Origin of the sequence: Zooshikella ganghwensis (assembly GCF_018263875.1) — a bacterium.
GTDB classification, from domain to species: Bacteria; Pseudomonadota; Gammaproteobacteria; order Pseudomonadales; family Zooshikellaceae; genus Zooshikella; species Zooshikella ganghwensis.
Genome location: NZ_JAEVHG010000001.1, coordinates 865,070 through 906,208, shown reverse-complemented (window position 1 = coordinate 906,208; position 41,139 = coordinate 865,070). Strand labels below are relative to the sequence as shown.

Below are 41,139 nucleotides of genomic sequence, written 5' to 3'. Positions count from 1 at the left end.
CCGCCGTCACTTTTTCCTTATCGCCGGGTCAGGCGGGTGATGCACCGGAAGGAAGAAAGCTACTAAAAAAGCTTGAAAACTGTGGGTGGGAAGGTGCACAGGTCATAATGGATAAAGCCTATGAGGGGGACGAAACCAGGCAGTTAGTCATTGATTTGAATATGGAGCCCGTAGTTCCACCAAGAATGAATCGGATATCACCCTGGACATATGATCGTGAAATGTACAAAAAACGGAATGAAGTTGAACGCTTATTTCGTAGGCTAAAAGGCTTTAGACGCATATTTTCACGATTTGAAAAACTAGACGCTGTTTTTCGTTTTTTTATTCACTTTGCGCTTATCGTAGACAAGTTAATTAGTGTTAACAGGCCCTAGGTTAAGGCTTTGTAATATAAAGGACGGGAAAAAAATGGCATTTAAATTAAATACAGTTTTATTATTAATGGCTGAGCACGGAAAAACAGTAATCCCTTTGAATGATGTGTGTGAAAAATATTTAGGGCTTAATCCACAAACTGCAACTTATCGCGCCAGTACACATCAATTGCCGTTTAATACATTCTTTCACATTGATTATCAGAATACTGAAACACCTTGTAAATAAAAGTATAACCAAATATCCCAATTCCAAACAAAACAACAGCCAACAGTATATATAACCACTTCATGGAAACTCTACAACTAACTCATAATTATTAACGATGTAACGACTCAGGTTTGATTTGAGTGTAACGCCTAAGCATATTCCAATCTTTGTGCCCCGTCACCAACGATACTTCATGAATATCATACCCTTGCTCAAACAGGCGGCTTGCAGCTTCATGGCGAAGATCGTGAAAACGTAAGTCATATATTCCAAGACTTCTGACGACTCGAGAAAATGCAGCCCCGACAGATCTAGAGTTATATGGAAAAATTCTGTCATCAATGCGTGGTTGCTTCAAAATAATCTCAAACGATTTACCCAATAAAGGCACAACCTGATTGTTATTGTGTTTATTTTTGGGACCCTTGCGTTCACGGATCAGGATTGTTTTTTTGTCCTTGTTGAGATCCTCCCAGCGAATATTACATATTTCCTTTTGCCGCATGGCCGTTTCGATAGCAAATTCAAAAATATCTGCCATCGGAATACTGGATTGTCGCTTCCCTCCCCGTTCATGAAACGCTAACAACAACTGTTGAATTTCCTCAGGATTGATTCGTCGATCTCTTCGGCCCGACTTACCAATTAACCCAAGCTGGTTAAGAACAGGCTTCGCGGAATCCACAGCATAGGTAGTAATTGGCAGCCCCCACCCGGCATGACAAAGCCCTAGATGGTGCGCAGGTAGGTGATAGCCTGAATGACAGTGGCAGGCCCTGCCCCCTCTAACCGGCGAATTTTACAGTGCTCAATCACATCCGCGCTGGTCAAGTCGATGGCAATTTTTCTAGCCAGACCTAAGGCTGATAACGACTCAAGGGTGTAGCGCTTACTACGACCAAATGGTTTGATAGCATCAACTTCAACAATATACCGGGTAATCAGTTCAGCCAGGGTCAACTTAGCTGCCTTGAGCTTTTCTAAGCCTTCAGCACTCTGCAACTCCAAATCACGCCGCTTACCCCATGCCCGTGCAAGCCGTTCACGGTCAAAAGTTCTTGATTCGGAATAGACAATTTTGCCTTTACGCTTTACTCTCACCAACGCCTGGTAAGCGGTACTTCCATTTGCCCTTGAACGTTTTAAAATAGTCAGCATTTGGCTCTCCATATGCACGGTGCAGCATACTCCAAATGCTACACCATTTGCTGCACTGATAGTTGAAATGCATCGTATTTTAGCGACTTTTTAAACGAATGTTTGATTCAAAAGTAATCGATAACTAGTTGATATGGCTAATAAAAGTAGTAAAAAGCTAAACCGGACTCTCAGCGTTGCACCCATGATGGATTGGACCGATCGTCATGAACGCTACTTCTTACGTTTGATTACTCGTCACACGCTGCTTTATACCGAAATGGTCACAACAGGTGCACTGCTCCATGGTGACCGTGAACGCTTTTTACATTACAGCCCTGAAGAACATCCAGTTGCCTTACAACTTGGAGGTTCAAACCCAGAAGAGCTTGCTGCATGCACCAAACTGGCTGAAGACTGGGGCTATGACGAAGTTAATTTGAATGTCGGCTGTCCAAGTGATCGTGTACAAAATGGGCGAATTGGAGCATGTCTAATGGCTGAGCCTGAGACTGTCGCTAACTGTCTCGCTCAAATGCAAAAAGCAGTTTCAATTCCTGTTACGGTGAAACACAGAATTGGTATCAATGGCCGAGAAGAGTTTGAACAACTCTGCCAATTTGTTGAAACAGTTTCTGCTGTAGGCTGTGAAACATTTATAATTCATGCACGCATTGCAATTCTCGAAGGGTTAAGTCCAAAAGAAAACCGGGAAATCCCCCCGCTTAAATACGAATGGGTCTATGCCATTAAAAAAGAGTTCCCTCACTTGGAAATCATTCTAAATGGTGGCGTTAATACAATGGAGGCAGTGCAGCAACACCTATCACATATTGATGGGGTGATGATTGGTCGTGAAGCCTATCAAAATCCATATATCCTGGCTCACGCTGATACACTTTGCTTTAATGACCATCACCACATTCCCTCTCGCCATGAAATTCTTAGCCAGTTTTATCCTTATATCGAAAAAGAGCTGGATAGCGGTACTCGCTTGCACCATTTAAGCCGACATATTCTTGGTTTATTTCAAGGGCAACCAGGAGGCAGGCAGTTCCGTCGATATTTAAGTGAAAATGCCTGTAAACCAGGAAGCAGTCTACAAACCCTGCAAGCAGCTGCAGCACTTACCGCTAGTTAGGTAACTACATTTCTTAACCAGCATGTTATACTAACCACCCACATTACAAACCCTTGCACTCACGGAGTTTATATCTGTATGCAAAACCAATTGGAACAACTAAAGCAAATTACTACAGTGGTTGCAGATACTGGTGATATTGAAGCCATAAAAAAATACCAACCCGTGGATGCAACAACAAACCCCTCACTGCTTCTTAAAGCCGCCGAGCTTCCTCAATATCAATCACTCATCGATGACGCCATTAGTTGGTCTAAAGGACAGGGTGGAAGCCAACAACAAATGCTTGCTAATGCCTGTGATAAACTGGCAGTGAGTATTGGTAAAGAGATCTTGCAGGTTATTCCTGGCCGTATATCCACAGAAGTAGATGCCCGCCTTTCGTTTAATACAGAAGCTACCATTGCTAAAGCAAAGCAACTTATGGCGCTATATGCTGATGCAGGAGTCAGCAGCGACCGAATTCTGATTAAAATTGCTTCAACCTGGGAAGGTATCCGTGCCGCTGAAATATTAGAGAAAGAAGGTATTCAGTGTAACCTAACGCTGATGTTTGGCTTTGCCCAAGCAGCAGCTTGTGCAGATGCTGGCGTTTACCTGATTTCGCCTTTTGTTGGCCGAATTTTAGACTGGTACAAAGCAGCTACTGGTAAATCATACACTGCAGCAGAAGATCCTGGCGTACAATCCGTTTCAGCGATCTACAACTTTTACAAGCAGCATGGTTATAAAACAATTGTAATGGGTGCCAGTTTCAGAAATATTGGTGAAATTCAGGAGCTAGCAGGCTGTGACCGCCTGACAATCAGCCCACAGTTGCTTGATGAGCTAGCATCGACCAACGCACCGCTTGAGCAAAAACTCAACCCAGAACACCTAGGCGAAGCAATCGCTAAACCTGCCGTTGATGAAGCTAGTTTCCGTTGGTCTATGAATGAGGATGCAATGGCCACAGAAAAACTGGCTGAAGGTATTCGCAACTTTGCAATTGACCAAGTTAAGCTGGAAAATAAGTTAAGCCCGCTTTACTAAAGCATTAAGGCCAGCAGCAGTGCTCACCAAAGCCTGCTGCTGTCTTCTATAAAAAATTAAAAAAGATAATGCTTCTTAACCATCACACTCTAGTGACTTCACTAGATCTTTGAATGCCTGCCGGTTCTTTTCATTCAGACTCATCAGCACCTTATGAGCATCCAGCACTTTTTTCTTTGCTGACTCTTCTGAACACTCTTCAACAGGCACTTCCTGGAGAGATTGAGATGGCTGAGCCTGCTCACGGACCAAAATAAAAACCTGATCAAAGCCCATACTCAACAAAATTCGAGTGATATCCTCATTGGTAGACACTACGGTAGGCACCAGACCCAGTTTTTTCTTCGCTTGAATAGAGAGTTTTGCTAACAGTCCAAGTGATGTACTGTCTATTCCCTCAGTTTCAGTTAAATCAACGATGACTGATTTAAAATCAGGCTGGGCAAACATTTTATCCAGAAACGTATCCAGGGTGGAGCAGAGCGTTAACCTTACATCACCCACAAATTTTAGAACATACGTTCCTTCATTTTCAGCAAACTGTATTTTTCCGGCTGTCATGACATATTCCTAGCCAACACCAGTAAGGCTATATCATCTGGTGCATCCTGCATTTTATCCAAGCCCAGTGCTTGTACAATTGCACCAACCGTTGATGCTCCTTCACTAATAATAGACAGCAAATACGCTTCTTTATCTTTCAGTCGTTCTTGAGGTAAAACCTCAATGATACCGTCAGAAAAGATAGTTAATGAAAACTGCATCGGCAAGTCCATTACCGTATTTGCGTAGGTCGCATCATCAAATAATCCTACAGGTAGACCATGTCCCTCCAGGTAATACTCGGTATCAGGTGTTGCAAACAAAGGGAACGGAAAGTGCCCCCCATAACTATATGTCAATTGATGACACTGCGTATCAAGAATTCCACAAAACATCGTGACGTGCTTGTCAAGATCAGCACTAATTAGCCCTTGATTCAGATAGTCCAGCAACTCTGCTGGTGATGCCTGCTCAGACCGACCTTGTTTCTCACACTCCTCTACAAAGAGCATAGTCATATGCTTTAACAGAACTGTGACAAATGCTGATGAAGCACCATGACCAGAAACATCTGCCAGATAAAAGACAAACCGATGCTCTCCAAGTGGAAAGTAATCTGCAAAGTCGCCACTTAGATAAAGTGAAGGGTTTATATGGTGAGCAAAAACATAGTCAGTCGTTGCGAAAGGGCTTTGCGGCAGCATTTTCAACTGAACCTGCCGACCAGCTTTTTGATCTGCTTGTAATTCTGCCAGGCTATTACGCAGTGTTTGAATGGCTTCTTCCAAGTTTTCTCGATAACGCTGATTGTCCTGCAATAACTGCGTATTTATCAGGGACCGATTGATGGAATGCTCAAGTACTTCTAAGTCGCCTATCGGTTTAATTAAGTAGTCACTGGCACCCAGTCGCAATGCAGTCACGACATCAGACATAACACCTGCACCTGATACCACAATCACAGGGGTATTCGGCGATATACCACGAATTGTTTTTAAAACACCTAAACCATCTAATTTAGGCATACGCAAATCACAGATCACCAGATCTGGATGCTCTTCTTTAAAAACCTGAATGCCTTCTTCACCATTTTCAGCCTGAGTGATTGCAAAGCCACTGTCTTCAAGGTAAGCCACAATGCTTTCACGGACAATGGGTTCATCGTCAATCACCAAAAGCTTACTACTGTTGGTATTCATAAACGGACCTTGCAATACCTGCTTTTCGCAAGCTTTGTCTATTCTTTAAAGAATAGGTCTTTCTTATGTTGCTCAACCCAGTTATGTGAGTTTGCTCACTATAAATCTGGCTAATCACTAATTGCATTACATGAGGTGGGCAACATTACTCTTTTATATAAAAGACAGCAAGAGTGATTTTTAAATAAGCAATAATTTTTATACGTCAGCCAACATCAGACAATAACACACAACCAACCGTACTTTTAACGCCTATGCTTATACTGAAGGGGTGTTTATAGAATGAGGTTATCCATGAACCTAAGTAACCAGTTTTATACAGAAAAACGAGGCTTTATTCGAATGAGGATGGAGACTGAAGCCAAACTCAAAGCACTGGGTTGTAGTGAGGGTAACCACACACTTACATCAATGTCAGTGAAATGCATTAACCTAAGTAGCACTGGCGTACTTCTTGAGTCTGAAAAGTCTCTAACGGAAGGTAGCTTATTGGAAATCACGATTCCATCTGAGCGCGAAGATTTTCCTGACTTTATTGCTGAGGGCACAGTTATTCGAGTCACTCAAAAGTCAACAGATGAATTATACGAAGTCGCATTGAAGATTGATAAAATTATGTAATAGATATGATGGCTAACTAGAAAGCGGTATGAAACAACATACCGCCATTTGGTATTTAGCAATATTGATAGAATCTTTATTAGAAATCATCTTCCGGCTGTTCGCCAGTCAGTAAAAATTCACGGTTCTGTATATAAGTATCACGAATAAATGTGTACTTATCACCCAGTATCAAATCTTCAGACTTCAACAACCCTGCTCGCTTATCCACTACCTTCATAACATACAGCACATTACGAGTAGGCACATTGTCAACATAACGAATGGGATTCATGTAACTATCAGGTACCATACCCGTTGCAGAGCGAACTGTACTAGGTCCAAAGAGTGGCAACACCAGATAAGGCCCACGAGGTACCTGCCAGTGTCCCATGGTCAAACCAAAGTCCTCGTAGTTTTTCTCAAGCCCCATATGCTCAGCAACATCGAGTAACCCCAGCATACCAATCGTTGAATTCACCAGTAGGCGCCCCGTATCATTGGCTGCCTGTTTTCCTTCTAGCTGAAGTATATCGTTAATAATGTTGGGCACTTCACCAATATTGCTAAAAAAATTAGTCACCAATTGCTCTACAGGGTCCGGCGTCACATAACGATAACCTTTAGCTACAGGCTTAAAGAAATTATCATCAACTGTTTCATTAAATTGGAAAACAGACCGGTTAAAACCTTCCCATGGATCATCAGGATGCTCAGCAAAGCTCTGCCCTATTACACACATACTAAGCAGCAGGGAAAAAGCCGTTTTGCGTAACACCATTAACATTCGAAATCCTCAACCAGTAATCTTTTTGCGCTCATGAAAGTATCTTATCTTTCTTTACATTATCACGCACGTTGTAACCTACTAGCTCATGCGCTCATGTGGGTCAGTTATCATTTATACACTTAGACCAGCAACTCACTGCATCTACCAAAAAATACGTTCAATGAGTTTTTATGGGTTTATGATTAACACTTGTCGCACTACTTAACCTAACTTAAACAACGATATCTAGCTCAAATAGCAGTACATAGCTTGTGTGGTAGATTACGATCAAAAGTCAGCACTTATGAAACACGCGATGTTTTATACAAACCTTAAATCATTACTAGCCTAGGTCAAATGAACAAGCGAAATCAGTCAGTATAGATTAGCAAAAAATATAGAACCTATCTTTTAACGGTTAAGCAATCACTAATAACATACTATGAATATTGTATAACCAAGTGATAATGCATCGACAAAAACTAAGCGCAATGCTCAAACTGATAACCTAAGCACAAACAAACAGCGATTTTACCCAGTAACTGCCAATTTCAGCAAGCACTCAATGGCAAAATTCGTGTAAATCAAGTAAAGGGTAGCAAAATAAAATCATGAGGGGATGAACAACAGGTACTGTATAGCACCAAAGTATAAATAACGTATTGTGATTTTAATAAGAGAGATGCCTTACCACCATTAGGTTTTAGGCATCTCCCATCTCTCTTTAACTAAGCAGGTACGCGTTTACTGCAATGCGGCTTTTAGCTTTTGTCCTACATCTGCATGATGTTGTAACAGCGAAAAAGTACGCGTAGCTTCCTCAGGGCCATAAGCAAATACCGCAACCGGTGTATGTGTATGTGTACCCGTTCCCCAAACCACGTTTTGCTGTTGAGATAATGCTCGACCAATCAGGTTGTAGCGGATTTCTTCACCATAAACATAAAATGCAGCAAAGTCATTTACTTTAGGTAAGGTTTCTGCCCCCAGGTAACTATGCCCTTTAACAAAAAATGGATTTTTTTGATCTGCAAGAATCGCCTTCGCTTGAGCTTCAGTGACTTTAAAACCTGTACTATCACTAATAATTTTAGCTAAGGCAGCAGGTGTTTGTTTGGCTTTTGGTAGCGCCTGATAATCGACTACCATATCTCCAAATGTCTTATTTTGGCTGTAAATATTATCTAGCACATTAGGCTTAACAAAATTGAAGAATGGAGCATAATCAGCGCCTTTAAAGCCTGCACCAGGTAGCTTTTGAGCTTTTGGCAAGTTGTGAGCAGAATAAGAGAAGCCAAATGAGCCGGTCTCATGGTCTGCCGTCAATACCACTAGAGTATCATCACGTCCCTTAGCCCAATCCAGAACAGCACCAATTGCTTCATCAAACTTTATCATTTCATGAAGCATCGTACCTACATCATTATTGTGCCCTGCCCAGTCAATCTGGCCACCTTCAACCATCAGGAAAAAGCCATCTTTATCTTTTGAAAGCAGATCAATTGCTTTTGTCGTCATTTCTTTTAAAGACGGCTCATGACGCTGCTTGCTATCTTTATTATGGGTATAAGCAATACCATCCATCATGCCTGAGTTACTGAATAAGCCCAGCACTTTACCCTCTTTAACCTTGCTTAACTGGTCACGGTCAAATGTAAGCTGGTACCCCTTCTTTTGCGCTTCCAACAGTAAGTTCCGCTCATCTTTACGCTTTGACTTGATAGCAACATTGTTACCCACCAGTTTGGCAACACTTTGTTTGCTAGCTTTATCAGCATTAACTGAAGCAGGTATCCAGTGTCGTAAACCACCAGACAGCATGACATCAGGCCCCACGTTAAGCATATCCACTGCAATCTTATTTTCGAGTGAACGGTGTGGTTGATGTGCAGCAAAAGAGGCTGGTGTAGCATGAGTTAAACGCGTATCAGAAACTAAGCCTGTTGCTTTATTAAGCTTTTTAGCTTTTTCCAATACAGTTTCTACAACATTACCTTGATCATCCAGACCAATCATTTCTGAGCCAGCTAACACCCCCAATGATAGCTGTGTTGCTGAACACGCGGAATCAACAACTACGCCACCCGCAGGATAAGTCATCGATAACCCAACAACACCTTCTTCAGCCATTTTTGTGATCGCTGTTTTTCCTTGCTTATCTTTATAAATCGAATTAGGTGCAAGTCGCGCATACGACTCCAGCAAACCCACTTGCTGAGGCCCCATTCCATCCCCGATCAGCAAAATGACATTTTTGATCTTCTGGTCAGCATAACCACCAGACGCAACAGTTAACATTGACGCTGTGATCAATCCTGCTAATAAACCTTTTTTGGCTTTCATAATCCCCTCGATACTAGCTTTGGGATAAACAATGTTGAAAGTAATTGCAGCTTATATTTATAACTCAGCCAGAAATTTTTTGAGCAAAAATACGAATCGCTTAAAATACTTACTATACGTGAGTTATACTTTTTCAATCAGTTCATACCTATTTATCCAATATGTTAACGACGTACACCCTACGCCTTCATTAATTTTCTCCCTAAACGGACTGTAAAGGCTCTAGCGTTTTAATGTTATTTGTCGTTTCATAACTTGAGGCATGTAACTTATTAAAAAACACTACAACATGCTAATTTTGTCGTATTTTTAGCCAGTTCAGCAAAAATAACAACAGAAAGACTAGCGCAGCTACATTACCAAATTGTTAGATATTACGTAAAGAATTCCCTTTTTATTTAAAATAACGAATAGCAGACTTTTGTAATTTGTAACAAAAAACATTACTGAACCTATCAGGCCTGTCTTGATACTCATTTTCAGCCGCTTCCAGCCAACCCTGCTTACTTTTCGTACGACATTATTAATTATTCAGAAACTGTACACTTAATAACAGACACGTCGTTTTACTTTGAATATTAAGTCGTAAAAGTGCTGCCATTCATACATAATTCAATTTTTCTTCATAATTACTTCATATTTTAACTAAGTTTATCCAAACCTATTGACAGCATGCCAGCTTTTATAACATTTTCCTCGCCTTACCTGACTGTCTAATCATAATTTATTGTTGATTTAGGTAATTATTGTTTATGCCGACTCACATAAAACCGTCTATTATAGAATTTAGCAAGCATGCAATGTTCAAAAATAGATCATAATAACAACACAATTCACACACCCTAAGGCTCTAGTGAATGCCCGACAACACATCGGATTGTGTTAGACACGTGAATGGGAGAGCCCCAATGCATCTCAACTATCACCGCAAATACTGCGGCAAAATACAAGCTGTCATTTTTGATATGACAGGAACACTGGTAGATTTTGGCGCTAAAGCCAATGGTCAAGCACTACAGCAGCTTTTTAACCAGTATCAGATACAGCTACCACCCGATACTTTACTGGCTGTTGCAGACTTACCTGATTTGGCCCAACTCAAGTATCTTTTTGCGATAGAGTCTATTAAAAACCAATGGCAACAACATCAAGGTTCACTACCTGACGAAAAACAGCTTGAACAACTGAATATACAGTTAAGAACACAGCAAATAGTGTGTGCAAGTCAGCAGCTGTCATTACCCGTTGACAGCAAAACTGTCTTCCAATTCATACGAAAACAAGGTTATAAGGTGGGGGTTTGCACTCATTACTGTCGAGATATTGCCAGTGATCTCATTCCACAACTGGCTGAAGAAGGTATAAAAATTGACCACTGGGTGAGTGCTGCTGATGTTAGCCAACCTCGACCAGCCCCTCATCTAGCCCTTACCTGTGCTGTTGCTTTAGATATTTTGAGCGTCTCAGCTTGTGTAAAAGTAGATGATAGTCTTAAGGGTATCGAAGAAGGTCTTAATGCTGGTATGTGGACAATAGGTACCGCCATTAGTGGAGAATACAATAACCGCTCCATCAATGAATGGAACCAGCTGAGCAACACAGAAAGAGATAAAATTCGCAGCGAAGCAACACTCAGTCTTTATCGAGCAGGTGCTCATTACGTTGTAGATACTATTAGCGATATTCAGTCATGCCTAGAAGATATTGAGGCACGCCTAAAAAGAGGAGAGCGGCCCTAACAGCCGCTCGCCACATGATTTTACCTTGCGCCAGCGTGATTATTTTATCCAGTCATTCCCCCAACGCTCTGGCTCTATTTTCTTAGCGGGCACTGTACGACGCATGTTATTTGCCCGTAAAGGAGGTTGAATTGTCGTATTTTCAAGTGATTTGGTTGAATATGCAAAGATCAGTGTGGTAAAAGCAGCAGCATCAACATTGATATCAAGCGCCCGATCATTAATATTAGTGATATCATCACACGCCTGGTGATAACAGTGATCATAGGCCTTACCAGCTTCACCGCCAAAACGTCTGGCCTCTTCTTCTGTTTTTATACCTTCAGCACCAGTAAACAAGCCTCCGAAGGCAATACCTTCATTAAAAAACTCAGCATAGTCAGACCGGAAGCTGATTTCAGTGCCTCGGTAAGGTTGACCGAATAAATTAAAAAAACGTTCAAAGGTATGTTCAATCACATCTGAACCTGGAGGCCCCTCAAGTCCAAAAGATGAGCCATCTCCATCATAAATACCATTAAAATAATTTGGAGAACCAATCATATCAAAGTTCAGATATAAGGCTATTTTATCTTTTTCTTCTTCTGTCAAGTTTTGCACATAATGTGTAGAACCAACTAAGCCTGACTCCTCAGCGCCCCACCAAGCAAACCGTAATTTATTCTTAGGCATCAGATATTGCATTTTTAACGCAATTTCCAGAATCCCAGCACTTCCCGAGCCATTGTCATTAATACCAGGTCCCTCATCTACAGAATCCAGGTGAGAACCTACCATCACCACATTATTTGGATTACCACCCTTTGACTCTGCAATGACATTGTACGTTTCGGTAGCAATACGCTTCACATTAGCCAACATCTGCAGTTGCGGACTGCGAGCATGTACCAGTGACTCTCCCACGTCATAGGTAGTAAACATAACAGGAATACCGCCACTGTAACTACTACCTAAAGTACCACTCATTAAGCCTTTACGATCTTCGGTATTTCCCTGATTAAAAATAATAACCCCTACTGCACCAGCAGCTGCCGCATTTTCAGCTTTCAAACCAAAAGCACATGCACCACGCTGAATCAACGCAATACTACCAGCTGGGAAATTATCAAAATCCTCTTCTTCACAACCACTGGTTGAATTATTATTAGGACCGAGATGAATATCAACAGGTGCTACAGGTGCAGTCACATTTCCAGGTTCAGAATGTGTCATTACTTTAAAATCAGTATCTTCTTTATAATCCTTTGAATCTGGCGCTGTTTGCACCATGGTCGATGCACCAAGCTTTTCAAATGAAGTAAACGCAAAAGGCTGAACTTTTACATCGTAACCTGCTGATGACATTAAATTAACAACATAATCTATGCTTTGATCATAGCCACTGGTACCAGATGCACGAGTACCACCATTAGCATCTGCGATCGTTTGAAACATTTGCAGGTGTTGTTTTACACCATATGCATTAACACATTCCATTAACTGCCAAGGCATACGGTTAATCGTTTGGTCACACATAGCGGCTGTTGTGCTCGTATCAGCTGTCGCTAGGCCTGACGTGCCCCCCAATATTGCAATCATTGCCGGAAGAAGTTTTTTGCGCATGATGTCCTCCATATCGTTGCGCGGATTATTTTTATTGCTCTAAAATTTTTACGGTTACATCCCTTCTATACCCACAGAGTAGGGTATATAACTTTATAGTTTTATTTTACCCTTTCAATTTATACCAGCCATACCTAACACACAATACCAAGCTAAAACTTTATTTTTCTATTTTGTTGTTTTAACATCGAACAAGTGTCTTCTACTTTAAAGTTTTTCGCTGTACAACAACAAGAGTTTGCATTATCGTACAAGTTTCACCCACAACCTATATTTTAAAATATTCATATTGATCACTCTCATCCTTTGTGAATGTTTTTATTGGGGATAGACTGGCCTGTTAAGAACAACATCAGCAGCAAAGTCTAAAAAATGATTCGCTTAGAGAGTAAATAAAAACTAATATAAAACGCCATAATTTACACTGTATTAGTTGACCTAACAGCAGTAAATTATAATGATATAAATGTCTTGGACCAAAATTTTATATCCCCTTACCATAGGGCTTTATGCGGAACGAATCCATCGCCACAGAGCGATTGACAATAGCACTCTTATTACAACAAACGTGCTAGACACTTAAATAATAATACATATAAGGAGTCATGGATGAAGTCAGTCTATAAAAAAATTGCTGGATTAACCTTTGCTCTTTGTGCCACTTCAGCGCATGCAGGTCTGCTAAGTTTTGAAGACATTAATCCTGGTAGCAATTTAGACGTTATAAATAACTACGGTGGTTTTTCATTCGGTGGTGATGGGCCATCATTAGTATTTGACGCAAGCCAACAAGCAAATGGTTTAAAAAATGCAGCGATAGACGGTGTAAATGCTGTACTGAATTTTTCTGGCCATGATATTATCATGCGCTGGCTAAGAAACAGTTTAATTAATTTTGACGGTGGTTATTGGGTTAGCGATAGCAATGATAGCTTAATAAGCTTTGAAGGATGGCGTGATGGGCAGCAAATCTTCAACAGCGGTATGTTTACGTTAAATGATACGCAAGCAACACATATCCAGTTAGGCTGGTCTCAAATAGACCAAATTGTCATTAAAACCCACTCTCCTACAGTTTGGGGGATGGATGCATTGTCCTTTACCCAAGTACCAACACCTACAACACCTGCTTTATTAATGCTCGGCGGATTAGGTTTACTATTAAACAGAAAAAAATCTACTCGCTAAGTATTTAGCCCGACATTTTACTCACAAACTTTCATCATGGGCATATAATTTTGCCTATGATGAAGCCTTGTTTGTAAATCAAGACAGAGGTGTTTAGATACACCTATTAGAAATGGTGTTTAGCCAATAATATCAAACATCTTAATATGAAGGATAGCTTGTAATTTGCTGGATATTTTTGTATAACGGTCGTAACCTACCAAACATTTTTTTATAGACTTTACCATAAAGTGCATTATATAACTTAACATTTTCCGTATGTGGCAAAAATGTTTTATCACATCGAGTCATTGCTGCAATCGCCTCAGCATAGCTTGAGTAAACACCTAATCCAACATAAGCATTAATGGCTGCGCCTAACCCCGATGTTTCAATTGTGTGAGGCCGCTTAACAGGCAAATTAAAAATATCAGCTGTTAACTGCAAAACGGCATCACTTTGCGCCCCACCACCTGATACTCGAATTGACTTTATGGTGATCCCACTACGTGCTTCAATTTGTTCTTTTCCTGCACGCAACGCATAGGCTAGTCCTTCAACAATCGCTCGATATAGGTGCGCACGCGTATGAACATCACCAAATCCAATAATTGCGCCTTTACCAAAAGGTTGTTTCAACGCAGGAGACCAATAGGGTTGTAACGTTAAGCCCATTGCCCCAGGAGGAGACTTCGCCAATAATTCATCAAATAGTTTTTCCGCAGGAACACCAAGTTCCTTAGCACGAAGCTGCTCTTCCTTACCAAATTCTCGCTTAAACCAGCTTACCATCCAAAATCCGCGATAAACCATTATTTCTGTATTATAGGCTTTTGGAATGGCTGCAGGATACGGAGGAATAAAGCGAATAGGCTCAACATACTGGTGTTGGGTTGTATTAATCGTCGCTGTAGTTCCATAGCTTAGACAGGCAATTTCTGAGGAAAATGCCCCTGCACCTAATACTTCACATGCTTTATCAGAAGCGGCAGCAAATACTGGTAATCCAGCCTTTAAGCCTATCACCTCAGCGGCTTGCGGAGATAAATGACCTAATAATGCACCTGGATCATATAATTTTGACAATTGCTGAGTAGAAACACCAGCTAGTGACCAACGCCATGACCCTTTCTTAGCCCACTGTAAACGCTTATAATCAAACGGCAAATAACCGACCATCGCTCCTGTTGAATCAACCCATTCCCCCGTTAGTTTATACAACAAGTAACCAGACAAATAGACAACATAAGTCGTCTTACTCCAAATTTCAGGCTGATGTTGCCTTACCCAGTTTGCTTGAGCTTTACTTTGTAAATACGTTAATGTTGATGACAACCCCAATAGGCCCAGGCCACATTTTAAGTAAGTTGGTAAAGGTAACAGTTGAGTAGCTCGTCGCTGATCAAGCCATAAAATAGTACTCCGTAATGGCATACCCTGCTTATCAAGAAAAACCACTGAACCTCGCTGGCAGGTTAAGGCCAGCCCTGAAATTTGTGATTGATAATCAGGGTGTTTTTGCCAAAGTTGTTGGCAAGCCGTTGACAGTTGCTGCCAAAAATAATCAGGATGTTGTTCAGCCCAGCCTGGCTGGGGTGATGTATAAGCGTGTAATGCAATTTGCTGCTTTGCCAAAAGTGTTCCGAGCTTATCAAAAACCATTGCTCTAACACTTTGCGTACCACAATCTATTGCCAATACGAACGATTCTTTTCTCATGCCTTTCTCTAATTACATGATAGAAAACAGCTTCAGTATTTTATGCACTGCTAAGAGGTTGTTGCAAAAGGCACAATGAAGTTAACTTACATTAGGTAATTGGTAAGCACGCAACCAGATCTGCTGGTATCGCTGCACTTCCTGCCGCCAGCGCTGATCATCCCAGCTTAACAATTGTTGGCAGTAGTATTTAATTTGAGGAAAATATTCATCCCCACCATTACGAAGTAATAAGCCTAAACGAGTTCGACGCAACAGTAAATCATCCAAATGTATCACCCACTCATGCATCAATATCCACTTCAACTCCGCCCATAACGTATGAGATGCACCTATGGTATTCAGCTCCTCTTTTTTCGCACAGGTAAGTAATTCATTTGCTGCTTTTCCGTAGTATCCAAATAAACGCTGCAACTGTTGTGGATTTAAGTAACGCAACCACTGATTGGAAATTGGTGGTGTTCTCAGCCATGGTGATGTGTGTATGGACACAGGTTGCGCATCTGGGCAGTATTGGGCAACTAACGTCATAACCTCCTCTGCAATTAAATGAAAGGTTGTCAGCTTTCCGCCACTAACCGAAATAAGCCCTGGCTCTTGCCAAATCATATGATGTCTAGATTCTTTAGAAGGCTTCCGCTGTCGTTTTTGACTCAATACTGGTCGAACCCCACTCCAACAACTTAATACATCACTTGCCGTAAGCTTCGCATGAGGAAACTGGCTATTAGCCGCTGATAGTAAATAATCAATTTCTGTTAATGATATTTTTGGTTCTTTATCAAGTTTTTGGGACTCATCGAGATCCGTTGTACCAACAATCGTTGCATTATTCCAAGGATAAATAAAAACGGGGCGATGATCTTGAGGATGAAAAAAACTGACCACAGCGGGAACAGGCAATCGCCAAGCAGGAAAAGTCAAATGACTTCCTCGTAAAGGTCTTAGCGTTAATCCCGGTGCTAATGACGCTAGCTTATTACTCCAAACACCTGTCGCATTAACCACGACCGTGGCCTCAAGTACTGCCTGCTTATTGGCTTCAGTACAAACTTTTACACCCACAACCTGATTGTCTCTATACACCAGCTCATCAACACGCGTATAGCTTAACAGCTCAGCCCCATCATTTTTGGCTTCTTGCAACACACGCATAACCAGTCGTGCATCATCAGTTAGAGCATCTTGAAAACCTGAACCACTCACACAAGCCGACGATACAAAAGGCAGTAATTGCCGTATTTTTAATTTATTAAACCACTGACGCGTTCGATACCCAGCCAATCGATCATAACAAGTTAACAGTAACTGAAAGGCATGATGTGTAGGCCATTGCCATGGCTTATGCAGCATTAAAAAAGGTATGAAGTTGACAAGTCCAGGTAAAGATTGTTGCAACCATTCACGCTCGTTAATCGAGTCTCGTGCTAACTTCCAGTCTCCACTTCCCAAATAGCGCAAACCTCCATGCACCATACTTGAAGAACGACTCGATGTGCCCCAAGCAAAATCACGCTGCTCAATCAACAAGCAGCGTAACCCTTGTTGTGCCGCTGCACGTAAAATACCTGCTCCTGTAATACCTCCACCAACCACGATCACATCCCAGCTTGGGGTGGAAAGTTTTTTTAAATAATCAGGCGACAACATCTGTAGTGTCCTTGAGTACATGGGATAAATCACCAGATGCTGTTGGACCAGTTGCTGTTAGCAAAGTATCGAAATTTGGTGGTAATAAGTTATGGGCACATAGTCTTGCATTTGGGTCAAAGTGCTGACATAACGCTGAAATAGCCTTCAACTGTTGTTCATCTTTTGTTGAAGGTAGAAATGTACGGTGATCAACTCCCACTCCATGATGATGACTGACGGTCCCGCCATGCGTTACAATGGCTTGCATTACTGCCGCTTTCAATTTTTGCCAGCGTGCTAAAGTAATGTCATAGGTTTCTCCAAGTCGAAATACAAATGTCGTATACAAACTTGCGCCTTGGGCATAGCAGTGAGAAATATGGGTAAAAACATGCACCTGCTCAGCAGCATCGTGTAAAGCACTACGAAGCGCTTGCTCCATCGCTTGACGTAATGAATCAATATGTAACCACTGAGTCGCTGTTTCTACCGTATCAACACCATAGCCTGCTTGCCATAGGGTCTCTCGCAAATAAGGATTTCGATAACGATGGCGTTGCCATTGTTGGCCAATTAATTGCCCAGTATTAACCCCACCATAAAAACGACTGATGCGACGTAACTGCTTCCAGGCATGATGACATTGCGCTTTTTCCCCAGAAACACCAACTAGTAACTGGCACCGCCCTGCTTTAGCTCCTCGCATTACAAGTAGTTTTTCTAACCAGCGAATTGCATTTTGTTTGTCCGATAGCCGCAAAAAAGTTTCCGTCTCTTCCGGGGCACTCAGCCTTAGCATCGATAAAGGTATACGTTGTTGTAGCGCTTGTTGACAGGCTGCAATACCTGCCTGCCAGTCAGGGAAAAATAATCCATAAAATGCTTCAAACCGAGGTAGTCGGGAAATATTAACAATCACCTCAGATAAAATGCCTAACCGCCCTTCTGAGCCCAAAACACATTCTTTTAAATCAGGACCAGCAGACTCCGCAGGAAATGGACGTAAATAATAACTACCCTGGAATGTTTCTAAACGACCGCCAGCAAAGAGCGTTTCAATGCGTCCATAACCCAAAGATTGCTGACCACTTGAGCGTGTGGCGACCCACCCACCTAGCGTTGAGTATTCAAATGACTGAGGAAAATGTCCCAACGTAAAACCATGAGCCTGTAGCTGAGCTTCTACTTGTGGACCTGTAGTCCCTGCACCAAATGTTGCTAATAAACTTTCTTTATCCAGTGCAAGCAACTGGCTTAAACGAGACATACTGACAGTTAAAGTAGGTCTTGCACCTGCCTGAGGGTTAATATGTCCTACCACACTAGTACCGCCCCCATATGGAATAAGATTGCAATCCATTTGCTCTGCCCATTCCAACAACTGAAGTATATCATCACGACTTTCTGGAAAAGCGACACCATCAGGCACCGTTTCAAATTGTCCACTTTTTTTAGCCAGCCAGTCAGCAAAACTATGCCCTCTGGCATAACATACACGAACCTCTGGGTCTTTATTAACTAAAGAATGATTAGCCAAACGACTTTCTGCAACCTTGGTAGACACCGTTTCCAGCAGAACTTCTTCAAGAGGATAACCTGGACCAATTAAATCTGCTAAATAGTGAAGTGCATGCTCAGGAAGCGGGTAGTCATGGCCTGCTTCTCCCCAACTATTCCACCTCTGCATAACGAACCTCCCTATCGATAGCTCACATCAGTCTACTAAAAGGCTTGAATAATAATGACGAAAAATAGACATAAAAAACTTTATTACATGGCCTATTCAGCTTTTTTATTGTTTTTAATATTTATAACTATACCCTTCACGAATGATTTCTAGGTTTTGTTATCTTCACTCCTCACCCCAATCACCTATTAATATAGGCTCATGGGGCTTAGTTATTCGATGGCCGCACCTAAAAACCATTCATATTGGGTATATCCATCCATTATGGGTATATGATTGTATTTTTAGTTCATAGCCAAACTAAAAATGATCTTATCATGTTTATATCTTATCTCGCTTTTGCACCATCACTCTAAATGTGTGGTTTATTCAAAATGCACCACTTTTGGATATATACTAACGGGAATAAATACCAAAGATAATGTCAAAAAATGCCACATAAAGTAACAATTGAGGCCAGCTCATTATTAGGTGAAGTGTCATGGGGTAGCTTATTACCCTACCTACATTATGCCCATCAATTAGATATCAACACCCAACAACTTTTAAAGCAGCTATGTATTATACCTTGTACAGATACCGCTGCGCGATTTCCTGGCTGGAAGGCACAACAATTACTACTCGCATTAATCGATGAAGCAAACGATGAGCTTTTTGGACTGCACGCGGCTCAATTTATACAACCAGCGTCTTACAATGTGCTCGGCTACATCACTATGAACTGCGCCACTTTAAACGATGCTATTCTGCGAATTACACCTTATGAAAAGCTAGTAGGCGATATGGGTAGCACATCCTTAGACTACTTGCCTGATCGATTACGTATTAGTTGGTCATGTATTTATACACACCCAACAATCAAACGACATATGGTTGAGCATTGTTTTGCTGCATGGACCCACTACGCTCGCTGGATTACAGGAAAGCCTGAGCGTACTCCTATTGTTGTACACTTTGCTCATAATGGCCCTGTAGAAGCCGATTATCAGGAGTACAAGCAGCTATTTAATTGTCCAGTCTATTTTAACAAGCCTGAAAATAGCCTGGATATAGCCCTTACCGATCTGCACACACCTTTACAACAAGCCAGCCCGGCATTACTGAAAACCTTGGAGCAACATGCACAACATGTCGTTGCAACGCTCACCCCCCAAGCCAACTTAACCGCACGCGTAAAAGCCATTATACAGCAACAGCTTTCTAGTAATGCCGTATTCACAAAAGAGGAGATTGCTAAACAACTGGGAATGACCACTCGGACGTTACATCGCCACTTAAAAAGTGAGCAAACAACATTTCAGCAATTACTTGATTTGGTTCGGATGGAGCAAGCTAAATATCTACTGAAAGAAAGTGCAATGACAATTCAGACAGTTGCTGAGTACTTGGGCTTTAATGAAGTACGCTCATTTCAGCGCAGCTTTAAGCGATGGACTGGCATAACACCCAGTCGCTATCGTACAGCACAAACTATCCAGTCAACGTCGTGTAATTATTAAACAGGGTCTTGGTGAATAGTAATATCTGCATCAGGGTAATCGGCTTGAATCGCTGCTTCAACATTATCAGCAATTGCATGGGCTTGTGCTAAGGTTAAATCCTTATCCAGTTCAACATGCATCTGGATTATTGGTATCATCCCTGACTGTCGTGTCCGTAACTGATGGATACCACGAACGCCATGTACAGCCAAAGCCAAAGACTCAATATGGGTCAGGGTATAGACAGGAAGTTCACGATCCATTAATCGATTAATTGCATCCACTAGAATTTCTCTGGCGCTCATAACCATATAAATGGCTATTGCAATCGCGAACAAACTGTCTGCCTGATGGATACCCATAGCTGTTAACGCCAATGCCGCAATAACCGCTAAGTTAGTCAGCACATCCATTCGATAATGCAAAGAATCTGCTTTTATTGCAACGGAGCCTGTTAGCTTAACCGCAATATGTTGAATACCCAATAATACAAAAGTAAGCAGAATAGCAAAAATACTTACGCTAATACCAACCCATTCCGCTTCAACCACCATTGATTTCCGCCAGTGCCCTACTGCATGAAAAATCAGCACTAATGCTGATCCCATAATAAACATAGATTGAGCGAGTCCCGCTAAAGATTCTGCTTTACCATGACCAAACCGATGGTCTTCATCAGCAGGCTTCAACGAGTAACTCACTGCTCCATAATTAATGATGGATGCCATCGCATCCAGTGACGAGTCGATGAGAGAAGCCAAAATACTCACTGAGTCTGTTACCACCCAGGCAACTAATTTTACCAAGATCAGCATAATAGCCGTTACGACAGATGCTGTACTGGCAAAGCGTAACCAAAATACTTTATCTTCAGATTTAAAAATAGACATAGTTAATTCGTACTCAATCCCCAAACAACAACTCACGAAGGGTATACTTGACTCAAGCCAGCATTGCTCTCAATATAGCGCTTTTTTACAACATACAATGTGTTATAGGTGCCATTACATTATTGGTTAAACGGGAAGAGTGGTAACTAGAGCCTGCTGGGTTCTAACAAGCCAACGCTGCCCCCGCAACGGTAAACAGTCTAGGTGATAAGACCACCTAAATACCCAAAATCCACTGTGCTTACTGAGTAATAACTCATCAGCATGGGAAGGATGTGGTAGCTGTTGTTTCATATACAACAGTCTGTAAGCCCGGATACCGGCCTATAACCTACGTTAGGTGATGCGGAGGGCTTCACCCACAGGTACTTCCCTTTTCTTGGGATCTTTAACGAGCCTCTGTCAGAATGTGTATACATTACATATTATCCGACAGCTGTTACCTGTTTGCCCTTCTCAAAGCCACTCAACAGCAGTACATGGTTTTGAGGACTCAATGAATAAAATCAGCACACTCATTACAGGAATCTCTTTTTTCAGCCTGTATTATACCGCCACTACCCAAGCAGAAGACAGTTACCACCTACCCAATATGGTTGTCACTGCTACAAAAACACCTCAAGTGATAACTGACTCTTTAGCTCCTGTTAATGTTTTTACCCGGCAAGATATTGAACACTTACAAGCACAGGACATATTCGATGTACTTCGACACGTGCCAAGTGTAAACATTACTACCACAGGAGGTAAGGGCACAGTATCAAAACTGTTCTTTAGAGGTTCAAGTGACAAACAAGTTCTAGTGCTCGTCGACGGCATAAAAATAAATACTGCTACCAGTGGCAAAGCATCTTTATCCTCAATTGATATTAACCAAGTGGAACGTATAGAAGTTGTCAGAGGTCCTCGCTCAGTGCTATATGGGTCAGAGGCTCTTGCCGGTGTCATCCATATTTTCACAGAGCAATACAGCGAAAAACCCATAGAACCTTCTTTTAAGGTTGGATTTGGCTCTCATAAAAGTGAGCAATATATGACTGGGATAAAAGGTAAGCAGGGAGATGCCTATTATGGGCTAAAAACGAGCTACTATACGACAGAAGGCTTTAACCGTTGGCATGGTGACTTAAGTAATGAAAATGATGGCTATCGCAACAAGTCTTTTACAGGGAATATTCAATATCAGCTCAATAATGATAGCCAAATAGCCCTACAGCTCATGCGTCAAAAAGCTGATGCGGAGTATGACAATGCTTATCTAGTAGATAGCCCAGTTTATACCGAAACCACTCTCGAAACAGTTAATACAAATTATAGCCATCAACTTACTCAACAATGGGACATTAAAATCAGTGCTGGCCTTACCACCGATAAATCTGATGACAGGACAGATCATATTGGCCGTAACTTTTTGTTAGAGTCTAAACGTCGAGCATTTAACTGGCAGAATAATATACAACTGTCTCCAGTCCAATTAATCACCTTCGGCTTTGATTACAGTGATGATCATTTAAGCTCAACAACTAGTTATGATGAAGATGAACGTGAAAACCGTGCCTGGTTTATTCAAGACCAGTTACAACTTGGCAAGCATGAAATCCTGCTGGGATTTCGTCAAGATGATAATGAACAGTTTGGCAAGCACAACACTCGAAACCTTGCTTGGGGTATGCCAATTAACGATACTTTTAAGGTAACAGCCAGCTACGGTGAAGCATTTGTAGCACCATCTTTTAATGACTTATATTATCCCAACTTTAGTAATCCTGACTTAAATCCCGAACAAAGCAAACACTATGAATTGGGTTTACAAGCAGATTTTGGACATACTCAGTGGCAAATGAACGTGTTTAAAACTGACATTGACGATATGATTATTTTCCAAAATAGTAAACCTGAGAACAGCGAAAAAGCGCAAATTAAAGGCGTAGAGCTTGCTATCAATACCCTATGGCAAGGCTGGCAAATTGATAGCAACTTTACAATTTTAGACCCTGTTGACAAAAACACAGATACTGACGGCCAAAACAAAGAGCAAACCTTACCTAACCGAAGTCGTAGACAATTTTCCATTGTGACCCATAAAAACTTTGGGCTATATAGCCTAGGTTTTGAATGGCAAGGCCAAAGTAAACGTAAAAACATAGGTTCGGACAACGTAACGCTACCTGGTTATGCAACCGTAAACCTAGTCCAGGCTTATGCACTGACAGATGAAGTCAGTATTGAGTGGAAAATAAATAACCTTTTTGATAAAGACTACGTAGAGGATTTAAATAATAATATTCCTTACGAAACCGATGGTATTAATACCTTTATCTCTTTAACGTATCGGCCCAACCTTTAAACAACTGACGCTAAACTCTTATGACAAATAATGAGCACACGCGCCACAAGGCGCGTATGATTAAAAAAAAACAACATATTGACCAACGTATTGCAGCGGCCAATGAGTCCCGCGGCATCATTCTTGTCTTAACCGGTAATGGTAAAGGAAAAACAACTGCCGCATTTGGGAATGTAGCACGCTGCATAGGCCATGGTTATCACACAGGTATAATACAGTTTATTAAAGGTGACTGGCCTTGTGGTGAACGTCAACTTTTAGAGCAAACTGGACGCGCTACCTTTCATGTGATGAAAACAGGTTTTACTTGGGAGACTCAAGATAAAACAGTGGATATCGCTGCTACACAAGAAGTCTGGAAAGCAGGAAAAGTAATGCTAAGTGACCCTAACCTACGTCTTGTTGTCCTTGACGAAATTACTTATGTGCTACGCTATGGCTACTTGGCAATAGAAGAGGTTATGAGTGCATTACAACAACGTCCAGCCATGCAGTCGGTTATTATTACCGGAAGAGGTTGCCCTCAAGCGTTAATTGACATAGCTGATACAGTAAGTGACATTCAGCCCGTTAAACATGCTTTTGATGCGGGTATTCAAGCACAAGAAGGTATTGATTGGTAAGTTAAGACAATGGAAGCTTTTTATTACTCGCCGATTTTTACGCCAGCTAATTTCTGACAAATTGTTTCCATTGCAACTAAAATACGAGGTGTTTGTCGTAAAAAGTGGTCCGGATTAACCGTTATTATTCGTTTTTGTTGAACGGCTTTTAAAGTCTTCCAACGCCCTGTTAATTGCTTTACAAATAGAGGATCAGTAACTATTAACCAATCAGGTTGATGTGCAAGAAGCGCTTCAAAATTTACTTGAGGCGCTATAACTTTAGCATCATAAAATATGTTTTCACCACCGCACAATGAAACAACTTCAGACGTTAAGTGTTGTCCATTCAGTGTTTGAATTGGATTAATATTTAATAATATAGCGACTTTTTGTTTTAAAGATTTCGACTTAACCTGAGATGCTAACTGCTGCCATCGCTGTTTAAACGCTAAAGCAGCTTGTTTTGCTTCAGACTCATGAGCCGTTATCGAGCCAAACCGAATCAACTCATCTTCGATAGCTTGTAATGTTTTCGGTTCTGAAAAAATAATAGGTATACCTAACTGTTCAGCCTTTCCCCCAAGTAAGTGCTTATTTCCACTCCCCCAAGCAATAATCAATTGCGGCTGAACAGCAAAAATTTGTTCCCAATTAAGTAAGTTATAAGCACCAATAATAGGTTTTTTTTGTGCATCTGGAGGAAAATCACTACCATCAATTACACCAACAATATTCTTTTCAGCTCCAACAGCATACAGTAGCTCAGTGATATGAGGAGCCAAACTGATCACGCGTAGTGACGTGCTTTCCACTTCGCTATGATCATGTCCTTGTGCTACTGAAACTGGAATGAATGAGATCAGCAAGGCCCAAACTAACAAAGAAAAATGCAACTTGAACAAGCGATAATTTGTTACTCTGAAAGCCATGTTGATAATTGCACCTCATCAAAAGGCCAAAATAGTTTTTTTTCTCTGTGTTTATCTTCCAGTACTGGAATATGTACACCATATAACGCTATTAACTTGTCGCATACAGCAATATCAACAATCTCTATATCTATGCTTGATATATGAGAAGTTGAGTTTATCAAACATAATGCCTGTTCACACAGGTGACACCCTTCTGTAGAGTAAAGTATTAGCTTTCGTTTTGTCATACATTTAAGCTCGATAAATATACCTATGACGAAAGGTTTTCAGAGGTTTAGTCAAATCCTCTAGTTAAACTACATTGCCACTATCCTTAACAAACAAGAATACTGAAGGCAAATCCTAAATGCTTCATGACAGGTATAAGTTATAAATCAGGTGTTTTATAGCATATAAGTAACCGCTCTTGCGATATTTTATTGATAAGAACTTATAGGTACTTCTAAAAATACCCTTTTTTCGTGATAGCGGTGTCAGCACGGCACTCATGAACCCGCCAACATTTATTAAACTTAAGGCTGCTATCATTAAACATGCAGTAGCATGTTTAGCCATTTTGTAAAAGCAACTATAAAATAAAAGGCATAAAAAAAGCCCTTAAACAGGGCTTTTTTTGTAGTGATGAAGCAAGCTAGTTTGTAACAGCAGCGCTACAACGACTAGCTTCGTTACGTTCACTTAAATCGAACTTAAACGCAAGAAAGACGATAACAAAGTCGATCAATGCTGTACCTAAAAATCCAACAATAGACTGAATTGATGCATAGTTCTGTGGACTCATCAGATAAGCACCAATATTTGCAATTCCGAAGAGAAACCAAGTCATTTTACTGACCCCTTTTCCTGTTTTACTTTTTAACAGTGCAACCAACTGAATCACTGTAGCGGCAGGAAAAATGATCATTGGAAAAAAACCAGCAATGGTAACAATGATCTCAGGCATAATATGTCTCCAACTACTGCTTAACTAATAACTACTTGGCAAATCAGTACTTACCGCCCCCTGTCCTGGAACGGTATCACTTAAATTTACTTAAACGAACTAACCAACCCTCTACACCCTCTTTAACGGGGCATTAATGGCGGATTATACTGCAACTGGCCTTATATAAATTGATACTCGTCAGCAAACTTCTGCTATTTGGAACCTAGTTCACTTACTGAGATAAATTGCATTAACTTATGGTATTAGACCAAATAGCCCACTTCTCAGTCAATCGGCGAGGGATCGCCGATTGTCATTATGACACGCTCCCTGCAAATCAGTTTCGATGGCAAAGTCGCCAGCAGCGGTGAATTTTAGGGTTTCGAGCAAAGTCAGGGTCTATCGTCTTGCTAGATAGTTCTTCTACCTCAAACCGATAAAGCAGCTGATCCGCAAACTTAAAGCGCCTAAAGTTGTTAGAAAAATACAGAGTACCTTTCTTGTTCAAACGAGACATAGCCAGCGTTAATAATTTCTCATGATCACGCTGAATATCAAAATCTTGTTCAGTACGCTTTGAGTTTGAGAATGTAGGAGGATCAATAAAAATGAGGTCGTATTGAGTGTGGTTTTGCTCCAACCATTTTAAGCAGTCAGCTTGGACCAACTGATGCTGCTCCCCTAACCCATTCAGGGCAAAGTTTTTTGTAGCCCAGCCAATGTAAGTCGGAGACAAGTCCACACTGGTTGTAGAAGCAGCCCCACCCAGTGCCGCATGAACGGACACAGATGCAGTATAACAATATAGGTTCAGTACACGCAGACCTCTTGCCTCAGCAAATATTTGTCGCCGCATCGGCCGGTGATCCAAAAACAGTCCAGTATCCAGATAATCTTTTAGATTAACCAAGAACCGAGCCTGATATTCAGTCACAGGAAAGAAGTCACCGGTTTGATCATGTTGCTTATATTGCTGAGTTCCTTTTTGCTTTCGACGCTGCTTAAGCACAATTTGGTTACTCGCAACACCTGTTACATCCGGTAGAACACTCAAAGCATCCAGCAAGCGCTGCTGTGCACGCTCAGGATCAACACTGGCAGGAGGAGCATACTCCTGAACATGAAGCCAATCAGCATAGCGGTCAATGGCAAACGCATACTCGGGCATGTCAGCATCGTAGATTCGATAACAATCAACATTCTGTTGTTTTAGCCAAGGTTTTAGCTTTTTAATATTTTTACGAAGCCGATTAGCAAACATTGTTGCTCCTGCAGAAACAGGTGCTTCTACATAAGCTTCACGGCTGGATTGAGTCTGCCCTTCTGCGTGTTTATGGGCTTTTACTACATACTCTGGAGAAACATCAAAGGTCAACAGCTTACAAGGCAAGGCACCATTATAAAATGAATACTGACGCTTAGCTCTTAGTCCCATTCTTTTCGCCAGTTCAGGGTTGCCAGTAATTAGTCCTGCATCCCAGCCCATACAATGCTCTCTTAGCTGGGTTCCTAAGTTTTGGTACAAATAAAGTAGTGTGGCATCCTCTCCTAAACGCTCTCCATAGGGAGGATTAGTGACTAAAAACCCCTTTCCTAAGTTGCCAATAACTTGCGGTAATGTAGAAAGATCTTGGTGTTTAATTTGGACTTTATCTTGTAAACCTGCTCGCTGGATATTGTTACATGCTGCTTTAAGCGTTGCTTGATTAGTTTCTAATCCAATAAACTCAGGTAGTTCACGTTCAAGGCCCGCAGCAAAGCGATCTTGAGCTTCAGCGACAATTTCTCGCCAGTGCAGAGGAGTATGTCCATACCAACGGTTAAAACCAAAATACTGACGATTCAGCGCTGGAGCTCGATCCATAGCCATATGAGCAGCTTCAATTACCAGTGTTCCAGCACCACACATAGGATCAATCAGCACTGGGTATTCTTGCCAGCGGTTTGGCCAACCTAGACGATACAAAACGCCTGCCGCTAATGTTTCTTTGAGTGGTGCTGTCCCTGCTTGTAGTCGATAGCCCCGTTGGTGCAAGCTGTCACCTGACAAGTCTAGAGCAATAATAACGTGATCACGCTTAAGATAAGCATTAACTCTTAAATCTGGCTGTTTAAGCTGAACCGTGGGCCGCTTTCCTGTTTTAGTCCTTAAGAGGTCGACAATGGCGTCTTTAACCGTTTGTGTGCCAAATCGAGTATGTCTGATTGCATTTGAAGAACCAGAAAAGTCAACCGCTAAGGTTCCTGTTGGTGATAGATGATCTTCCCAGGGCACTTGTTGTACCAATGCGTATAAGTCATCAGCACGTTCAACTTTGCCTTGAACCATAGGAAGTAGAACCCGGTTAGCAAGACGACTCCACATGCAAATACGGTAGACATCCAGCATTGCCGCTTTGAATGTCACGCCGGCAACGGTTTCTTTAACTTCTCGCCCTCCTAGCGACTGAATCTCTTCAGCTAACAAACCCTCCAAATGCTTTGCACATGTTACAAAGCAGTCAACTATCGTATTTGCCATAGTACGTCATCATCTGAGCAGGTAAAAAAATCCGGCTATTCTAGCGGATCTACGATGAATTCAAAGCATAATCTTCATTATTGCTTATTGTTACCTGTATTGATTTACTTCAATGAACTAAACTCATATAGAGAAGATTAATAAAAGATTAATTATCTATAAATAATGATTTCTTAACTTTAAGAGTGCTATCCGCTATTACTCTAACTGAGGTGTGTGTTAAGAGGGGTCATTAACCACCAGTTTAATGTAAGCATTCCTTTTGCAAAATACTTACTACTGTAATCATTCAATTCACTCATTAAAGCCAGTGAGGCGATCTGGATTATGAAAAGACAAAAAAGAAGTAGAGAAGAAAGGGCTTTCCAAAAAGGGTATCAATCAGGCGTCACAGGAAAACCTAAAGAATCCTGTCCACACGATCAACTCAATCAACGACAAGCATGGCTAAGCGGCTGGCGCGAGGGACGAACCGATAGCTGGGATGGCTATACCGGTGTATCAGGCATTCATAAACAGCAGCAGCTCCACTACAGTTAGACTACCTCCTCTTACACTTTTAACACACCAACAAACCAGGGCCTAAGTTTTATAGGCCCTGTCACATATCAACTCAAGTTTCTTTTTCGAGTGACTTTTTAATCTCTAATACACAGTCCCTGATTAGAGTGGGTCCCTGGTAGATAAATCCAGAGTAAATTTGCACGATATCTGCGCCAGACTTAATTTTTTGTACTGCATCCTCTGCACACATAATTCCGCCAACCCCAATAATGGGGAAATCTGGCCCTAATTCAGACCGCAAAGCACTAATGACCTTATTTGACACTTCCTTTAATGGAGTGCCACTAAGTCCTCCCGTTTCTTGCCCATGCTTATAGTCAGAAACCTGCTGTTTATCTATCGTCGTATTCGTTGCAATGATGCCATCAAAACCTTGATCACAAACGGCATCTGCCACTAACATTATCTCATCATCTGTTAAGTCAGGCGCTATCTTAAGGGCTAATGGACGATAACAGCCATAGCGTTTAGCAAGCGATTGCTGCTCTGTTTTTAAGCAGGATAGTAGCTGTTTTAATGAGTCCCCAAACTGCAATGTTCTTAGACCCGGGGTGTTAGGTGAAGAAATATTGACCGCAATATAGTCAGCTGCAAGATATACTTTGCGTAAGCAGGTTAAGTAATCTTCATTTGCTTGTTCGACAGCCGTTGTTAGGTTTTTTCCTATATTAACCCCAACGATTCCTGAGTAATTGCGACGAACCACTTGCTCAACAAGGTGGTCAACTCCTTTATTATTGAACCCCATTCGGTTGATGATGGCCTGTTTCTCAGGTATTCGAAATAAGCGCGGACGTTCATTTCCTGGCTGAGGTTTTGGGGTAACCGTACCCACCTCGATAAAACCAAATCCCAAATTGCCTAACCCATCAAGACAGTCTGCATTTTTATCCATACCTGCAGCAAGCCCCACAGGATTTGGGAAAGTTAACCCCATGAGCTTAACAGGGCATTCGGGTAATTGAGGCATAAAAAAACGGGTCAAACCTAGTGTTTGACCCGTCTTGATGGCAGTTAAACCAGCATCATGAGCTAGTTCTGGTGGTAATGTAAACAATAGTTGACGCAGTAAGTGATACACAGGCTGGACCCTTTACTCCATAGTTGCAAGTTGGCGCAAAATTATACCCTGAAAACTCACTGCCGCTAAGGTTATTCTTCTATCCCCTCCTTACTAAGAGGTCGGTGTAATACAACAGGTACTCCTTGACGGCTTCGGCGTCGCATATTGAGCACCTCCACCCCAAAGGAAAAAGCCATAGCAAAGTAGATATATCCTTTAGGAATGTGAAAATCCAAACCTTCAGCAACCAGGGTCGTTCCAATCAAGACCAAAAAGCTTAATGCAAGCATTTTAATACTGGGATGGCGATCGACAAACTCACTGATTGATTTTGCTGCAACCATCATCACAATGACCGCAATCACAATGGCAATAATCATTACTTGAACATGTTGAGCCAAGCCTACAGCGGTAATGACTGAGTCAAATGAAAACACTATATCAATCAAAGCAATCTGGATCAGCACACTTAAAAAACTAACTTGCTGTTGCTTTTGCTGATGACTTTCTGGCCCTTCAAGTGAGTTATGGATCTCAAAGGTACTTTTTGCAATCAGAAACAGCCCCCCAGCCAGTAATATGAGGTCTCGCCCAGAGATTTCCTGTGACATCACCGTAAAAAGTGGTGCTGTCAGTTGCATAATCCAGGTTAAAGACAACAACAATCCAATTCGCATAACCATGGCAAGTGATAGGCCAATTAACCGCCCTTTTTGCCGTTCACTCTGTGGTAAGCGACCAACCAAAATGGATATAAAAATGATGTTATCTATACCCAGAACTATTTCGAGTGCTGTTAGCGTTGCTAAAGCGATCCACGCTTGAGGATCAAAAAGCCATTCCATATTAAACCTTACAGTGGTGACATTGATTAAAAGGACGTTCTCCAGTATAGAAGTGTCAGCCTATCAATATGATGTACGTCAAAATAACCGCTTAAAAACGTCAGAATTATAGAAGTAAATTGACAAGAATCCATCTTCACATGACATTTATGAGGTCTTTAACCGAATTTCATTTATGTGAAATCACGCCCTTCTTTTAAATCATTTGAGTCACCAGGATTTACAGAGTAGGTGCTTGCATTTTCGTTCAAGTGATGGCAATCTGTGACGGTAATAACAGTTAAATCAATAAGTTGGCTTAAAACTATAATACACAAGGGGCTTAAAGGCCCTTTTTCATTTTTACACATTCATACAAACCGTATTGAGTGTGTTTAAACTATTGTTTTGCATACCGAAAATAAGCAGTTGATTTGCAATTGCTTGGTAAAGGGTATAGTAGTAACGAATGATGGTTTTGATCACAACATCATGGCTAGTGAAACGTTTGATTGATAATAGTCAGAGCATTGAAACAAACTACCGTGCTAAAAGTTTCTTGCCATTGTTAAGCTTAAATAAGGCTTCAAGGCACCAGGCTACTGATCTAAAAACCATCTTTTATTGATAGTCATTGGTAAACTGCTTATTTGCTTTAAAGCTTATCTAGCAGATTATCAGAGGGTTTTGGTATGAATGAAATTCCCCATGATACACTCATGGCTATGAAAGCAGCTGCCAAACAAGCTGCAGCAAATGCATACTGTATCTATAGTGACTTTCCTGTAGGTGCAGCCCTTCTCACTAAAGCCGGACAAATAATTCCTGGCTGCAATGTTGAAAACATTTCTTTTGGCCTAACCAATTGTGCAGAGCGTACCGCCATCTTTTCAGCTGTTTCACAAGGACTAAAAAAAGAAGACCTTGCAGGTTTGCTGATCTACATGCCTGGCAATAAGCTTTACTCACCTTGTGGAGCCTGCCGCCAAGTCATGGCAGAGTTTTTATCTGAAAGTGCTCCTATCTATGCAGCATGCGATAAAGAAGAAACAACACTATGGCAAATGAGTGAGCTACTGCCTGCTAGCTTTAATTTCTAAATGCATTTCTTTAAACAGCACTGAGAAGAATATCTTTGTGATTTTCTTCTCAAGATTTAAGGTTGGGCTACCCATTTTTATAAGATGGCTATCGCTTTTATTGCCCTAAAAAATGTAAATTGATCCAGGTTAAGCAGAGATAAAAAAGCAAATAAAATTACTTCTATAGTTTTTTTCGATTTGTAATAATCGGTGCCAAATAATATTAAAGCAGTAAGAGGTTTATGCTCCATGGAAATTTTAATCAGTCTATTAGGGATCGTTACCCTGCTTGGGATAGCTTTCCTACTCTCAGATAACAAAAAAGCGATTAATCCACGCACTGTTGCTGGTGCATTCTTGCTCCAAGCAGGTTTAGGTGCTTTTGCACTTTATTTTGATGCAGGTCGTACTGCAATCGAAGCACTTGCCAGTGGCGTTAGTAAACTATTTAGCTATGCAGACGCAGGGATCGGCTTCTTATTTGGTAGCTTAATAAACCCTGGTGCTGGCGACTGGGGCTTTTTATTTGCTATCAAAGTCTTGCCAGTAATCATCTTCTTTTCCTCTTTAATCGCTGTTCTCTATCACCTAGGAATCATGCAGTTAGTGATTCGTGTTATTGGTGGTGGAATTCAGAAGTTGCTAGGCACCAGCCGCTCTGAATCTCTCTCAGCAACAGCCAACGTTTTTGTAGGCCAAACTGAAGCACCTTTGCTTGTTCGTCCTTTTATTTCACGAATGACCCAGTCTGAATTATTTGCCATTATGGTCGGTGGCCTTGCATCTGTTGCAGGCACTGTACTATTTGGCTATGTCAGCATGGGTGGTGATCTTAAATTCCTGTTGGCTGCCTGCTTTATGTCTGCTCCTGGTGGTCTGCTGATGGCTAAAATTATTAAGCCTGAAGTTGAAGAGCCACACCAAGATATTCAAAGTGCTATTGATGATGATCCAGACCAACCAGTGAATGTTATTGACGCTGCTGCTGTTGGTGCATCCAATGGTCTTAAGCTGTGTGTTAACGTAGGTGCAATGCTGATTGCATTTATTAGTTTAATCGCAGTTCTTAATGGAATTACGGGTGGAGTAGGTGAAATCTTCGGTCTGCCTGATTTAACTATTGAGAAAATTTTAGGCTGGGTTTTCTACCCCATTGCTTTCATCATTGGTACACCTGCCGCAGATATTACGCAAGTTGCCTCGCTAATCGGTCAGAAAATCATTGCTAATGAGTTTGTTGCCTTTATGTCTTATGGCGAACTTATTAAAGCAGGTGGGCTGACAGAGCAAGGACAGGTAATTGCCAACTTTGCGCTGTGTGGTTTTGCCAACCTATCCTCTATTGCCATCTTACTAGGAGGCCTTGGTGCCATGGCACCTAACCGCCGTCCTGATATTGCACGCTTAGGGTTAAAAGCCGTTGCTGCAGGTACTTTATCGAACTTGATGAGTGCGACCTTGGCAGGCTTATTCTTTATGCTTTAAGCATTATTGCCCAATCCAGCAACACCTACCTTTGGTAGGTGTTGCCATTTTGAAAGCCTGATTTTTTTGTAATCATGCCAATAGCACGATTTCTCTTCGAGATTTTTTTCTTTTGCTATTGTTTACATTAAGGCTTTTTTCGCATTAAAAACTATCTGTTATAAATAGTGTTTTTTTAACCTCTTTTTTTCCTGGCATTTCGCCTTAAAAGTTTTTGAATGAGTGAGACTTATGGAAAATATTAAAGATGCTGCACTACGTGCTCTTCAACTCATGGACTTGACGACACTTAACGATGATGACACTCAAGAAAAAATCATCTCTCTGTGTCAGTCAGCCAAAACGCCTGTCGGTAACACAGCGGCTATTTGTATTTATCCTCGTTTTATTCCTGTTGCAGCCAAAACATTAAAATCACTAAATGCAGACGCAATTAAAATAGCAACTGTTACCAACTTCCCTGCGGGTGGTGATGATGTTGAAATCGCTGTAAAAGAAACAGCTGCCGCTGTTGCTTATGGAGCTGATGAAGTTGATGTTGTTTTCCCGTATAAAGCATTAATTGCAGGCAATGAGCAAATAGGTCATGACTTGGTTGCTGCCTGTAAAAAAGCATGTGGCTCAAACGTATTACTAAAAGTCATTATTGAAAGTGGTGAATTAAAAGACCCTGCTCTTATTAAAAAAGCCAGTGAAATTTCTATCAGTGCTGGAGCTGACTTCATAAAAACATCTACAGGAAAAGTGCCTGTCAATGCCACCCTTGAAGCTGCTGAACTGATGCTCACAGCCATTAAAGAATCTGGTAAAAACTGTGGTTTTAAAGCTGCAGGCGGTGTTAAAGACGCAGCCCAAGCTGCCGAGTACATTGCACTTGCAGAGCAAATTATGGGTAACGACTGGGTAACACCAGAACACTTCCGTTTTGGTGCCAGTAGCTTGCTTGCAAGTTTACTTCACACATTAGGTCACGGTAAGCAACCCACAGAATCAAAAGGTTATTAATTATGTTTTTACCTCAAGAAATTATTCGTCGTAAGCGTGATGGCAATGTACTCAGCAAAGCTGAAATTGAATTTTTTGTTAGTGGCATCACCAATGGTAACGTATCAGAGGGCCAAATCTCAGCCCTGGCGATGGCTATCTTTTTTAATGGGATGACCATGGATGAGCGTGTTGCGCTCACCTTGGCAATGCGCAACTCTGGTACCGTCCTGAGCTGGGATGACTTAAATCTACCAGGACCTATTATTGATAAACATTCCACTGGCGGTGTCGGTGATGTTGTCAGCCTGATGCTTGGCCCAATGCTTGCCGCTTGTGGTGGCTTTGTACCAATGATCTCTGGACGCGGTTTAGGTCATACCGGTGGTACGCTAGATAAATTCGACAGCATCCCAGGCTACCAAACTTGCCCAGACAATGCTCTGTTCAGAAAAACCGTTAAAGATGTTGGTGTTGCCATTATTGGTCAAACCGCCGACCTCGCTCCAGCGGATAAGCGGTTTTACTCCATCCGCGATGTTACAGGCACTGTAGAATCTATTCATTTGATTACCGCTTCGATCCTATCTAAAAAATTAGCAGCAGGCTTAGAGGCATTAATCATGGATGTTAAAGTAGGCTCTGGTGCTTTCATGCCAACCTATGGAGACTCCAAAGCACTGGCTGAAAGCATTGTTGCAGTTGCTAATGGTGCTGGTACTGCTACATCAGCCCTTCTCACTGATATGAATGAATGCTTAGCAAGCTCTGCAGGAAATGCTGTTGAAGTACGTGAGGCCGTAAAATATTTAACTGGCGAATATCGTAATCCTCGTCTTCATGAAGTTACCATTGAGCAGTGCGCTGAGCTTTTAGTCCTCTCAAAATTAGCGACTAACCTGGATGATGCACGGAGCAAGCTAAATACTTGCCTGGATAATGGTCAAGCCGCTGAAATTTTCGGCAAAATGGTGACAAGCTTAGGTGGACCCACAGACTTTGTGGAAAACTATGATAATTACCTTGAAAAAGCCGAGGTTGTTAAACCAATTTACGCCCCAACATCAGGTTACGTCTCTGCTATGGACACCCGAGCACTAGGCTTAGCGGTTGTTAAACTTGGTGGTGGACGGCAAAGACCCACTGACACTATTGACTATGCTGTTGGACTGACAGATATTTGTCAATTAGGCAATCAAGTCGATACGCAAACACCTCTACTTACGGTGCATGCACGCAACGAAGCTCAGTTTGCTGAAGTTCAGGAGCAAATTATTAACGCAATCACCATCAGTGATCAGCGCCCAGCAGCAAACCCTTGTGTGTATGAACGTATTACGAAGGAGGATGTGAGCAAGCAGTAGGAGATGCACGCATGAAACGAGCCATTATTCTGGTTCTTGATTCTTTTGGTATTGGAGCAACAGAAGACGCTGACAAATTTGGCGATACTGGTGCTAATACCTTGGGTCACATTGCAGCAGCCTGTGCCAATGGCCAGGCTGAAATTGAGGGCCGCACAGGCCCTCTTAAGTTACCCAATTTGTCACAGCTGGGTTTAATGCATGCCGCGCAAGAAAGTGCAGGCGCATTCCCGCAAGCTGTAGAAACCCAAGTTAATATTACGGGCGCCTACGGTTATGCGAAAGAACTTAGCAGTGGTAAAGACACGCCAAGTGGTCACTGGGAAATTGCAGGTGTTCCAGTACTCTATGATTGGGGTTACTTTGAACCAAAGGAAAATAGCTTCCCTCAAGAGCTGTTAGATGAGTTTATTACTGAAGCCAAAGTGCCTGGCATTTTAGGTAACTGCCATGCATCAGGTACCGAAATTATCAAGCGTTTAGGTGAAGAGCACCGTCAATCAGGCAAGCCTATTGTTTATACTTCTGCTGATAGCGTATTCCAAATTGCTTGTCATGAGGATAGCTTTGGCCTGGAACGCCTCTATGAGCTTTGTCTCATAGCACGTAAACTCTGTGATAAATACAATATTGGTCGTATTATTGCCCGTCCTTTTATTGGTGAGTCACCCGAGGAGTTTCAACGCACTGGCAACCGTCGTGATTATGCTGTTCCACCTCCCTCTGCAACTGTGCTTGATAAACTTGTTGCCAAAGGTGGAGACGTTATTAGTGTAGGTAAAATTGCGGATATTTTTGCACACCAGGGCATTACCCGCAAAGTCAAAGCTACAGGTCTAGAAGCTTTATTTGATGCAACGTTAACAGAAATGAATCAAGCATCAGACCAAAGCCTTATTTTCACAAACTTTGTTGACTTTGACTCATCATACGGCCACCGTCGTGATACTGCAGGTTATGCTAAAGCACTTGAGTATTTTGACCAGCGCTTACCTGAGCTGCTAGCTATTATGCAAGATGATGATGTCCTCATTATCACTGCAGACCACGGCTGTGATCCTACTTGGCCAGGTTCAGACCATACACGCGAGCACATTCCTGTTCTGGTCTATGGCAAAAAAGTTCAGCCGGGTTCATTAGGTGGTCGAGAAACATTTGCCGACATTGGTCAAAGCCTTGCGTCTTATTTTTCATTAGAGTCCATGGAATACGGAACATCTTTTCTTAATTAATTGAGGTAAAGTAGTTATGCCAACACCACACATTAATGCTAAAGACGGTGCTTTTGCTGATACAGTTTTAATGCCGGGTGATCCTCTTCGCGCTAAATTTATTGCTGAAAATTTCTTAGAAAATGCTGAACTCGTTACTGATGTACGTAATATGTTCGGCTATACCGGCACATACAAAGGCCGTCGTATTTCAGTAATGGGATCAGGCATGGGCATCCCATCTATTTCAATTTACGCAAAAGAATTAATTACTGAATATAATGTTAAAAACATTATTCGTGTCGGAAGCTGTGGCGCTATCCATTCAGATATCAATTTGCAAGATGTCATTATTGGCATGGGTGCAAGTACAGACTCAAGTGTAAATCGCATTCGCTTCAAAAACTATGATTTTGCTGCACTGGCTGACTTTGGCTTACTACAAAATGCTTATGTCACTGCAAAAGCAAAAAATTTACCTGTGCGAGTAGGTAATATTTTCTCCGCCGATTTATTTTATACTCCTGATCCAACATCTTTTGATGCTATGGAAAAATACAATGTATTGGGTGTTGAAATGGAGGCCGCAGGATTATATGGTGTTGCTGCAGAGTATGGTGCTAATGCCCTTGCTATTCTTACTGTAAGCGACCATATTCGCCGCGGTGAAGCGTTGTCTGCTGAAGACCGCCAAACTACATTTAAAAATATGATCGAGCTTGCATTAGACTCTGTTATTGCTGGCGACCAAGCATAAATCGCTTAGTTAAAATAAAAAAACCCCATTTATGGGGTTTTTTTATTTCCTATTTTTTCAACATATTAATACGTTAAGCTACCGCTTTTTTTGAGTCAGTCGTCTGCTGGGTATTTACTGTAATAACAGTACTAAGACGTTCAGGCCGCACAAAAAAGCGTGCTAGGGCTGGCAATAACCAGAGCGCACCAAACATATTCCATAAGAACATAAATGTAAGCAAAATACCCATATCAGCTTGAAACTTAATAGGCGACCAAATCCAGGTTCCCACCCCAATCGCTAATGTTACACCAGTAAAGCTTACCGCCTTACCTGTCGTACGAAGCGTTGCATAGTAAGCTTCTTGTAAGTTTTTGCCCTGCCTTAAAAAGCTTTCTAAACGGCTATAAATGTAGATACCATAGTCAACACCAATGCCAACACCTAATGCAATGACAGGTAATGTGGCAACCTTAACACCTATCCCTAACCAGGCCATTAAAGCTTGGCATAATACAGAGGTAAGTGCCAAAGGGATAATAATACAAACAACTGCACGCAAGGAACGAAAGGTAAGCAAGCATAAAATACTCACAACACCATATACCCAAAGCAGCATTTTATCTTGTGCAGACTCAATAACCTGATTGGTTGCTGCCTCAATTCCGCCATTACCCGCCGCTAGTTTAAACTGTAATTCAGATGAATTATATTCTGTTGCAAATGCTTCGGTCGCCTTTACAACCCGATCTAATGTCTCAGCTTTATGGTCATCTAAAAACACCAGTACGGGAGCCAAGCTACAATCCGTATTAAACAACTGACTGGCCTGAGCAATCGAAGCATTTAGTACATAAGGATTTCTCGCCAAAGTCTGCCATTTGGGATTACCTTCATTTGTACCCTTAATATACAGCTTAGAAACTGTCACTAAAGAAACAGCAGACTGGACGCCAGGCACATTTTCCATACGCCACATATACTGATCAATAGCAGACATGGTTGCATAAGACGAACACTGTTCTTTTGGCGTTTCAACCATTGTCACAAGCACATCAGCACTCGTAGAATAATTACGCGTGATGAACGCATTATCCAGATTATAACGAGAGTCAGGGTGCAACTCTGGTGCGCCAGGGTCTAAATCACCAATTTTTAGGTCTTTGCTCCAATAAAGCCCTAAACTAAATCCCACAATAGCTAAAACGATTGAAATAGGTGCAACAACAGGGTGTGAAAAATAAGATAATAACTCCCAGCTGCGTGTTTTTCGCTCTCTATTTTTCTGTACTTTACGAATCGCTCGCTGACTGACCCCCACATAAGACAACAGTATTGGCAATAAAAATAAATTCGTAAAAATAATGACTGCGACCCCAATTCCTGCAGCAACCGCCAGATCGCGAATGACATCAATTTCTATAACCCAAAGCGTTAAAAAACCAATAGCATCAGAAACCAGAGCAAGCATACCAGGTATATAAAGTCCTCGGAACGTCCGCCTGGCCGCGGTCAAGCGATCAGCACCTAATGATGACTCAATACCCATGCTATTGACCATCTGTACACCATGACTGATACCAATAGCAAAAACTAAAAAGGGGACTAATACTGAGTAAGGATCAAGTCCATAACCAAAGCAAGACAGTAAACCTAGCTGCCAAACAACCGCAATCACAGAACAAATTAAAGGAATAATCGCACTTTTCAAACACCCAGAATAAATCAATAACAATATTAATGTTATGCCAATAGCAATTGCAAAAAAGTAGGCTATAGAACCAATACCTTCTATCAAGTCACCTACTTTTTTAGCGAAACCAATAATCTTTATATCAACCAAATCTGAGTTATAACGTTGGCGAATCTGCTGTTCTAAAGCTTTAGAAAGTGCTTCATAATCAAGCGCAGCACCTGTCTCTGGATTTTTATCAAATAGTGGAACCTCAATAATTGAGGACTTAAAATCATTGGCCACTAACCGGCCAATTTGACCCGACTTTAATATATTTTCCCTCAAAAGGCTTAAGCTGTCTTCAGTACCATCGTAACTTTGGGGAATAACAGGTCCCCCTTCAAACCCGTCTTCGGTAACCTCTATCCAACGTACATTTGGCGTCCATAACGATTTTAGTCCTGCCCGACTGACACCAGGCAAATAAAATACATCATCCGTAATTTTTTGTAATACAGCCATATAATCGGCTGAAAAAATATCACCTTGTTTGGCTTCAACAGAAATACGAATTGAATTTCCTAAATTTTCAAGGTCATCCTTATTATTCAACATATTTTGAATAAAAGGATGTTCAGTAGGAATCATTTTCATAAAGCTGGTTTCTGGTTTTACCTGAGTCATTTTGTAACCCAAAAAAACCGTCACCAAAGCAAACACAATTAAAACAAAGAGCCGGTTATTAAAAAATAAGCGCTCTAACACAACTTCAGAATCTTTATGATGTACAGGAGACATAGCAGGGTCCTCCAATGTCAGCCAGAATTATGGGCGTATTGCGAGATCATTTCCCTGGGGAATGGTTTTTACAATGCCCCCCTGCCCCACCAAAATATATTGACCATCAGCCGTTTCTGTAATACCCGACACAAGCTTTCTATCAGACTGCTTATGTAAACTAAACTGCTTACCATAATCATTACTGACTAACCAAACACCACCATTCCCAGCCATTGCCAGCCGGCCATCGGCAATATATTGACCGCCAAATAAGCTTTGTTCAGTATGAGTTTTTACCGTTGACCACTGCTTTAGAGAACCATCATAGCGAAATACATGTCCACGCAGGCCAAATGCAACAAAGCTCTGCGGCTCACCATTAGCAATAACACCGAATAATGACCCTTCATAAGGACTATCCAGGCGCTGCCATGTCATACCCTGATTAAATGAAAAATAAACGATTCCAGCCTCACCAACGATGACCATCTCCCGCTTATTCTTCAACCCTGTAATACTATTAAAATGGAACTCTTCTTCATTCTCAATATGAGCAGACCAGTCTTCCCAACTCTTTCCACCATTACTGGTGCGCACTATTTGTCCATAAGCACCGACTGCAAAACCTTCAAATTCACTACTAAACCATACATCAAGCAAAGGCGCCTCAGCAGCAGGATTTTTATATTGTTGCAGCCAAGTTTGACCTCCATCTGTCGTTGCTAAAATCAATGCATCATGCCCTACTGCCCAACCTTGTTTAGCTGAT

37 protein-coding genes and 1 riboswitch (1 of these 38 running past the window's edge) are annotated in these 41,139 nt (G+C 41.5%); of the genes, 17 read left to right on the top strand and 20 right to left on the bottom strand.

Translation table 11 applies throughout. From position 1 onward, the window contains the following. Both KHS79_RS03960 and KHS79_RS03955 read left to right on the top strand, forming a co-directional pair. A partial coding sequence (locus KHS79_RS03960) for a transposase (RefSeq protein WP_212716785.1) occupies positions 1 to 377 on the top strand: 377 nt, incomplete at its 5' end. Positions 378 to 411: 34 nt separating this feature from the next. Next, on the top strand, positions 412 to 606 hold the full coding sequence (locus KHS79_RS03955; RefSeq protein WP_212716783.1) for a pyocin activator PrtN family protein: 195 nt from the start codon (positions 412 to 414) through the stop codon (positions 604 to 606). Positions 607 to 697: 91 nt separating this feature from the next. Here the strand turns inward: KHS79_RS03955 and KHS79_RS03950 are convergent, their stop codons facing one another. Together KHS79_RS03950 and KHS79_RS03945 are read right to left on the bottom strand one after the other, a co-directional pair. Further along, positions 698 to 1,273 carry a site-specific integrase gene (locus tag KHS79_RS03950; RefSeq protein ID WP_212716781.1) on the bottom strand — a complete coding sequence of 192 codons (576 nt, stop codon included), beginning with the start codon at positions 1,271 to 1,273 and terminating at the stop codon, positions 698 to 700. Positions 1,274 to 1,317: 44 nt separating this feature from the next. After that, positions 1,318 to 1,746 (bottom strand): hypothetical protein, encoded by a 429-nt coding sequence (locus KHS79_RS03945; protein WP_212716778.1) that lies wholly within the window; start codon positions 1,744 to 1,746, stop codon positions 1,318 to 1,320. A gap of 133 nt (positions 1,747 to 1,879) precedes the next feature. Here KHS79_RS03945 and dusA point away from each other — a divergent pair, with 133 nt between their 5' ends. Then, complete coding sequence (gene dusA, locus KHS79_RS03940) at positions 1,880 to 2,866, top strand: tRNA dihydrouridine(20/20a) synthase DusA (RefSeq protein WP_212716776.1); 987 nt, start codon at positions 1,880 to 1,882, stop codon at positions 2,864 to 2,866. A 78-nt stretch (positions 2,867 to 2,944) separates the two neighbouring features. Continuing rightward, entirely contained in the window at positions 2,945 to 3,898 is a 954-nt protein-coding gene (tal, locus tag KHS79_RS03935) for a transaldolase (RefSeq protein WP_094787888.1), read from the top strand. Between the two features lie 75 nt (positions 3,899 to 3,973). Here tal and KHS79_RS03930 read toward each other — a convergent pair whose 3' ends face one another. Both KHS79_RS03930 and KHS79_RS03925 read right to left on the bottom strand, forming a co-directional pair. After that, on the bottom strand, positions 3,974 to 4,459 hold the full coding sequence (locus KHS79_RS03930; protein WP_027709822.1) for an STAS domain-containing protein: 486 nt from the start codon (positions 4,457 to 4,459) through the stop codon (positions 3,974 to 3,976). After that, positions 4,456 to 5,640 carry a SpoIIE family protein phosphatase gene (locus tag KHS79_RS03925; protein WP_212716774.1) on the bottom strand — a complete coding sequence of 395 codons (1,185 nt, stop codon included), beginning with the start codon at positions 5,638 to 5,640 and terminating at the stop codon, positions 4,456 to 4,458. The genes KHS79_RS03930 and KHS79_RS03925 overlap by 4 nt, the downstream gene beginning before the upstream one ends. Positions 5,641 to 5,934: 294 nt before the next feature. Between KHS79_RS03925 and KHS79_RS03920 the strand changes: the two genes are divergently transcribed. Next, on the top strand, positions 5,935 to 6,261 hold the full coding sequence (locus KHS79_RS03920; RefSeq protein WP_212716772.1) for a PilZ domain-containing protein: 327 nt from the start codon (positions 5,935 to 5,937) through the stop codon (positions 6,259 to 6,261). A 79-nt stretch (positions 6,262 to 6,340) separates the two neighbouring features. Here KHS79_RS03920 and KHS79_RS03915 read toward each other — a convergent pair whose 3' ends face one another. Together KHS79_RS03915 and KHS79_RS03910 are read right to left on the bottom strand one after the other, a co-directional pair. Beyond that, the gene (locus KHS79_RS03915; protein WP_027709819.1) at positions 6,341 to 7,027 is read right to left on the bottom strand and encodes an MlaA family lipoprotein; all 687 of its coding nucleotides are present in this window, start codon (positions 7,025 to 7,027) and stop codon (positions 6,341 to 6,343) included. 726 nt (positions 7,028 to 7,753) lie between these two features. After that, entirely contained in the window at positions 7,754 to 9,352 is a 1,599-nt protein-coding gene (locus tag KHS79_RS03910) for an alkaline phosphatase (protein ID WP_027709818.1), read from the bottom strand. A gap of 908 nt (positions 9,353 to 10,260) precedes the next feature. On the opposite strand from KHS79_RS03910, the gene KHS79_RS03905 reads away from it, so the two are divergent. Further along, positions 10,261 to 11,091: an HAD-IA family hydrolase gene (locus KHS79_RS03905; RefSeq protein ID WP_212716770.1), complete on the top strand. Its 831-nt coding sequence runs from the start codon at positions 10,261 to 10,263 to the stop codon at positions 11,089 to 11,091. A 39-nt stretch (positions 11,092 to 11,130) separates the two neighbouring features. Here KHS79_RS03905 and KHS79_RS03900 read toward each other — a convergent pair whose 3' ends face one another. Then, entirely contained in the window at positions 11,131 to 12,693 is a 1,563-nt protein-coding gene (locus KHS79_RS03900) for a M28 family metallopeptidase (RefSeq protein ID WP_325167547.1), read from the bottom strand. Positions 12,694 to 13,302: 609 nt separating this feature from the next. Here KHS79_RS03900 and KHS79_RS03895 point away from each other — a divergent pair. Further along, the gene (locus KHS79_RS03895; RefSeq protein WP_212716766.1) at positions 13,303 to 13,881 is read left to right on the top strand and encodes a PEP-CTERM sorting domain-containing protein; all 579 of its coding nucleotides are present in this window, start codon (positions 13,303 to 13,305) and stop codon (positions 13,879 to 13,881) included. A 141-nt stretch (positions 13,882 to 14,022) separates the two neighbouring features. On the opposite strand, the gene KHS79_RS03890 is transcribed toward KHS79_RS03895, so the two are convergent. The 3 genes from KHS79_RS03890 to KHS79_RS03880 form a co-directional block, all read right to left on the bottom strand. After that, complete coding sequence (locus KHS79_RS03890; protein WP_212716765.1) at positions 14,023 to 15,579, bottom strand: FGGY-family carbohydrate kinase; 1,557 nt, start codon at positions 15,577 to 15,579, stop codon at positions 14,023 to 14,025. A gap of 81 nt (positions 15,580 to 15,660) precedes the next feature. Next, positions 15,661 to 17,229: a glycerol-3-phosphate dehydrogenase/oxidase gene (locus KHS79_RS03885; RefSeq protein WP_212716763.1), complete on the bottom strand. Its 1,569-nt coding sequence runs from the start codon at positions 17,227 to 17,229 to the stop codon at positions 15,661 to 15,663. Next, a complete protein-coding gene (locus KHS79_RS03880) occupies positions 17,216 to 18,898 on the bottom strand; it encodes an FAD-binding oxidoreductase (protein ID WP_212716761.1) in 1,683 nt (560 codons plus the stop codon). Before KHS79_RS03880 ends, KHS79_RS03885 begins: the two co-directional genes overlap by 14 nt. A 431-nt stretch (positions 18,899 to 19,329) precedes the next feature. On the opposite strand from KHS79_RS03880, the gene KHS79_RS03875 reads away from it, so the two are divergent. Next, positions 19,330 to 20,397: an AraC family transcriptional regulator gene (locus KHS79_RS03875; protein WP_212716759.1), complete on the top strand. Its 1,068-nt coding sequence runs from the start codon at positions 19,330 to 19,332 to the stop codon at positions 20,395 to 20,397. On the opposite strand, the gene KHS79_RS03870 is transcribed toward KHS79_RS03875, so the two are convergent. Continuing rightward, positions 20,394 to 21,269 (bottom strand): cation diffusion facilitator family transporter, encoded by an 876-nt coding sequence (locus KHS79_RS03870; RefSeq protein WP_212716757.1) that lies wholly within the window; start codon positions 21,267 to 21,269, stop codon positions 20,394 to 20,396. The genes KHS79_RS03875 and KHS79_RS03870 overlap by 4 nt on opposite strands. An 89-nt stretch (positions 21,270 to 21,358) precedes the next feature. Beyond that, a riboswitch (cobalamin riboswitch) is annotated at positions 21,359 to 21,611 on the top strand. A 154-nt stretch (positions 21,612 to 21,765) separates the two neighbouring features. On the opposite strand from KHS79_RS03870, the gene KHS79_RS03865 reads away from it, so the two are divergent. Both KHS79_RS03865 and cobO read left to right on the top strand, forming a co-directional pair. Further along, the gene (locus KHS79_RS03865) at positions 21,766 to 23,616 is read left to right on the top strand and encodes a TonB-dependent receptor domain-containing protein (protein WP_212716755.1); all 1,851 of its coding nucleotides are present in this window, start codon (positions 21,766 to 21,768) and stop codon (positions 23,614 to 23,616) included. A gap of 20 nt (positions 23,617 to 23,636) precedes the next feature. Next, the gene (gene cobO / locus KHS79_RS03860) at positions 23,637 to 24,239 is read left to right on the top strand and encodes a cob(I)yrinic acid a,c-diamide adenosyltransferase (RefSeq protein ID WP_212716753.1); all 603 of its coding nucleotides are present in this window, start codon (positions 23,637 to 23,639) and stop codon (positions 24,237 to 24,239) included. Between the two features lie 23 nt (positions 24,240 to 24,262). Here the strand turns inward: cobO and KHS79_RS03855 are convergent, their stop codons facing one another. From KHS79_RS03855 to rlmKL, 4 genes are all read right to left on the bottom strand, one after another. Next, a complete protein-coding gene (locus KHS79_RS03855; RefSeq protein WP_212716752.1) occupies positions 24,263 to 25,150 on the bottom strand; it encodes a helical backbone metal receptor in 888 nt (295 codons plus the stop codon). Then, positions 25,135 to 25,380, bottom strand: a complete 246-nt coding sequence (locus tag KHS79_RS03850; RefSeq protein WP_212716750.1) for a glutaredoxin family protein — start codon at positions 25,378 to 25,380, stop codon at positions 25,135 to 25,137. Before KHS79_RS03850 ends, KHS79_RS03855 begins: the two co-directional genes overlap by 16 nt. Positions 25,381 to 25,784: 404 nt before the next feature. Next, complete coding sequence (locus KHS79_RS03845) at positions 25,785 to 26,096, bottom strand: hypothetical protein (RefSeq protein WP_051311466.1); 312 nt, start codon at positions 26,094 to 26,096, stop codon at positions 25,785 to 25,787. A 319-nt stretch (positions 26,097 to 26,415) separates the two neighbouring features. Beyond that, positions 26,416 to 28,599, bottom strand: coding sequence for a bifunctional 23S rRNA (guanine(2069)-N(7))-methyltransferase RlmK/23S rRNA (guanine(2445)-N(2))-methyltransferase RlmL (rlmKL, locus tag KHS79_RS03840; RefSeq protein ID WP_212716748.1), 2,184 nt, complete (start codon positions 28,597 to 28,599; stop codon positions 26,416 to 26,418). 327 nt (positions 28,600 to 28,926) lie between these two features. On the opposite strand from rlmKL, the gene rmf reads away from it, so the two are divergent. Next, positions 28,927 to 29,139 carry a ribosome modulation factor gene (rmf, locus tag KHS79_RS03835; RefSeq protein ID WP_027708489.1) on the top strand — a complete coding sequence of 71 codons (213 nt, stop codon included), beginning with the start codon at positions 28,927 to 28,929 and terminating at the stop codon, positions 29,137 to 29,139. Positions 29,140 to 29,212: 73 nt separating this feature from the next. Here the strand turns inward: rmf and KHS79_RS03830 are convergent, their stop codons facing one another. From KHS79_RS03830 to KHS79_RS03820, 3 genes are all read right to left on the bottom strand, one after another. Beyond that, positions 29,213 to 30,244, bottom strand: coding sequence for a quinone-dependent dihydroorotate dehydrogenase (locus tag KHS79_RS03830; RefSeq protein WP_212716745.1), 1,032 nt, complete (start codon positions 30,242 to 30,244; stop codon positions 29,213 to 29,215). 71 nt (positions 30,245 to 30,315) lie between these two features. Then, entirely contained in the window at positions 30,316 to 31,071 is a 756-nt protein-coding gene (locus KHS79_RS03825; RefSeq protein ID WP_027708491.1) for a TerC family protein, read from the bottom strand. Positions 31,072 to 31,244: 173 nt separating this feature from the next. After that, positions 31,245 to 31,421, bottom strand: coding sequence for a hypothetical protein (locus KHS79_RS03820; protein ID WP_157365469.1), 177 nt, complete (start codon positions 31,419 to 31,421; stop codon positions 31,245 to 31,247). A 321-nt stretch (positions 31,422 to 31,742) separates the two neighbouring features. On the opposite strand from KHS79_RS03820, the gene cdd reads away from it, so the two are divergent. The 6 genes from cdd (at position 31,743) to deoD (ending at position 37,933) form a co-directional block, all read left to right on the top strand. Then, complete coding sequence (gene cdd, locus KHS79_RS03815; RefSeq protein WP_233468171.1) at positions 31,743 to 32,150, top strand: cytidine deaminase; 408 nt, start codon at positions 31,743 to 31,745, stop codon at positions 32,148 to 32,150. A gap of 231 nt (positions 32,151 to 32,381) precedes the next feature. Continuing rightward, positions 32,382 to 33,617: a NupC/NupG family nucleoside CNT transporter gene (locus tag KHS79_RS03810; RefSeq protein WP_094787906.1), complete on the top strand. Its 1,236-nt coding sequence runs from the start codon at positions 32,382 to 32,384 to the stop codon at positions 33,615 to 33,617. Between the two features lie 231 nt (positions 33,618 to 33,848). Next, entirely contained in the window at positions 33,849 to 34,622 is a 774-nt protein-coding gene (deoC, locus tag KHS79_RS03805; protein ID WP_212716743.1) for a deoxyribose-phosphate aldolase, read from the top strand. A 2-nt stretch (positions 34,623 to 34,624) separates the two neighbouring features. Beyond that, entirely contained in the window at positions 34,625 to 35,965 is a 1,341-nt protein-coding gene (gene deoA, locus KHS79_RS03800) for a thymidine phosphorylase (protein ID WP_212716740.1), read from the top strand. Positions 35,966 to 35,976: 11 nt separating this feature from the next. Further along, on the top strand, positions 35,977 to 37,197 hold the full coding sequence (locus KHS79_RS03795) for a phosphopentomutase (RefSeq protein WP_212716739.1): 1,221 nt from the start codon (positions 35,977 to 35,979) through the stop codon (positions 37,195 to 37,197). A gap of 16 nt (positions 37,198 to 37,213) precedes the next feature. Beyond that, positions 37,214 to 37,933: a purine-nucleoside phosphorylase gene (deoD, locus tag KHS79_RS03790; protein WP_027708497.1), complete on the top strand. Its 720-nt coding sequence runs from the start codon at positions 37,214 to 37,216 to the stop codon at positions 37,931 to 37,933. A gap of 73 nt (positions 37,934 to 38,006) precedes the next feature. Here the strand turns inward: deoD and KHS79_RS03785 are convergent, their stop codons facing one another. Together KHS79_RS03785 and KHS79_RS03780 are read right to left on the bottom strand one after the other, a co-directional pair. Continuing rightward, positions 38,007 to 40,388 carry an efflux RND transporter permease subunit gene (locus KHS79_RS03785; protein ID WP_212716737.1) on the bottom strand — a complete coding sequence of 794 codons (2,382 nt, stop codon included), beginning with the start codon at positions 40,386 to 40,388 and terminating at the stop codon, positions 38,007 to 38,009. A gap of 27 nt (positions 40,389 to 40,415) precedes the next feature. Beyond that, positions 40,416 to 41,139, bottom strand: the 3' portion of a protein-coding gene (locus KHS79_RS03780) for a WD40/YVTN/BNR-like repeat-containing protein (RefSeq protein ID WP_212716735.1). The gene runs 335 nt beyond the window's last position; the window shows 724 of its 1,059 coding nt (coding positions 336-1,059); the start codon falls outside the window, past its right edge — the gene reads right to left on this strand; the stop codon is at positions 40,416 to 40,418.

Excerpts from the sequence above, each read along its gene's own strand:
- KHS79_RS03945 (WP_212716778.1), bottom strand. The coding sequence starts at position 1,746 with ATGCTGACTATTTTAAAACGTTCAAGGGCAAATGGAAGTACCGCTTAC.
- KHS79_RS03795 (WP_212716739.1), top strand. The coding sequence starts at position 35,977 with ATGAAACGAGCCATTATTCTGGTTCTTGATTCTTTTGGTATTGGAGCA.
- cdd (WP_233468171.1), top strand. The coding sequence starts at position 31,743 with ATGAATGAAATTCCCCATGATACACTCATGGCTATGAAAGCAGCTGCC.
- rlmKL (WP_212716748.1), bottom strand. The coding sequence starts at position 28,599 with ATGGCAAATACGATAGTTGACTGCTTTGTAACATGTGCAAAGCATTTG.
- KHS79_RS03870 (WP_212716757.1), bottom strand. The coding sequence starts at position 21,269 with ATGTCTATTTTTAAATCTGAAGATAAAGTATTTTGGTTACGCTTTGCC.
- tal (WP_094787888.1), top strand. The coding sequence starts at position 2,945 with ATGCAAAACCAATTGGAACAACTAAAGCAAATTACTACAGTGGTTGCA.
- deoC (WP_212716743.1), top strand. The coding sequence starts at position 33,849 with ATGGAAAATATTAAAGATGCTGCACTACGTGCTCTTCAACTCATGGAC.
- KHS79_RS03810 (WP_094787906.1), top strand. The coding sequence starts at position 32,382 with ATGGAAATTTTAATCAGTCTATTAGGGATCGTTACCCTGCTTGGGATA.
- KHS79_RS03855 (WP_212716752.1), bottom strand. The coding sequence starts at position 25,150 with ATGGCTTTCAGAGTAACAAATTATCGCTTGTTCAAGTTGCATTTTTCT.
- KHS79_RS03890 (WP_212716765.1), bottom strand. The coding sequence starts at position 15,579 with ATGAGAAAAGAATCGTTCGTATTGGCAATAGATTGTGGTACGCAAAGT.
- KHS79_RS03850 (WP_212716750.1), bottom strand. The coding sequence starts at position 25,380 with ATGACAAAACGAAAGCTAATACTTTACTCTACAGAAGGGTGTCACCTG.
- KHS79_RS03885 (WP_212716763.1), bottom strand. The coding sequence starts at position 17,229 with ATGTTGTCGCCTGATTATTTAAAAAAACTTTCCACCCCAAGCTGGGAT.
- deoD (WP_027708497.1), top strand. The coding sequence starts at position 37,214 with ATGCCAACACCACACATTAATGCTAAAGACGGTGCTTTTGCTGATACA.
- KHS79_RS03915 (WP_027709819.1), bottom strand. The coding sequence starts at position 7,027 with ATGTTAATGGTGTTACGCAAAACGGCTTTTTCCCTGCTGCTTAGTATG.
- cobO (WP_212716753.1), top strand. The coding sequence starts at position 23,637 with ATGACAAATAATGAGCACACGCGCCACAAGGCGCGTATGATTAAAAAA.
- KHS79_RS03880 (WP_212716761.1), bottom strand. The coding sequence starts at position 18,898 with ATGCAGAGGTGGAATAGTTGGGGAGAAGCAGGCCATGACTACCCGCTT.
- KHS79_RS03900 (WP_325167547.1), bottom strand. The coding sequence starts at position 12,693 with ATGCGCAAAAAACTTCTTCCGGCAATGATTGCAATATTGGGGGGCACG.
- KHS79_RS03930 (WP_027709822.1), bottom strand. The coding sequence starts at position 4,459 with ATGACAGCCGGAAAAATACAGTTTGCTGAAAATGAAGGAACGTATGTT.
- KHS79_RS03785 (WP_212716737.1), bottom strand. The coding sequence starts at position 40,388 with ATGTCTCCTGTACATCATAAAGATTCTGAAGTTGTGTTAGAGCGCTTA.
- deoA (WP_212716740.1), top strand. The coding sequence starts at position 34,625 with ATGTTTTTACCTCAAGAAATTATTCGTCGTAAGCGTGATGGCAATGTA.
- KHS79_RS03895 (WP_212716766.1), top strand. The coding sequence starts at position 13,303 with ATGAAGTCAGTCTATAAAAAAATTGCTGGATTAACCTTTGCTCTTTGT.
- KHS79_RS03955 (WP_212716783.1), top strand. The coding sequence starts at position 412 with ATGGCATTTAAATTAAATACAGTTTTATTATTAATGGCTGAGCACGGA.
- KHS79_RS03920 (WP_212716772.1), top strand. The coding sequence starts at position 5,935 with ATGAACCTAAGTAACCAGTTTTATACAGAAAAACGAGGCTTTATTCGA.
- KHS79_RS03875 (WP_212716759.1), top strand. The coding sequence starts at position 19,330 with ATGCCACATAAAGTAACAATTGAGGCCAGCTCATTATTAGGTGAAGTG.
- KHS79_RS03820 (WP_157365469.1), bottom strand. The coding sequence starts at position 31,421 with ATGTGTAAAAATGAAAAAGGGCCTTTAAGCCCCTTGTGTATTATAGTT.
- KHS79_RS03825 (WP_027708491.1), bottom strand. The coding sequence starts at position 31,071 with ATGGAATGGCTTTTTGATCCTCAAGCGTGGATCGCTTTAGCAACGCTA.
- KHS79_RS03845 (WP_051311466.1), bottom strand. The coding sequence starts at position 26,096 with ATGCCTGAGATCATTGTTACCATTGCTGGTTTTTTTCCAATGATCATT.
- KHS79_RS03905 (WP_212716770.1), top strand. The coding sequence starts at position 10,261 with ATGCATCTCAACTATCACCGCAAATACTGCGGCAAAATACAAGCTGTC.
- KHS79_RS03865 (WP_212716755.1), top strand. The coding sequence starts at position 21,766 with ATGAATAAAATCAGCACACTCATTACAGGAATCTCTTTTTTCAGCCTG.
- KHS79_RS03925 (WP_212716774.1), bottom strand. The coding sequence starts at position 5,640 with ATGAATACCAACAGTAGTAAGCTTTTGGTGATTGACGATGAACCCATT.
- dusA (WP_212716776.1), top strand. The coding sequence starts at position 1,880 with ATGGCTAATAAAAGTAGTAAAAAGCTAAACCGGACTCTCAGCGTTGCA.
- rmf (WP_027708489.1), top strand. The coding sequence starts at position 28,927 with ATGAAAAGACAAAAAAGAAGTAGAGAAGAAAGGGCTTTCCAAAAAGGG.
- KHS79_RS03910 (WP_027709818.1), bottom strand. The coding sequence starts at position 9,352 with ATGAAAGCCAAAAAAGGTTTATTAGCAGGATTGATCACAGCGTCAATG.